Source organism: Neobittarella massiliensis (ex Bilen et al. 2018) (assembly GCF_900289145.1).
GTDB classification, from domain to species: Bacteria; Bacillota; Clostridia; order Oscillospirales; family Ruminococcaceae; genus Neobittarella; species Neobittarella massiliensis.
This window is the reverse complement of sequence record NZ_OKQO01000006.1, coordinates 172,472-230,142: the sequence shown is the minus strand read 5'-3', so window position 1 is coordinate 230,142 and position 57,671 is coordinate 172,472. Positions and strand designations below refer to the sequence as shown.

51 protein-coding genes (1 of these 51 cut by a window edge) are annotated in these 57,671 nt (G+C 60.9%); 24 read left to right on the top strand and 27 right to left on the bottom strand.

What is annotated here, in order from left to right; translation table 11 throughout:
* From C6Y32_RS10140 to C6Y32_RS10120, 5 genes are all read right to left on the bottom strand, one after another.
* Positions 1–775: the 5' portion of a DUF1846 domain-containing protein gene (locus C6Y32_RS10140; RefSeq protein ID WP_105205139.1), read on the bottom strand. It extends 728 nt beyond the left edge of the window; only the first 775 of its 1,503 coding nucleotides appear in the window; its start codon is at positions 773–775; its stop codon lies off the left edge, out of view.
* A 147-nt stretch (positions 776–922) separates the two neighbouring features.
* Positions 923–1,879: an ROK family protein gene (locus C6Y32_RS10135; RefSeq protein WP_105205138.1), complete on the bottom strand. Its 957-nt coding sequence runs from the start codon at positions 1,877–1,879 to the stop codon at positions 923–925.
* 160 nt (positions 1,880–2,039) lie between these two features.
* Complete coding sequence (locus tag C6Y32_RS10130) at positions 2,040–2,753, bottom strand: hypothetical protein (RefSeq protein ID WP_105205137.1); 714 nt, start codon at positions 2,751–2,753, stop codon at positions 2,040–2,042.
* Between the two features lie 16 nt (positions 2,754–2,769).
* Positions 2,770–3,537 (bottom strand): DUF5058 family protein, encoded by a 768-nt coding sequence (locus tag C6Y32_RS10125; RefSeq protein WP_105205136.1) that lies wholly within the window; start codon positions 3,535–3,537, stop codon positions 2,770–2,772.
* 52 nt (positions 3,538–3,589) lie between these two features.
* On the bottom strand, positions 3,590–5,014 hold the full coding sequence (locus C6Y32_RS10120) for an amidohydrolase (protein WP_105205135.1): 1,425 nt from the start codon (positions 5,012–5,014) through the stop codon (positions 3,590–3,592).
* 330 nt (positions 5,015–5,344) lie between these two features.
* On the opposite strand from C6Y32_RS10120, the gene C6Y32_RS10115 reads away from it, so the two are divergent.
* The 12 genes from C6Y32_RS10115 (at position 5,345) to C6Y32_RS10060 (ending at position 17,666) form a co-directional block, all read left to right on the top strand.
* The gene (locus C6Y32_RS10115; RefSeq protein ID WP_105205134.1) at positions 5,345–5,998 is read left to right on the top strand and encodes an HAD family hydrolase; all 654 of its coding nucleotides are present in this window, start codon (positions 5,345–5,347) and stop codon (positions 5,996–5,998) included.
* 14 nt (positions 5,999–6,012) lie between these two features.
* A complete protein-coding gene (gene prmA / locus C6Y32_RS10110; protein ID WP_105205133.1) occupies positions 6,013–6,933 on the top strand; it encodes a 50S ribosomal protein L11 methyltransferase in 921 nt (306 codons plus the stop codon).
* 23 nt (positions 6,934–6,956) lie between these two features.
* Complete coding sequence (locus C6Y32_RS10105; protein WP_105205132.1) at positions 6,957–7,682, top strand: 16S rRNA (uracil(1498)-N(3))-methyltransferase; 726 nt, start codon at positions 6,957–6,959, stop codon at positions 7,680–7,682.
* A 270-nt stretch (positions 7,683–7,952) separates the two neighbouring features.
* The gene (locus C6Y32_RS10100) at positions 7,953–9,116 is read left to right on the top strand and encodes a M20 metallopeptidase family protein (protein WP_105205131.1); all 1,164 of its coding nucleotides are present in this window, start codon (positions 7,953–7,955) and stop codon (positions 9,114–9,116) included.
* A 131-nt stretch (positions 9,117–9,247) separates the two neighbouring features.
* Entirely contained in the window at positions 9,248–10,417 is a 1,170-nt protein-coding gene (locus C6Y32_RS10095; protein ID WP_105205130.1) for a M20 metallopeptidase family protein, read from the top strand.
* A gap of 240 nt (positions 10,418–10,657) precedes the next feature.
* Positions 10,658–11,773, top strand: a complete 1,116-nt coding sequence (gene ytvI / locus C6Y32_RS10090) for a sporulation integral membrane protein YtvI (protein ID WP_105205129.1) — start codon at positions 10,658–10,660, stop codon at positions 11,771–11,773.
* Positions 11,774–12,101: 328 nt separating this feature from the next.
* Positions 12,102–13,127: a 3-deoxy-7-phosphoheptulonate synthase gene (gene aroF / locus C6Y32_RS10085; RefSeq protein WP_105205128.1), complete on the top strand. Its 1,026-nt coding sequence runs from the start codon at positions 12,102–12,104 to the stop codon at positions 13,125–13,127.
* A complete protein-coding gene (locus C6Y32_RS10080; RefSeq protein WP_105205127.1) occupies positions 13,124–13,954 on the top strand; it encodes a prephenate dehydrogenase in 831 nt (276 codons plus the stop codon). The genes aroF and C6Y32_RS10080 overlap by 4 nt, the downstream gene beginning before the upstream one ends.
* Positions 13,951–15,036, top strand: coding sequence for a 3-dehydroquinate synthase (gene aroB / locus C6Y32_RS10075; RefSeq protein WP_105205126.1), 1,086 nt, complete (start codon positions 13,951–13,953; stop codon positions 15,034–15,036). The genes C6Y32_RS10080 and aroB overlap by 4 nt, the downstream gene beginning before the upstream one ends.
* The gene (gene aroA / locus C6Y32_RS10070; protein ID WP_105205125.1) at positions 15,027–16,301 is read left to right on the top strand and encodes a 3-phosphoshikimate 1-carboxyvinyltransferase; all 1,275 of its coding nucleotides are present in this window, start codon (positions 15,027–15,029) and stop codon (positions 16,299–16,301) included. The genes aroB and aroA overlap by 10 nt, the downstream gene beginning before the upstream one ends.
* Positions 16,291–17,358, top strand: a complete 1,068-nt coding sequence (gene aroC / locus C6Y32_RS10065; RefSeq protein ID WP_105205124.1) for a chorismate synthase — start codon at positions 16,291–16,293, stop codon at positions 17,356–17,358. Before aroA ends, aroC begins: the two co-directional genes overlap by 11 nt.
* Before the next feature lie 23 nt (positions 17,359–17,381).
* Positions 17,382–17,666 carry a chorismate mutase gene (locus tag C6Y32_RS10060; protein WP_164998214.1) on the top strand — a complete coding sequence of 95 codons (285 nt, stop codon included), beginning with the start codon at positions 17,382–17,384 and terminating at the stop codon, positions 17,664–17,666.
* Positions 17,667–17,775: 109 nt separating this feature from the next.
* Here the strand turns inward: C6Y32_RS10060 and C6Y32_RS10055 are convergent, their stop codons facing one another.
* Together C6Y32_RS10055 and sfsA are read right to left on the bottom strand one after the other, a co-directional pair.
* Positions 17,776–18,357, bottom strand: coding sequence for a methyltransferase family protein (locus C6Y32_RS10055; protein WP_105205122.1), 582 nt, complete (start codon positions 18,355–18,357; stop codon positions 17,776–17,778).
* Between the two features lie 54 nt (positions 18,358–18,411).
* The gene (gene sfsA / locus C6Y32_RS10050) at positions 18,412–19,140 is read right to left on the bottom strand and encodes a DNA/RNA nuclease SfsA (RefSeq protein WP_105205121.1); all 729 of its coding nucleotides are present in this window, start codon (positions 19,138–19,140) and stop codon (positions 18,412–18,414) included.
* Between the two features lie 649 nt (positions 19,141–19,789).
* On the opposite strand from sfsA, the gene C6Y32_RS10045 reads away from it, so the two are divergent.
* Together C6Y32_RS10045 and C6Y32_RS10040 are read left to right on the top strand one after the other, a co-directional pair.
* Positions 19,790–20,506: a response regulator transcription factor gene (locus C6Y32_RS10045; RefSeq protein ID WP_370738819.1), complete on the top strand. Its 717-nt coding sequence runs from the start codon at positions 19,790–19,792 to the stop codon at positions 20,504–20,506.
* Positions 20,481–22,889: a HAMP domain-containing sensor histidine kinase gene (locus C6Y32_RS10040; RefSeq protein ID WP_105205120.1), complete on the top strand. Its 2,409-nt coding sequence runs from the start codon at positions 20,481–20,483 to the stop codon at positions 22,887–22,889. Before C6Y32_RS10045 ends, C6Y32_RS10040 begins: the two co-directional genes overlap by 26 nt.
* 109 nt (positions 22,890–22,998) lie before the next feature.
* Here C6Y32_RS10040 and C6Y32_RS10035 read toward each other — a convergent pair whose 3' ends face one another.
* Positions 22,999–24,729 carry an FUSC family protein gene (locus C6Y32_RS10035; protein WP_105205119.1) on the bottom strand — a complete coding sequence of 577 codons (1,731 nt, stop codon included), beginning with the start codon at positions 24,727–24,729 and terminating at the stop codon, positions 22,999–23,001.
* 221 nt (positions 24,730–24,950) lie between these two features.
* Positions 24,951–26,405 (bottom strand): GntR family transcriptional regulator, encoded by a 1,455-nt coding sequence (locus C6Y32_RS10030; RefSeq protein ID WP_105205118.1) that lies wholly within the window; start codon positions 26,403–26,405, stop codon positions 24,951–24,953.
* Between the two features lie 209 nt (positions 26,406–26,614).
* Here C6Y32_RS10030 and C6Y32_RS10025 point away from each other — a divergent pair, with 209 nt between their 5' ends.
* Genes C6Y32_RS10025 through C6Y32_RS10015 form a run of 3 tightly spaced genes read left to right on the top strand, consistent with a single transcriptional unit; the run spans position 26,615 to position 31,095 of the window.
* On the top strand, positions 26,615–26,974 hold the full coding sequence (locus tag C6Y32_RS10025) for an Hpt domain-containing protein (protein WP_105205117.1): 360 nt from the start codon (positions 26,615–26,617) through the stop codon (positions 26,972–26,974).
* A gap of 29 nt (positions 26,975–27,003) precedes the next feature.
* On the top strand, positions 27,004–29,055 hold the full coding sequence (locus C6Y32_RS10020; RefSeq protein ID WP_207204829.1) for a GGDEF/HDGYP domain-containing response regulator: 2,052 nt from the start codon (positions 27,004–27,006) through the stop codon (positions 29,053–29,055).
* An 18-nt stretch (positions 29,056–29,073) separates the two neighbouring features.
* Entirely contained in the window at positions 29,074–31,095 is a 2,022-nt protein-coding gene (locus C6Y32_RS10015; protein ID WP_105205116.1) for a response regulator, read from the top strand.
* Between the two features lie 88 nt (positions 31,096–31,183).
* On the opposite strand, the gene C6Y32_RS10010 is transcribed toward C6Y32_RS10015, so the two are convergent.
* From C6Y32_RS10010 to C6Y32_RS10000, 3 genes are all read right to left on the bottom strand, one after another.
* The gene (locus C6Y32_RS10010; RefSeq protein ID WP_105205115.1) at positions 31,184–32,167 is read right to left on the bottom strand and encodes a nucleoside hydrolase; all 984 of its coding nucleotides are present in this window, start codon (positions 32,165–32,167) and stop codon (positions 31,184–31,186) included.
* Between the two features lie 271 nt (positions 32,168–32,438).
* On the bottom strand, positions 32,439–33,023 hold the full coding sequence (locus C6Y32_RS10005) for a GNAT family N-acetyltransferase (RefSeq protein ID WP_105205114.1): 585 nt from the start codon (positions 33,021–33,023) through the stop codon (positions 32,439–32,441).
* A 210-nt stretch (positions 33,024–33,233) separates the two neighbouring features.
* Positions 33,234–33,620: a C-GCAxxG-C-C family (seleno)protein gene (locus tag C6Y32_RS10000; protein ID WP_105205113.1), complete on the bottom strand. Its 387-nt coding sequence runs from the start codon at positions 33,618–33,620 to the stop codon at positions 33,234–33,236.
* Positions 33,621–33,905: 285 nt separating this feature from the next.
* Here C6Y32_RS10000 and C6Y32_RS09995 point away from each other — a divergent pair, with 285 nt between their 5' ends.
* Positions 33,906–35,645, top strand: a complete 1,740-nt coding sequence (locus C6Y32_RS09995; RefSeq protein ID WP_105205112.1) for a proline--tRNA ligase — start codon at positions 33,906–33,908, stop codon at positions 35,643–35,645.
* A 116-nt stretch (positions 35,646–35,761) separates the two neighbouring features.
* Positions 35,762–36,505: a BtpA/SgcQ family protein gene (locus C6Y32_RS09990; protein ID WP_243562681.1), complete on the top strand. Its 744-nt coding sequence runs from the start codon at positions 35,762–35,764 to the stop codon at positions 36,503–36,505.
* 182 nt (positions 36,506–36,687) lie between these two features.
* On the opposite strand, the gene C6Y32_RS09985 is transcribed toward C6Y32_RS09990, so the two are convergent.
* The 5 genes from C6Y32_RS09985 to C6Y32_RS09965 all read right to left on the bottom strand — a co-directional run bounded on the left by C6Y32_RS09985 (position 36,688) and on the right by C6Y32_RS09965 (position 40,906).
* Positions 36,688–37,671 carry an ornithine cyclodeaminase family protein gene (locus C6Y32_RS09985; RefSeq protein WP_105205111.1) on the bottom strand — a complete coding sequence of 328 codons (984 nt, stop codon included), beginning with the start codon at positions 37,669–37,671 and terminating at the stop codon, positions 36,688–36,690.
* A 77-nt stretch (positions 37,672–37,748) separates the two neighbouring features.
* Positions 37,749–38,720, bottom strand: coding sequence for a nucleoside hydrolase (locus C6Y32_RS09980; RefSeq protein ID WP_105205110.1), 972 nt, complete (start codon positions 38,718–38,720; stop codon positions 37,749–37,751).
* Between the two features lie 187 nt (positions 38,721–38,907).
* Positions 38,908–39,402: a nitroreductase family protein gene (locus C6Y32_RS09975; RefSeq protein ID WP_105205109.1), complete on the bottom strand. Its 495-nt coding sequence runs from the start codon at positions 39,400–39,402 to the stop codon at positions 38,908–38,910.
* A 77-nt stretch (positions 39,403–39,479) separates the two neighbouring features.
* Complete coding sequence (locus C6Y32_RS09970; RefSeq protein ID WP_105205108.1) at positions 39,480–40,184, bottom strand: M24 family metallopeptidase; 705 nt, start codon at positions 40,182–40,184, stop codon at positions 39,480–39,482.
* Positions 40,184–40,906, bottom strand: a complete 723-nt coding sequence (locus C6Y32_RS09965; RefSeq protein ID WP_105205107.1) for a M24 family metallopeptidase — start codon at positions 40,904–40,906, stop codon at positions 40,184–40,186. The genes C6Y32_RS09970 and C6Y32_RS09965 overlap by 1 nt, the downstream gene beginning before the upstream one ends.
* Before the next feature lie 158 nt (positions 40,907–41,064).
* Between C6Y32_RS09965 and C6Y32_RS09960 the strand changes: the two genes are divergently transcribed.
* Positions 41,065–41,856 (top strand): BtpA family protein, encoded by a 792-nt coding sequence (locus C6Y32_RS09960; RefSeq protein WP_105205106.1) that lies wholly within the window; start codon positions 41,065–41,067, stop codon positions 41,854–41,856.
* 253 nt (positions 41,857–42,109) lie between these two features.
* Here the strand turns inward: C6Y32_RS09960 and recQ are convergent, their stop codons facing one another.
* The 3 genes from recQ to C6Y32_RS09945 all read right to left on the bottom strand — a co-directional run bounded on the left by recQ (position 42,110) and on the right by C6Y32_RS09945 (position 45,686).
* A complete protein-coding gene (recQ, locus tag C6Y32_RS09955) occupies positions 42,110–43,954 on the bottom strand; it encodes a DNA helicase RecQ (RefSeq protein ID WP_306418977.1) in 1,845 nt (614 codons plus the stop codon).
* Positions 43,955–44,114: 160 nt separating this feature from the next.
* Complete coding sequence (locus C6Y32_RS09950) at positions 44,115–44,330, bottom strand: DUF896 domain-containing protein (protein ID WP_105205105.1); 216 nt, start codon at positions 44,328–44,330, stop codon at positions 44,115–44,117.
* Positions 44,331–44,465: 135 nt separating this feature from the next.
* Positions 44,466–45,686, bottom strand: a complete 1,221-nt coding sequence (locus C6Y32_RS09945) for an MFS transporter (protein WP_164998213.1) — start codon at positions 45,684–45,686, stop codon at positions 44,466–44,468.
* A gap of 247 nt (positions 45,687–45,933) precedes the next feature.
* Here C6Y32_RS09945 and C6Y32_RS09940 point away from each other — a divergent pair, with 247 nt between their 5' ends.
* Positions 45,934–46,701: a M48 family metallopeptidase gene (locus C6Y32_RS09940; RefSeq protein ID WP_105205103.1), complete on the top strand. Its 768-nt coding sequence runs from the start codon at positions 45,934–45,936 to the stop codon at positions 46,699–46,701.
* 171 nt (positions 46,702–46,872) lie between these two features.
* Here the strand turns inward: C6Y32_RS09940 and C6Y32_RS09935 are convergent, their stop codons facing one another.
* Positions 46,873–47,913 (bottom strand): CPBP family intramembrane glutamic endopeptidase, encoded by a 1,041-nt coding sequence (locus tag C6Y32_RS09935; protein ID WP_105205102.1) that lies wholly within the window; start codon positions 47,911–47,913, stop codon positions 46,873–46,875.
* Between the two features lie 353 nt (positions 47,914–48,266).
* Between C6Y32_RS09935 and C6Y32_RS09930 the strand changes: the two genes are divergently transcribed.
* Entirely contained in the window at positions 48,267–49,670 is a 1,404-nt protein-coding gene (locus C6Y32_RS09930) for an MATE family efflux transporter (RefSeq protein ID WP_105205101.1), read from the top strand.
* A gap of 272 nt (positions 49,671–49,942) precedes the next feature.
* A complete protein-coding gene (gene tnpA / locus C6Y32_RS09925; protein WP_105205100.1) occupies positions 49,943–50,350 on the top strand; it encodes an IS200/IS605 family transposase in 408 nt (135 codons plus the stop codon).
* Positions 50,351–50,445: 95 nt separating this feature from the next.
* Here tnpA and C6Y32_RS09920 read toward each other — a convergent pair whose 3' ends face one another.
* The 6 genes from C6Y32_RS09920 to C6Y32_RS09895 all read right to left on the bottom strand — a co-directional run bounded on the left by C6Y32_RS09920 (position 50,446) and on the right by C6Y32_RS09895 (position 55,629).
* Positions 50,446–51,516, bottom strand: coding sequence for an enolase C-terminal domain-like protein (locus C6Y32_RS09920; RefSeq protein ID WP_475600680.1), 1,071 nt, complete (start codon positions 51,514–51,516; stop codon positions 50,446–50,448).
* A gap of 355 nt (positions 51,517–51,871) precedes the next feature.
* Positions 51,872–53,275, bottom strand: coding sequence for an alanine/glycine:cation symporter family protein (locus C6Y32_RS09915; protein ID WP_105205099.1), 1,404 nt, complete (start codon positions 53,273–53,275; stop codon positions 51,872–51,874).
* 40 nt (positions 53,276–53,315) lie between these two features.
* Complete coding sequence (locus tag C6Y32_RS09910) at positions 53,316–53,819, bottom strand: GNAT family N-acetyltransferase (RefSeq protein ID WP_105205098.1); 504 nt, start codon at positions 53,817–53,819, stop codon at positions 53,316–53,318.
* A gap of 279 nt (positions 53,820–54,098) precedes the next feature.
* Entirely contained in the window at positions 54,099–54,686 is a 588-nt protein-coding gene (locus tag C6Y32_RS09905) for a hypothetical protein (protein ID WP_105205097.1), read from the bottom strand.
* Positions 54,683–54,898, bottom strand: coding sequence for a YwbE family protein (locus tag C6Y32_RS09900; protein ID WP_370738818.1), 216 nt, complete (start codon positions 54,896–54,898; stop codon positions 54,683–54,685). The genes C6Y32_RS09905 and C6Y32_RS09900 overlap by 4 nt, the downstream gene beginning before the upstream one ends.
* Entirely contained in the window at positions 54,895–55,629 is a 735-nt protein-coding gene (locus tag C6Y32_RS09895) for an NAD-dependent protein deacylase (protein ID WP_105205096.1), read from the bottom strand. The genes C6Y32_RS09900 and C6Y32_RS09895 overlap by 4 nt, the downstream gene beginning before the upstream one ends.
* Positions 55,630–55,898: 269 nt before the next feature.
* Between C6Y32_RS09895 and C6Y32_RS09890 the strand changes: the two genes are divergently transcribed.
* Positions 55,899–56,393 (top strand): DNA-deoxyinosine glycosylase, encoded by a 495-nt coding sequence (locus C6Y32_RS09890; protein ID WP_105205095.1) that lies wholly within the window; start codon positions 55,899–55,901, stop codon positions 56,391–56,393.
* The last annotated feature ends 1,278 nt before the right edge of the window (positions 56,394–57,671 follow it).

Below are 57,671 nucleotides of genomic sequence, written 5' to 3'. Positions count from 1 at the left end.
CCGGGAACATCTCCATATCGCGGTTGTAGTTGACCGCCGGCACCCCGTAAGCGTCGAAGTGGAACGAGTCGATGATGTTGACATCTTTGAGGTCTACGGTGGCCGCCTCATAGGCTACATTGAGCGGGTGTTTGAGCGGCACGTTCCACACCGGGAATGTCTCGAATTTAGAGTAGCTGGCCGAGCGCCCGCGGCGGTACTCATGGTAGAGCTGGCTCAGGCAGGTGGCCAATTTGCCGCTGCCGGGGCCGGGGGCGGTGACCACCACGATGGGCTTGGTGGTCTCGATATACTCGTTGGCGCCGTAGCCCTCATCGCTGACGATCAGGTCTACATCGGTGGGGTAACCTTTGGTCTTTTTGTGGGCGTAGGTCTTGATACCCCGCATACGCAGCTTGTTCATAAACACGGTGGTAGCCGGCTGCCCGTCGTAGCGGGTGATGACCACGCTGTTGACATCGAGCTGGTAGCTGCGCAGCTCGTCGATGAGCCGCAGTACATCCATATCGTAGGTGATGCCAAAATCATCGCGCACCTTATTGCGCTCGATATCGCCGGCGTACACGCAGATGATGATCTCCACCTGCTCCTTCAGCGTCTGCAGCAGCTTGATCTTGGCATTGGGATCGAAGCCGGGCAGCACGCGTTTGGCGTGCATGTCCTGCATCAGCTTGCCGCCAAATTCAAGGTACAGCTTTTCACAGCTGTTGACCCGCTCCAAGATGTATTTGGACTGCTCGGTGATATATTTTTCGTGGTCAAACCCCAGTTTCATTCCTACACGTTCCCCCATCCGTCACACATCGCATTTTTGCGCGGCCAGCAGTCGTCAGCGACCCGCCGCAGCTATCTTCCTCAAAAAACTCACAAAGATGATTTTACCATGTATGCGCGATGCTTGTAAAGCGCAGCACACAAAAAGTCACTGGGCGCTCTCGAGCATAGCGGCGCCGATGATGGCCGCATCGTTGCCCAGCTGGGCCGTGGTGATGGCTGTATTTTGCTTGGAGTAGCGCGACATCACCACCCCCATCGCCTTTTGGCGAATGGGGGCTACCAGCTTTTCTCCCTCTTTAGAGATACCGCCGCCGATGACGATGAGCTGGGGTTGCAGGATGTTGACGATGTTGGCCACCCCGCAGGCCAGATAGTCGGTGTAGCGCTCGAGCACCTGTTTGGCCGCCTCATCGCCGCTGTCGGCAGCGCGGAAAGCCGTGCGGCCATCGACCGCCTCGACATCGCCGCCACATTGGGCCCACATCGCGCTATCGGGGCACTGGCGCATCTTTTCGCGGGTCATACGGATCAGGCCGGTGGCCGAACCATAGGCCTCGAGACAGCCGTTGCGTCCGCAGGTGCAGGGAACGCCATCCTTCTCGACTACCATGTGCCCCAACTCGGCCCCACCGTAATAGGAACCGGGCCAGATCTTGCCGCCGACGATGATACCGCCACCCACCCCGGTGCCCAGAGTGATAGCCACCATGTCGCGGTAGCCGCGGCCGGCGCCGGCCACCAGCTCGCCGTAGGCCGCCACATTGGCGTCGTTGTCCATATACACGGTTTTGCCGCTGCGCTGCCGGAGCAGCGGTACTACCGGCGCATCGAGAAAAGCCAGGTTTGCCGCGTGCTCTACCTCGCCTTTCTCGCGGTTGATGACTCCCGGCGAGCCCACACCGATACTCTGGATATCGTCGGTCGTGAGACCGGCTTTTTCTACACATTGGCGGTACAGCCCGTCCATATCCGCCACCACCTCGGCCACCGGCCGGGGGGCGCGGGTCTTGCCGGCCGCCTTTGACAAAATGCGGTACTCCTCATCCACGACACCGGCCACTATATTGGTGCCGCCCAAATCTATGCCCACACGGTATGTCATCTAAAACACCTCTCCCACTGGGGCGCCTTTCACTGCGCCCATCTATGCTTCTTTTATTATAGAAAAAAACCGGCGGCGAGACAACCACAAACTGCCACTTCTACACAATAAAGAGGTCCGGAACTGTATTCCGGACCTCTTTGCGAAATGGCTATGAGATTTAGGACTTCTTGATGGCTCTCTCTTCCACCTTGATGATGCCTTTTTTGTACATGATCCAGGCAGCCAGAATGGTGACCGGGATCATACCCACGATGGCAAAGCCCTGATAGGTGCTCAGCGGTACGCCCAGTGCCAGCATGATGGCCACGATGACCACTGCGGGGATGACTGCCAGCAGTTTGCCCTTGATGACATACTTGCCGGCGGCGCCCGAGAAGATACCCAGGATGAGGCCGCCGAACAGAGCGGGCAGCATGTAGGTGGTAGCGGTCTTTACAGCGGGCAGGGTGAGTACCGGCTGCAGCGGCACCAGCAGGATGACGCCCAAGGCGATGATGGCCATGGTCAGGATGGACGAGGCGCTGATGGCCACGGTGGTGATGGCGTCGCCGGCGTCGGTAGACTGCTCGACTTCGGCCAGCTCGATGGCGTTGATGGCCACCGGCAGTTTTAAGTTCATGACGTTGCCGGTGATAAAGGTGATGTAGGCCGAAGAGCCCAGGACCGGCGCGTAGCTGATGACCTCAGAGATCGCGATGGGGATAAACATGGCCAGCAGGCCAGAACCGCTCTGCAGGACCAGCTTCATGGAGGGGAAACAGTCGAAGATCAGGCAGGCCACGATGGGGATGCCCACCATGAAAGCGATGGCGCCAAAGCTGCCCCAACGGCCCCAGCGATGTATGGAATTGATATATTTCTCGTTTTTCATCTGGTATAGCCCTCCTTTAAGCCGGGAACACAGCCGACCACATCACTGCGGCGACCATGCCCAGGATCAGCGCGATGGCCAACACGAAGTTGTTGAGCCACTTGGCGCCGGTCTTTTTGGCGATCATCGTGACCAGCAGCGAGATGACCGCACTGGTGATGAGCGTGAGCGTGCCCACCAGATTGAAGTGGCCGTATCTGCCGTAATCAGCGGTGGGGTTATAGACCTGCAGCGGCATCATGACCGACATCATAGCCATCATGAAGCAGCCGGAGAACAGTGCGCCCCAGCCGCCCTGTTTCTCGTTGAAAGAAGCCATGGAGGTCTGGATCTTTTTGCAGAACAGCGCGTTGGTGACGATGCCGCCGATGATGCCGATACTCATGACGATCATTACGGCGCCCATCACCTGGGCGGGCTCGCCGCGCAGCTGGGTCAGTGCGCTGTAGCCCATAGCCTGACCGACCATATCGGCGGCCATCAGCTCGTACGATACGGCGCCGACGACCGAGAGTCTGAACCATGCCCAGGGGGTGCCGATAACAGCGGCCAGCGAGAACAGGCCGATCACGATCGACAGCGAGGGTACGATCGAGAACGTACAGGAAGATGCGATTACCTTTTTAACGGTGGTGTTGGGGATGCCGAGCTCCAGGCAGTGGCCCCATGCTTTGCGCAGGAACACACCAGCCAGGAAAGCAACATACAGCAGGCCGATGATGACCAGTATGTACAGAAGACTGCTGTCTGCTACGTCCCAAAAAGTCATAGCCATTGGTGTCATAGTCGTTCACTCCTCTTTTTATCGCAGGGGATCTTTTCCCCTAACCTACAAATTAGTCCAGATAGGGCTTCACGTCGTCGGGGAAGGGGCAGTTGTACTTGCCGCCGGTCGCCGCCATGTACTCGTCGTGGGCCGGTTTTAAGATGGACGGGTCGGCCAACACCTTGGCCGCTGCCAGAGCCATCGCCTTACCGGCGTACAGCAGGCCTTTATGGGCGATGCTGGAGCCCGCCTGTGCCGTCTGCTGCCAGGTGTGGCCCGGGGTGCCGATACAGCCGGTGGCGGCCGTCATCTGAGCGGTGGGGGTGACGTAGCTGACGTCGCCCACATCGGTGGAGCCGGGCATGCACAGGCTGGAGGGGGCATAGCCCACCACGCCGTCGAACAGGTCTTTGTCGGCGTACTCGGCCGCATTGGGGAGACCCATCATGGTCAGCTGGGCCACCACGCCTTTTTTCTCGGCCTCGGTCAGCGAGTCGCGGAAAGACTGGGCGACCTGGTGGTCGTTCTCGTCAAACGGTACCGGACCCAATTCCTGCATGCTCTCACCCAGCAGCTGGGAGAGCACGGCGTTGGGCACGTAGTCGCTCAGGCCGTCTTTGATCTGGATCTCACACTCGGTCTCGGTCATCATGGCCGCACCTTTGGCGATCTTCTCGATGCGGGCAAAGATCTCTTTGGCCTGCTCGATCTTGGGGGCGCGAATGTAGTAGTGCAGCTTGGCGCGGTCCTGCACCACGTTGGGGGCCTGGCCGCCCACATCGTGGAAAGCGTAGTGAATCCTGGCGGCGTCGATGACGTGCTCGCGCAGGAAGTTGACACCGATATTCATCAGCTCCGCCGCATCGAGCGCGCTGCGGCCCATGTGGGGGGCAGCGGCCGCGTGAGCCGTGCGGCCGTGGAATTTAAAGAACACGCTGATGTTGGCCAGACTGCTCACCGCCATGACAGCGGTGGTGTCGCCCGGGTGCCAGCTAAAGGCGCAGTCGAGTTTATCAAAGCAGCCCTCGCGGGCCATGAACGCCTTGCCGCAGCCAAACTCCTCGCCGGGGCAGCCGTAGTAGATGACGGTGCCGGCGATATTATTTTGCTGCATGTAGTCTTTGAGCGCCACCGCTGCCGCCAGCGAACCGGCGCCCAGCGCATTGTGGCCACAGCCGTGGCCCGGCGCGTCTTTGACCACCTCTTTGTGGGTGGCACAGGACGCCTCCTGGCTCAGGGACGGCAGCGCGTCGAACTCGCCCAAAAAGCCGATGACCGGTTTGCCGCTGCCAAAAGTGCCGCTAAAAGCGGTGGGGATGCCTGCCAACCCCTCCTCGACGGCAAAACCCTCTGCTTTCAGCGCGTCGATGAGCACCTTGGCCGACTTGAATTCCTTAAAACCCAGCTCCGGGTTTTTCCAGATCTCGTCGCTCACACCGGTAAAAAGGTCTGCTTTGGCATCGACAAGTGCCGATATGCTCTCTTTCACAGACATGGTATGACCTCCTCTTCTTTTAAAAATATGGGGACCACGGTCATGCAACTTTTGCCGATCATTGCTGCAAAAAGTGCCGTTTGGCACTGGGCCCGCCACATGTCATTTCGGTTCATTCTACCATTTTATGAGCATTTGTGCAACAAATAATGAACGGTTTATGAATACTCGACAAACTGCGGTTGCAAAATTTGGGCAGTCGACAGACAAAAAATTTCACATTTTACTTTATGCTGTTTTATGGTAGTATAATATAGGTAATTTCAACAAAGTACGACGGTCAATTTTGTATCCGCCCCGACGGGGCCGCTTTATAGAAAGGATGTACCTATGCGCTACCAGGCTGTGATCTTCGATATGGACGGCACGCTCATCGACACCTCCCCCAGCATCATCAGTTGCGCCAAGACCTCGATGCGCCTCAACGGGGTGCCCATCCCGCCCGAGAGCGAATTCGACCGCTTTATCGGCCCGCCGCTGCGCCAGTGTTTCCAGATCGTCACCGGCATCACCGACGAGGCGCTGCTGGACCGCTTAGCCGACGGGTATGTGGCCAACTTTACCCCCGAGCTCATCGCCTTGGGGCTGGTGTACGACGGCATGCGGGAGCTGATAGTGGCGCTGCACGACCAAGGGGTAAAGCTGGGGGTAGCCACCCTAAAGTTGACCAAATACGCACAGCAGACCACCGACCATTTTGGCCTGACCCCGTATTTTGACGCGGTGTGTGGCTCGGCCGACGGCATCAAGGCCGACAAAGAGGCTGTGATGCGCGACTGTATGCAGCAGATGGGCATTACCGACCCCACCCAGGTGCTGATGGTGGGCGACAGCCCCTACGACCAGGAGGGGGCCAAGCTGGTGGGCACCGATTTTGCCGCCGCTCTGTACGGCTATGGCTACCGCCGCGAGCAGCCGGATACCGGGCATGCGGTGTGCCTGGCCGAAGATGTGACCGACCTGGCCCGCTTTTTGGGCTGCTGAGGGGAGGAGAGAAAATGGACTGGACACAGATCGACATCGAGATAAACTGTGCCGACATCGAACTGGGCTCTTCCATCGCCCACATGGTGGTCCCCTATGGCATTTATATCGAGGATTACTCGGACTTAGAAGAGCTGGCCCCACAGATCGCCCATATCGATCTCATCGACGAGGAACTGCTGAAAAAAGACCGCACTAAAGCAGTTATCCACCTGTATATCCCCGAGGACCAGCACCCCCACGAGGCGGTGGTATTTCTCACTGACCGGCTGCAGGCGGCCGGTATCGAGTTTGCAGTGGGCTGCTCGAGCATCGCCGAGGAGGACTGGGCGTTTGGCTGGAAAAAATACTATCATCCGCTGCCGATCGGCGACCACCTGGTGGTGTGTCCCAGCTGGGAGAACTATGACAAAAAGCCCGGCGAAGTGGTGGTGACGCTGGACCCGGGCATGGCTTTTGGCACCGGCACCCACAGCACCACCAAGCTGTGCTTGGAGCTGATGCAGCCGGTGGTAAAGCCCGGCAGCACGGTGCTGGACATCGGTTGCGGCAGCGGTATTCTGGCGGTCTCGGCCCTGCTGTGCGGCGCTGACAGCGCTCTGCTGTGCGATATCGACGCCACCGCCGTAAAGGTGGCGCGGGAAAACGCCGCACTCAACGGGGTGGAGGACCGCTGCCAATTCATTCAGGGCGACTTGGCGGCGGCAGTAGACCAGCAGTACGACCTGTTTTTCGCCAACATCGTGGCCGATATCATCATCCGCCTGCTGCCGGACGTGCGTGGTCACTTAAAGCCGGGCGGGCGCTTTATCGCCTCGGGCATCGTAGATGTGCGCCGCGACGAGGTGCTGGCGTCAGTGGCTCAAAACGGGCTGGAAGTGGAACAGATGGCCGAGGACGGCGGCTGGGTGGCGCTGCTGTGCCGGGCCCGATAGCACCGGACGGGGAGAGGTAGGATATGCCCAAATTTTTTACTTCTCAGATAGATGCGGGCGCCGGCGTTATCACTGGGCCGGACGTGCGCCACATAGCCCGGGTACTGCGCCACCAGCCGGGCGACGAACTGCTGGTATGCGACGGCCAGGGGCGCGATTACCGCTGCCGCATCGCCGCCATCGAGGAAGACCGGGTACTGCTGGCGGTGCTGGCGAGCGCCCCCTGCCCTGCCGAGCCCAGCGTGGAGCTGACGGTATACCAGGCCCTGCCCAAAGCCGACAAAATGAGCCTGATCGTACAGAAATGCGTGGAACTGGGTGCCGCGGCAGTGGTGCCGGTGACCACCCACCGCTGTGTGTCGCGCCCCGACGCCAAAGGCATGCGCGGCAAGGTGGAAAAGTGGCAGAAGACCGCCGACGAGGCGGCCAAACAGTGCGGGCGCGGCGTTTTGCCCCGGGTGGGGGATTGCCTATCGCTGACAGCGGCGCTGCAGCAGATGGCCGAAGATGACCTGGCGGTGCTCTTTTACGAGAAGGGCGGGCAGCCCCTGACCCAACTGGTGGGCAGCAAGAGCCCCCGGCGCATCTCGATACTGGTGGGCTGCGAGGGGGGCTTTGAGGAGGCAGAGGTGGCGGCCGCTACTGCCGCCGGGGTACAGATCGCCACATTGGGCAGCCGCATTCTGCGCTGCGAGACGGCCCCTATCGCCGCCTGCGCCGTACTTATGCACCTGACCGGCAACCTGTAGGGGAGAAAGCGGCGGCGATCTTTCCGCCGGCGGCCTGCAGGGGGCGAGGTGTACCCGCCGTTGGCCAGTTTCCAGTGGGCCACCAGACCAGAGCAAAGCTTTATTGGCCGCGGCAGTGCCGCGGCTTTTTTGCGTTTTAAACCAAAGCTTTTATGTGGCGTTTTGCCGCGTGGCCGCCGACATTGATTCTGGCGGCGAAAAGCGTTAGAATATACTTACTGAGCGACTAGACCAGCGCGCACAAAAAACAGCAGAAAGAAGGTCGTTATCGTGACTGTAAAAGAGCTGATCACCAAATATGAGCCGTACATGGTCGAGATGCGCCGGGAGCTGCACCAGCACCCCGAGATCTCGCTGCAGGAGGAGTGGACCTCCGCCCGTATCTGCCAGGAGCTGGAGAGCGCCGGCATTTCCTATCAGGTGGTGGGGCACCGCAACGTAGTGGGTGTGGTCGACAGCGGCAAGCCGGGCAGGTCCATCGCCATCCGCGCCGACTTTGACGCTCTGCCCATGGATGAGCTGGTAGACCTGCCATACAAGTCGAAAATAAAAGGGGCCATGCACTCCTGCGGGCACGACGCCCACACGGCAACTCTACTGGGCTGCGGCAAGGTGCTAAACGATCTGAAAGACAGTTTTAACGGCAAGGTGTATCTGTGCTTTCAGATCGCCGAAGAGGTGGGGGCCGGCGCCGACGAGATCGTCGCTTACCTAAAAGAGCAGGGCGGTGTAGACGAGGCTATTGCCGTCCATGTGCTGGGCGCCGAGGAAGTGGGCACTATGGTACTGCCCGACGGAGCCATGTATGCGGGCAATATGGGCTTTAAGGTGACTGTTAAAGGGGTGGGCGGCCACGGCTCGCGGCCCGACTTGGCCGTCGATCCGCTGCGCCCGGCCTGCGACATCCTGTTAAAGATCCAGGCTATTCCGGTCAACCGCCACGACCCGTTTGAGACGGTCGTCATCAGCCCCTGCATGATAAATGGCGGCACCAAAAACAATATCATCCCCGAGGCCTGCGAGATCGAGGGCAATATCCGCTTTTTCCGTGTAGGTGAAGGCGAGGAGCTGGTGGGCGAGATCGCCCGTATGGCCGAGCAGATCGCCGCCGCCTATGGCGCCACGGTAGAGGTGAGCCACAGCAGTATGGCCCTGTACCCGGTGGTGAACACCGCCGAGAGCGCCCAGCGCGGCCGGGCACTGGCCAAAGAGCTGGGTCTCACGGTGCTGGCACCCCCAAACCCCAATCTGGCGTCGGACAACTTTGCCGATTTCCTGCAGGCCTTTGGCGGGTTTTACGCCTCTTTTGGCGCCCACTCCCACCGGCCCGGCACCTCGGGCAACCACCACAACCCCACCTTTGATATGGACGAGGCGGCCATGCCGCTCTGGGGCGAGTTTTTGTCCGAGTACGCCTACCGCTTTTTGCAGTAGCCAAAACGGGGCCGTCCGGGCGCCGTACACATTACACGAAATCGCCCCGCTATCTTTGGCGGAAGCAGGCTTTGACCTATGCACCCGCCAGACGGTATAATGGGGGTATCTGATCATGAGGAGGAACACAGATGACTGTAAAAGAACTGGTCTTGCAAAACGAGTCGTATATCATCGAGATGCGCCGGGAGTTCCACATGTACCCCGAGCTCTCGTATCAGGAGGAGCGCACCTCGCGCCGTATCGGCGAGGAGCTCACCAAGATGGGCATCCCCTTTGAAGTGGTGGGGCGCCGCAACGTGGTAGGTATCATCAACAAGGGCAAAGCCGGCAAAAAGATCGCTATCCGCGCCGACATCGACGCGCTGCCTGTGTGTGAGGAAGTAGACGTGCCCTTCAAGTCGAAAAACGAAGGTGTGATGCACGCCTGTGGCCATGACGGCCACGCGGCGATCTTGTTGGGCATCGCCAAGAGCCTGCAGGAGCTGAAAGACGAGCTCAACGGCCAGGTGTTCCTGTGCTTCCAGGTTGCCGAGGAGGTCGGCGGCGGCGGTGCCGACGAGATCGTCGACTACTTAAAAGAGCAGGGCGGCGTAGACCAGGTCATCGGCACCCATTTGATGGGCCAGCTGCCGGCCGGCATCATCGCCATCCCCGACGGCCCCATGATGGCCGGAAACACCGGCTTTAAGATCACCGTAAAAGGTGTGGGCGGCCACGGTTCGCGGCCCGACCTGGCTGTTGACCCGCTGCGCCCGGCCTGCGATATCCTGCTGAAAGTACAGGCTATCCCGGTCAACCGCCACGACCCGTTTGAGACGGTAGTGGTGAGCCCCTGCATGATCCACGGCGGCACCAAAAACAACATCATCCCCGAGACCTGCGAGATCGAGGGCAACCTGCGCTTTTTCAAGGTGGGCGACGACCAGGCTGTTTTGGAAGTGATGCGCCAGATCGCCCAGAACACCGCGGCCGCCTACGGCGCTACCGCCGAGGTGGAAGGCATTTTGATGGCCCCCAACCCGGTCATCAACGATAGCGAGGCCGCCACCCGCGGCAGAGAGCTGGCCGCCGAGCTGGGCTTTACCGTGGCACCGCCCTCTAAGCCGGCTACCGGTTCTGACGATTATGCCAATTTCCTGGTGGATTTTAAGGGCTTCTACTGCATCTGCGGCGCCCACAACACCGAGATCCCCGGCACCTCGGGCAATCACCACAACCCCAACTTTGCCATCGACGAGAAAGCGCTGGCACAGGCAGCCGAATTTATGGGCACCTACGCTTACCGTTTCCTGCAGTAAGATCTTTCTCAATACGCAAAAAAAGAGCACTGCCCAGGCAGTGCTCTTTTTTTGTGCGCCAAGCACTATAGCCGGCCCACCGCTGACTACCAGCCGGAAAAACAGCATACACTACCTAGAGTACATCGCACAGGTGGCAGCACCTACAAAAAAACAGGGCCGCACTGTCCGGTCATCGGCGGCATACCGGTGCGGGCGCTGCCGACAGCAGTGCTACCACATATAGAAGGGGGGAGACGTATGGATTGGCTGCGCCGGCGGGCCAGGTTCGTGGGTGACTGCATTTTGTGGTTGGCCGGGCTGACTCTGCTGTTTTTGTTCATTAAATTTGCTCTACCACTGTTTTCTCCCTTTTTGTTTGGCTTTTTGCTGGCCTTTTTGGCGGCGCGGCCCGCCCGCTGGCTAGCCGCACACACCCGCCTGCGACAAAATGCACTGCAGATTAGTGTAGTGGCGGGGGTGTATCTGGCACTGGGGGCAGCCGTCTATTTTGGCGGTGCCTGGCTGGTGGTGTGGGCAGGCGACTTTTTTTCGCACCTGCCAGATCTGTATGACCGGTTGGTGCGCCCGGTGCTAGACCAGATACAGGCGGGGGTGGCCAGTATGAGCGGCGCCTTTCACGGGCAGGCGGCTGCCGAGATCGGGGCACTGCTGCAGTCGGTGGGTGACTGTATCTCAGGCTGGCTGAGCGCGGCTTCCCGGTGGGCGCTGGGGTGTGTGGGCAGCTTGGCCGCCAGCCTGCCCGGCGCCTTTGTCTGGTGCGCCACCGCGGTGCTGTCATCGCTGTTTTTTGCCTGGGACTACCCGCTGGTGACCGGTGTCATCGCCCGCTGTACGCCCCGCTCGCTGCGACAGACCGCCTACCAGGTAAAAGACTGCCTGCAGCGCTCGGTGTGGTGTATCTGCAAGTCTTATCTCATCTTGATGGCCATTACCTTTGGCGAGCTGCTGGTGGGGCTGTGGCTGCTGCGGATACCACACCCCTTTTCGCTGGCGCTGCTCATTGCGCTGGTAGACCTGCTGCCGGTTTTGGGTACCGGGGCAGTGATGATCCCCTGGGGGGCGTTTCTATTGCTCAGCAAAAATTATACATTAGGTATATCTATTTTACTATTATACGTTGTGATATCTGTGCTACGGAGCATCCTGGAGCCGCGCATACTGGGTGGGCAGACTGGTCTGCACCCCATCGTTACCCTGATGGGCATTTATGTGGGGGGAAAAATGTTGGGGTTCGCCGGGATCTTGCTGGTACCACTTTTGCTGACGGTGGTGTACGAGCTGTACCGCTGTGGCATTTTAAAGGGACCTGGAGGCCAAAAAAGCAGCTGTGCAGCCCCCAAAGGGCCGCTGTGATGCCGGTGACAAAAACTGCTTCTCTGGGGCGCATAAAAACTTCTTGACAGCTGCCGCACAGGCGGGTATAGTATAGCTATCCCTTTAAAGGAGAAAAGCATTATGCACACGCTGCTTTCCAAGACTGCATATAACAGCTATTACGGCTACGCTTACCTGGGCTATTTTTATAGCGCGGGTCGTTTGTGTTGCGGTCTTTCGGGAGATAGGGGCCAATAGGCCCAACAGGCAGCTTTTTACGAGCCGACCACCCGGGTGACCGGGGGCCGGCTCTTTTGTTTTTACCGGCTGCCCGGCACGCCCCTGGCACAAGAGAGGGAGCACCAGTATGATCGTAATTTTCAAACCCCACACCACCGCCGAAAAAATAGACCAGTTCTCGCGCTGGGTGCAGGCCCAAGGCCTGCAGGCACACCTGTCGCGGGGTGAAAACACCACCCTGATGGGGCTGGTGGGCGACACCACCCAGCTCGATCTGGAACAGATCCAATCGCTCTCGATCGTGGAGCGGGTACAGCGCATCCAGGAGCCGTACAAAAAAGCCAACCGCAAATTCCATCCGCAGGACACGGTGGTCACGGTACCTGCAAAAGGCGGCGATATCCTGATCGGCGCCGGCCATTTTACGCTGATCGCCGGCCCCTGCTCAGTAGAGAGCGAGCGGCAGATCACCGAGGTGGCGCGTCGGGTGGGTGCCGCCGGAGCCAAAGTGCTGCGCGGCGGCGCCTTTAAGCCCCGCACCAGCCCTTACGCCTTTCAGGGCATGGGCGCCGACGGCTTACAGCTGCTGGGCATGGCCAAACAGGATACCGGCATGCCCATCATCAGCGAGGTGATGGACAAATCACAGCTGCCGCTTTTTGAAAACGTAGATATCATTCAGGTGGGGGCCCGTAACATGCAAAACTTTGAGCTGCTCAAAGAGGTGGGCCGCCAGCGCAAACCGGTGCTGCTCAAGCGCGGGCTGTCGAGTACCATCGAGGAGTGGCTGATGAGCGCCGAGTATATCATGGCCGGCGGCAACGACCAGGTGATCCTCTGTGAGCGGGGCATTCGCACCTTTGAGACGGCCACCCGCAACACGCTGGATATCTCGGCCATACCCATCTTAAAACAAAAGACCCATCTGCCGGTTCTGGTCGACCCCTCCCACGCTGCCGGCATCCCCTGGCTGATCGAGCCGCTGTCGCGGGCAGCGGTAGCGGCGGGTGCCGACGGGCTGATCATCGAGGTGCACGACTGCCCTGAAAAGGCGCTGTGCGATGGGGCCCAGTCGCTAACCCCCGACCAATTCGAGCAGATCGCATCCGGCCTGCGGCCGTTTATCAGCCTGATGGGGAGGAAGTTTTCATGAACGTGGCAATCGTAGGGCTGGGTCTGATCGGGGGGAGTTTGGCCAAGACGTTCTCGGCCCACGGACACCGGGTGTACGGCATGGATAAAAACCCCCAGACCATGGAACAGGCGTTACAGGACGGGGCGGTTGCCGATGTGCTGGACGATGTGCGGATGGCCCACTGTGACCTGGTACTGATTTGCCTTTATCCGCAAAAAACGGTAGACTATATCTTGGAAAAGCAGCAGGTCTTTGCCGGTGATACAGTCGTGCTGGATGTGTGCGGCGTAAAGGAATTCGTGTGCCGTGAGATCGAGCCAGTGGCAGTGGAGCGGGGCTTTACCTTTGTGGGCGCCCATCCCATGGCCGGCCGAGAGCTCTCGGGCTACCGGGCCAGCATGGACAATCTGTTTCACCACGCCAGCATGATCTTGACCCCAAGCGCTAATACAGATAGTAATATTATTAATAAATTATCCAATTTGTTTTACAGCTTGGAGTTTCGCAAGGTGGTCGTTGCCACGCCGCAGCGCCACGACGAGATCATTGCCATCACCTCACAGCTGGCCCACATCGTATCCAACTGCTATGTCAAAAGCCCCACGGCCCAGGATTTTGGCGGCTTTTCGGCGGGTAGTTTTAAAGACCTGACCCGGGTGGCCAAGCTCAACGAGGAGATGTGGACCGACCTGTTTTCTAAAAACCGCCCCAACCTGCTGCGCGAACTGGACATTTTTCTGGAAAACCTGCAGCGCTACCGCGACGCTCTGGCCCAGGAGGACGACACCGAGCTGTGTGCGCTCCTGCGGCAGGGCCGCGAGATAAAGGAGGCCCTGAGACCGTGACCGAGATCCCCGTTGCCGCCCATACCCCCTATACCGTGCAGGTAGGCCGAGACTGTACCGACATCTTTATCGCACAGTTGGCCGACCGCTACGCGGGCAAAACTTTTGCCGTGATCACCGACGACCACGTAAACGCACTGTACGGCGACCGTTTTGTGGCCCAGATGCAGCGCGCCGGCCTGACCTGCTGTAAATTTGTATTTCCTCACGGGGAGACGCACAAATCGCTGGCCACGGTACAGCAGATCTGTGAGTTCTGCCACCAAAACCAGCTTACCCGCAGCGATATGATGCTGGCGCTGGGCGGTGGGATCGTGGGCGATATTGCCGGTTTTGCCGCCGCCATGTACCTGCGCGGTATCGCCTATGTGCAGGTGCCCACCACCCTTCTGGCACAGATCGACTCTTCGGTGGGCGGAAAGACGGCGGCCAATCTGCCGCAGGGCAAAAACCTGATCGGCTGTTTTTGGCAGCCGGTGGCCGTGCTGTGCGATACCGCCTTTTTAGACACGCTGCCAGAGGCGTACTTTGCCGACGGGATCGGCGAGGCGGTAAAGTACGGGGCGATCTGGGACCGGGACTTGTTTTTGCAGATGCAGGGCGGCTTTCGCGACCATTTAGAGGAGATCGTGGCCCGCTGCGTGGCCATCAAGGCCGAGGTCGTGCGGCAGGACGAGTTCGATACCGGGGTGCGCATGCTGCTCAATTTTGGGCACACCATGGGCCACGCCATCGAGCGGCACTCGAATTTTGCGGTGAGTCACGGCAAGGCGGTGGCCATGGGCATGGTCATGATGGCGGCAGCCTGTGTGGCGGGGGGGCTGTGCCCGCCCGACGTGCTGCACCAGCTGTGCCGCTGCCTGCAAAAAAACAAGCTGGCTACACATTACAGTGCACCGGTGGCAGACCTGCTGCCGGCGGCCATGGGGGACAAAAAGCGCGACGGGAGCGCGATCTCGATCGTGCAGATCGCCGAGATCGGCCGGTGTGTTATCACCAAACTGGCGCTGGATGACTTTAGGGCCTTTCTGTTGGCTGCCCAGCCACTTTTAGACCGATTGGAGGGGGAACCATGCGCATAGCTGTTCGCGCTCGGGAGCTGAGAGGTACGATCACTGCACCGCCCTCAAAATCCTGTTCACACCGGGCGGTGATCTGTGCACTGCTGGCCGGCGGCACCTCGGTGCTCACGCACCTGGCCCAAAACACCGATATCCGCGCCACGCTGGCGGCGGCCAATGTGCTGGGGGCGGGCTGCCGACCGCTGGGCGACAGCAGCTGGCAGCTGACCGGGTTGACGGCGGCGGCAGGCGACCGACCGGTCACTATCGACTGTGGGGAATCGGGCTCTACACTGCGCTTTTTCGTGCCGATCGCAGCGGCGCTAGGCGTGCCGGCCACCTTTACCGGGCGGGGTCGGCTGCCCGGCCGACCTATTGCCGAATTGCTGCAGCCCATGTGCCAAAACGGGGCCGAGACCAACTATGCCGGCACGCTTCCCTGCACCGTGACCGGCCGGCTGCAGAGCGGAGTATACCCCATACCCGGCCACGTGAGTTCGCAGTTTATTACCGGGCTGTTGCTGGCGCTGCCGCTCTTAGAGGGAGACAGCGAGATATCGCTGACTTCGCGCCTGCAGTCGCGGCCGTATATCGACCTGACTCTACAGATCATGGCCCAGTTCGGCGTGCGGGCCGAGGCCACCCACCGCGGCTGGTTCGTGCCGGGCGGGCAACAGTACCAGCCACAGGAGATACAGGTGGAGGGGGATTGGTCTGGCGCGGCTTTTTACCTGACGGCGGGGGCCGTTGGCGGCTCGGTGACGGTGGCGGGCCTCAACTGCCAGTCGCGGCAGGGAGACCGGGCAGTGGCCGACATTTTGGCCCAGCTGGGGGCGCAGATACGCACTGGGGACGGGATGGTACACAGCGCCCAAGCCCCGCTGCACGGCACGGTCATCGACGGGTCGCACATCCCTGATATCGTGCCCATTTTGGCGGTGGCGGCAGCTGCGGCCAGCGGCACCACTACCTTTACCGGGGTGGGGCGGCTGCGCGACAAAGAGAGCGACCGGCTGTACACCACCAGCGCCACGCTCACGGCGCTGGGGGCCGATGTCGCCGTGGGGCCCGACGGCGACAGCTTGGTGGTGCGCGGGGGCCGCCCGCTGCACGGGGCCACCGTCTCCAGCTTTGGCGACCACCGCATCGCCATGACGGCGGCGGTCGCCGCGCTGCTCTGCGGCGGCCAGACGGTGTATATCGACGGGGCGGAGTGTATCGACAAGTCGTATCCCAATTTCTTTGAACACTTTACCGCACTAGGAGGTGTGGCAGATGTCCTCTAGCTACGGCAGCAAATTCAAGATCTCGCTGTTCGGCGAGTCGCACGGGCCAGCCATTGGGGTGGTCATCGAGGGGGTGCGGCCCGGTCTGGTACTGGACTGGGCACACATCAGCGCTTTTTGCGCCCGCCGGCTGGCCAAAAACAGCTGGTCTACCCCCCGCCGGGAACCCGATACCCCCAAGATCCTCTCCGGGGTGGTGGACGGTGTAGCCTGCGGCACCCCCATCTGCGCCGTCATCGAAAATCAGAACACCCGCTCACAGGACTACGGCCCGGCCAGCCATATTGCCCGCCCGGGCCACGCCGACTACACCGGCTACGTAAAGTACAGCGGACACAATGACGTGCGGGGCGGTGGACACTTTTCGGCCCGGCTGACGGCGCCACTGGTGTTTGCCGGGGCCATCGCCACCCAGATGTTGGCTGAACAGGGGATTTATGTGGGAGCTCATATCGCCCACATCGCCGGTATCGCCGACAAGCCTTTTGACCCGGTAGCGGTGAGTCGGCAGGACTTTGAGCAGGTGCACCGCCGCGACTTTCCGGTGTGCGACAGCACCGCCGGCGAGCAGATGATCGCCGCTATCGATGCGGCGCGGCGCGACGGCGACTCGGTAGGCGGGGTGATCGAGTGTGCAGTGATCGGGCTGCCCGCGGGGATCGGCGATCCGATCTTTGGCAGCGTGGAGAGCACTTTGGCCGCCATGCTCTACGCGATCCCCGCGGTAAAAGGGGTGAGTTTTGGAAACGGCTTTGCCGGCAGCATGCTGCGCGGCTCGCAAAATAACGACCCCTTTACCATAAAAGATGGACAGGTGCGCACCACTACCAACCGAGCCGGCGGCATACAGGGGGGCATTACCAACGCCATGCCGGTACTGATGCAGGTGGCCTTTAAGCCCACCCCCTCGATCGCCAAAGAGCAGCAGACGATCGACTTTGTGCAGGGCACTGTGCTGCAGCACTGCATTCAGGGTCGGCACGACCCCTGTGTGGTGCCGCGGGCGGCAGTTTGTGTAGAGGCAGGGGTAGCCATCGCCCTGCTGGACATGCTGTAAATTCCACCAGAAGGAGCGATATTGTGGAAAACAAGAGCGACCTGACGGCGCTGCGCGCCGCAATAGACGAGATAGACCGCCAGTTGCTGGACCTGTTTTGCCAGCGGATGGAGGTAGTGGCTCAGGTGGGGCTGTACAAAAAGGCCCAGGGGCTGCCCGTTTTGCACCCCGCCCGCGAGCAGGAGATCCTGGAGCGGGTACGCCATAACTGCCCCGACGAGATGGGCGACTACGTCAGCGACTACTTTGCCCAGATGATGCGCATCAGCCGCGAATACCAGCAGCACATTTTAAAGGGGGACCAGTAGACGGTACGGCAACACCCATATGACCGTTTGTCTGTCCCAATATATCAGCCAAAAGCCCGGCGGAGAGCACTTCTCCACCGGGCTTTTATATGTAAAACTATGCATCTGCTCACCGGCGGCGGCCCCAGTAACGGCGGACCTGCCGGCAATAAGACGTGTAGGCCTCACCAAAAGCCGTGGGCAAAAAGGCTTCCTCCTGCAGTATTTGCCGGTGCAACATTGCAATGGCAAACAGCGTACACAGCAGAAGTAGAGGGTTAAAGCAGAGCAGCAGTACGCCCAGATACATCACGTCAAACCCCAGGAAAGCCGGGTTGCGGCTGTAGCGGTAGATGCCGCTGTGCACCAGCTGAGTGTTTTGGCCCTGGGCGATACCGGCCCGCCAGCTGTCGCGCATGGTGTATACAGCCGCCAAAAAGATGCCGTCGCCCACCAGCCCCAGCGCGGCGCCGACCGTCCGTGCCGGCGCCGGCATCATCGACCACCCACACAACACGCTGACTGTCTGCACCGCCGCCAGCAAAAAGGTGGCCACCTTCATCAGCAGCTCGGTGCGGCGCACCGAGCTGGGCTTATCGCCTTTGGCCATCTGGTCGGTCTGTATGCCCCGCCGTCGCTGGCAGAGCATCTTTCCCAGATAGGTGCCATAAAAGCAAAGCAATATAGCGGCGGCCAAAAATCGGTACATCATGCGCGCTCCCCACTCTGCCCGGTGGTGTTGCGGGTTCCGGGCTATATTTTAAATTTAAAACCCATCTTCTGCGCTGGCCGGTGTGTGCAAATCGATCGGCACCGGCCGCCCCAACGACAGCGTATCCTGACCCACTGCACAGTCGTAGGCCAGCAGCTGTACGCCCGCCTTTTGGGCCCGCTGCAGAGCGCGGCCAAAAGCCGGATGGGTGAGCCAGTTGGGGGCCATACTGGAAACTGGGCGCAGGGCGATGACGAATACCGCGAAACAGGAGTAGCCCGCCGCCACTGCACCGGCCAGCTCATCCAGGTGCTTTACCCCCCGCTGGGTGGGCGCGTCGGGAAAGCGCGCCTGTCCGCCGACCTCCAGCGTGACGCCTTTTACCTCGACCAGCGCGCGGCGATTACCTTTTTGCAGGTAAAAATCGAGCCGCGAGGCCCCGTAGCCGTATTCCGGCCGCACGATATCGGGGCACGCAAAGCCCGGCAGCACCAGCGCACCGCTGAGCAGTGCCTCTTTTACCACCGCATTGGGGGCCTGTGAGTCGATATTTACCAGCATGTCGCCCTTTTTGACGCCGATGAGTGAAAACTCGGTCTTGCCCGGCTTTTCGGCGCCGCGCCGGTCCTGTAAAAATACAGTGGCGCCGGGCAGCAACAGCTCACGGCAGCGGCCGGTATTCTTGACATGGCAGCGATGGGTGCGGCCCTCTATCTCGCACAGCGCCACGAACCGGTTGGGCCGCTGCAAAAACTTCCCGGTCACTACCTGCGCATACTCCATACTTTTTACCCCCACCTGGCCGGGGGAGCAGGATAACGCCCGTCCCCGGTCACATCTGTTTTCCACTATACCGCCCGGCGCCCGGCGCTGTCAACTGGGGGCTAGTATAAGGAGCAGGGATGGGTTGGCACCAAACCCGCCCATAAAAAATGCGGGGTGCTCACCCCGCCCCGCGACTGCGCTCAGCCCCAGCGCAGCGTCCGATAACCGATGGCCAACAGACCCGCTGCCAGCCAAAACAGGCCGGCCGCCGTGCCGATGCTCCCACTCACCGCCATGCCGTCACCTCCTTTTTACCAGATTATGAAAAACAGGAGCGGTGGGTTCCTGCAAACGTTGCAGTAAGGCGGTAGCGCGCCAGGCGGTATTTTTTAAAAACTGCAGTGGGCGGGAATGATTATAAAACTTATACCCGTCGGGGGAGACCCAGCCACCGACATATTAAGAAAGTCTTCAAAAATTCGCGCCGCTGCCAGTAAGAAATAGGCGCTATCCTTAAAGCTGTAAGACGGGCGCTCGCCAGCGCCCCCCTCTCTGTGGTATACTAAGCGTGTATACGCCCAAGTAACATCGGGTGGGCACAGCGGCCTGTTTTTGCCGAACAGGCGGCGGTCTCACTTTTTCCACAGAGAATATACAGGAGGACGACATGCAGAAGACCAGCGGAATGGAAGGGCTCAATGTACTGGTGGTGGACGACGACCACGAGATCGTGGATGTGATCGAGATCTACCTGAAAAATGAGGGGCTCAATATTTTAAAAGCCTACGACGGTATCGAGGCCATTGAGATGCTGCAGCAAAATACCATCCACTTGATCTTGATGGACATTATGATGCCCAAACTCGACGGCATCCAGACCACCCTGAAAATTCGCGAAAAAAATCAGATCCCCATCATTTTAGTCTCGGCCAAGGGGGAGGATACCGACAAGATCATCGGTCTCAACCTGGGGGCCGACGACTACATCGTCAAGCCCTTTAACCCGCTGGAACTGGTGGCGCGGGTGCGCTCACAGCTGCGGCGATACGTGTCTTTTTCCAGCGACTTTGGCCAGAAAGACGACGTGGTGGAGTGTGACGGGCTGGTGGTGAACAACACCACCAAAGAGGTGGCGGTGGACGGCAAAAAGGTGCGGCTGACCCCCATCGAGTACAAGATCCTCTACCTGCTGATGCAAAATCAGGGACGGGTGTTCTCGATCGACGAGATCTACGAGCGGGTGTGGAACGAGCCCAGCTTTAACGCCGAGAACACCGTGGCCGTCCATATCCGCCGTATTCGAGAGAAGATCGAGATCGATCCCAAAAAGCCCAAATATCTAAAGGTGGTGTGGGGACTTGGCTATAAGATCGAAAAAGCGTAAACAGAAAAAAGCCGCCGAGCAGGCGGCACTGGCGATAGACAGCACCCAAGAGGCTGCGCCGCCGCAAAAAAAGGTGCGCCGCCGGCACCCCGTCATCGTGTTCGCCGTATTTTTGTTTTCGGTGGTGCTGACGCTGTACTGCGTGGGCTGCACGGTGGCTTTTGGCGTGAGCGGCGGCAACGAGTCGTATTACGACACCTCCTCTTTTGCCAGCGGGGTCAACACCCTGCTCAACATCTGCTCGTCGTCGCTGGCTACCGGCAGCGAGATCGCCGACGAGGAGGACGACTACATCCGCGACCCCGAAAAGGTCGTTCGCGAGCAGGTGCAGGACAACTACGACGGCGTGCTGGTATTTACCTACAACAGCACCACCGGCAAGAGCTACACCAACTCGTCTTACGCGGATATCGACGAGTTTTTGCGGGTGTACAGAAAGCAGCAGTCGGCGGCCGAAAGTCAGGGCGACCGCGTGGTGCCCCAGTTTGTGTTGGAGCTAAAAAACGGTACCACTACCGTCTCGTCGGCAGACCCATACTGGGATGACGCCGGTGTGGCGCAGTACAGTTTTGACGGCTATTACGGCCGCGGCAGCACCTACTATTACTACGACGAGTCGGAATCTGACATCCACACCGCCATCGTCATCCCGCGGGTGGCTGAATTCAGGTCTGACTACAGCGACCTGAGCTACTACACCTGGGCCGACTTGTACAGCCAGGCCGAGGTGGTGCCGGGCCTGGTGTTTTTGGCGCTGCTTGGCTTTGGCATCTGCTTTTTGCGGCGCAAGACGCTGCGCATGTTTGGCGTGCGGGTGGCCGCGCGCATTCGGCGGGTGCCGTACGAGCTCAAATACGGCGTCAGCATCGTGGGCATCATCGGCTTTTTCATCTCGGCCATGGAGGGCCTCACCTCTATGTACGCCAGCGGCTACGTGTGGGGCTCGGTGCTGTCGCTGACCGTCGTGTATCTGCTCATTTTGCTGCTGTACTACGACCTGAAGCACAACGGCACCGCCACCTTCCGCAACAGCATCCCCGCCTGGTTCATGCGCATCATCAAAGGCGGCAACATGAGCTACCAGTTCCAGCGCAAGATCCGGCGGCAATTCACCAATTTTGCGCTCTCTATCCTGGGGCTGTGCATTCTGTCGCTGGTGATATTGCTGCTGTCGGTAGCCGCCAGCTCTACAGTGCTGTTCATCCTGTTTTTGGCGGTGATCACGGTGGCGTTCGTGCTCACCTGCCGCGTGGTAAAGGATTACTTTAAGATCATCGGCCAGCTGGGACAGGTCATCGACCAGGTGGCTACCATCTCGCAGGGGAACCTGGATGAACACATCCCGCTGGACCCCCAGGACGACCTGTACCCGCTGTTTTACGCCGTGCAGAACATGCAGACCAGCATAAAGGCCTCGATCGAAAACGAGGTGAACAGCGAGAAGATGAAGGTGGACCTGATCACCAACGTGTCGCACGATCTGAAGACGCCGCTGACCTCGATCATCAGCTATACCCAGCTGCTCAAGGCAGAGGAGCTGCAGCCTCCGGAGGCCAACGACTACGTGTCGATCATCGACCGCAAATCGCAGCGGCTCAAAACGCTGGTACAGGATATTTTTGACCTGTCTAAGGCCACCAGCGGCAACATGGATCTGGTGCTGGAGCCGCTGGATATCGCCCAGCTGCTGGAGCAGGCGGTAGGCGAGCTAGAGCAGCCCATTCAGAACAGCCAGCTCACCGTTACGCTGTCGGGCACCGGTGAAAAAGTGTATGTGCTGGCCGACGGCGTAAAGCTGTATCGGGTGCTGGAAAACCTGATCATCAACATCACCAAATACTCGCTGACCGGCTCGCGGGTATATATCGATCTGGTCAGCGGGGGCGGGCAGGTGTCGCTCATCTTTAAAAACATCTCCTCTTATCCCATGAACTTTACCGGTGACCAGATCAAGGAGCGGTTCGTACGCGGCGATCTGTCGCGCACCACCGAGGGCAGCGGCCTGGGCCTGGCCATAGCCGACAGCTTTGTGGCGCTGATGGGGGGACAGCTGGACCTGTTGGTAGACGGGGACCTGTTTAAGGCTATCCTCACCTTTGCCACCATCAGGGCGCCCGGCCGCGGCGCTGACACAGACGGTGTGAGCGCGAGCACCGAAGAGGCCGGCGAACCGACAGAGACACCGGCGGACACCCAGCTGCCGAGCGAAGACGCGGCGGCTCTGCAACAGGATATTGCCGGCATCCAGGCACCGGTGCACAGTGTGGCCGGCCCGGTGGCGCCGACTAAACCCATCCCCCGCTTTGACCCCTATACCGGCCAGCCGCTGCCCGGCTTTGAGTCGGCGATACGCGGCCAACTGGACGGCGATAAAAAGCAGTAACAGCCAAATGAGAGACGACCCCGGGCGAAACTGACGTTTCATCCGGGGCCGTTCTTTTTTACACACATATGTTGGCGGCGGTACGGTTCACCTACACCTAAACCTGCACCTACACCGCCTGTGGCTGCATGCAGACCTCCAGCTGCCGGGGCAGACGGGCGGCGCGCACCTTTTGGCGGCTGACCTCTAGCTTGGGGTCCAGATCCGCCCAGCCGGCGGCGCCGGCATTCTGCAGCAGCTTTTCCTCCATCAAGTACGCCTTGAGCACCAGCGTGTAGTAGAGCTGGCTGTCACTGCTGCTGCTCTGGCACATCCTCTGCAGCAGTTCCGCTGTATAGGCATACTTCTCGCCCAGCTGACGGGTGGCGCGCTCGCGGTCGTACGGCCACAGCACGCGGCAGCACAGCAGAGAGATGGCAATACCCAGGAGCACATAGGCCAACCGCACAGCCAACATGCCCCCCACCGCCCACGGGTCGGTCACCCCGGCGATGACGGCGCCGCCCAGCGCCCCCACCGTAGAGCAGCCGAAGGTGCCCACATAGCTGCCAAAGTAAAAGGTGAGATAGCCCGAGAGCATCATCACCGCTGTGCGGGCACCGGCGCTAGGCAGCAGTGAAAACAGCAGCGCCCCCACCGCCCCGCCGGCCAGTGTGGCCAGCAGGCGCTGGCGGGCCTTGCGGGGGATATCGTCGGCATAGGGCAGCGACACCGAGGCCACTGTGAAAACCAGCCACTTGCCGTGAGGCAGCCCCAACAACTGTACGGCCAGCGTGCAGAGCGCCAGCAGCAGCCCCACCCGCAGCGCATACACCACCCGCACCTGGCTGGCCCCCAGCGCGGCCTTGAGCTGTACGCGCAGGCCGAGGGCGGTGCGGCGACAGCGGCGGTGGGCGGGATCGGCCATGCGGACCAGATCGGCCTGGATGGCGGCTGCAGTTTGCCACAGCGCCCGCAGTTGGGGCGCGGCGGCAGGCGGGTCGGCGAGGGGCGGCAGCGCGTTTACCTGCCGCTGCAGATAGCGGTCAAACAGCCGGAGCTGTGCCTGTATCTGCCGGAGCACCGCCCGGCGATCGTCGCCGATCGGCCCCTGGAGCGCGTAGAGCTGTAGGATGAGCTGCTCCAGGTCGCGGCCGGCATCGACCATGGCAAACCCCGCGTCGGTGACGCCCAGTACCCGGTGGCGCCGCTGGTATACCGTTTGACTGAGGGCAAACAGATTCTCGCGCACCTTTTGCGGGGCGTCGGGCGTGCCCGCACCGGCCAATAGGCACTCAAGGCAGGTATCGGCCTCTTGCAGGATATCGCCCAGGCACTGCCGGGCGGTGCGCGCCACCCGGCGGCGGCCCATCACCAGCTGATAGAGCACGATAGAGACCGCGCCCGCCAACATGGCCAACATCCTTTTGGGCAGGCCGCTGGGCGGTACCGGGGCCAAAAAGATCAAGAACAGGTAGGAGAGGATATAGGGAAAATACAGGTGATCCATATACTCGTAGGTAAAGGCGTACAAAATGAGCACCAGCGCCACCAGATTGACCGGCAGGGCCAGCCAGGGGCCCAGGGCGGTGACGGCACAGGCCGCGGCGGCCATGAGTACCAGAACCGCGCTCTGCAACATTAGGTGGCGCAGGGGCGTGGCGGTCATATCGCGCAGCATGGAGGCCCCCATAAGGATGGTGAAGATCATGCCGACCGATGAATTCTCGGGGCCAAAAAGGCGGCCGAAGAGCCCGATATAGGCGACGATAAATAAAAAATCCAGCGTGGCAAAGCGAAAATTTTGCCGCAAGCTGGTTTTGGCCCTCGTTAGGGCAAGTTTGCATTTTTGTAAAAACACGTGGCGTTTCTCCTTTCTACCTACCAGTGTAGCACCAGAAAAACGCAATGCAACAACGCTATAAATTGTAAATTTTTTGTAAACCGGGGGGCTAAACTCGCCAAAAAGAGGAAAAACAGCGCCAAATCGTGCTTTTGGGCCCCATCTGGTAAAACGCGGCGCCCGGTGAATGGCGCGGAACTGGACAGCGGGCAGACCGACCGCCAGGACAGCCCCGCTTTTTAGGACGGGCCAGCCGGCAGTGGGGGGAGCTGTGCCAGCAGGGCACACACCTGCTGATACAGGGCGTTAAAGTTGTGGGACAGCGCCGCCACAAAGGCGTCGCCGTCCTCGCGTGCGACGGCCTGCAGCAGCTGCTGCGCGCCGCTACTGGCCCAGTCGTGGCCGCGGTGGAGCACCTGGGGGGACACCTGCAGGTAGTAGCCCCAGAGCAGCAGCTCGTTGAGCTGGCTGTAGATATTTTGCAGCGCGTGGTGCGGTGAGAGCGCCACCAGGCAGCCCATCATGACCTGGACCAGCGCGGTGTCGGTGTGCATGGTGCAGCCCAGCTGCAGCCGCTGCTGCATGCGCGGGAGCCAGGAGGCCGAGAGGTGGGGAACCACCGCGGCCGCGGCGGCGGGGGCGGTGATGGCGATGATCTGCAGCGCCTGGGCAAACAGCTGCAGCCGCCGGCGCACCAGCGGGTCGCTCAGATCGGACATCTGATAACCGGCATCGCCGCGGGCCACCACTGTACCGCGGCGGTTGAGCGTCTGCACGGCGCCGATACGGTTTAAAAAGGTCACGGCCCGGCTGGCGGTATCTTTGGTGACGTGATAGGTGCGCATGAGCTGGGGGATGGAGGGCAGGTACTTTTGGCCGGAGAACTCGCCCCCGCCGATGCGCCGCAGCAGCGACATGGCCACCCGCAAATAGAGCTCGGACCGGCCCTTGGAGACAAACCAGCAGTGCTCGCCGGCAGCGGCGGGAAGCGGGCCCACCGCCCGGGCGAGAGCGGCCATATACCGCTCGACCGCGGCGCCGGCGCGCCGGTACATCTGCCCCAGCTGCCGCTGCAGGGCGGACGGGTCGCCGCGCCGGATATTTTGGGTGGCGGCGGCCAAAAAGCTCTGCACCTGCCCGGCGGTGATGAGCGACGGGTCTTTGACCCGGGCCAATGGATTGTAGGGAACGCGCAGAAAATTCTCGGCGTCGGACTGCAGGTCCATCATCAGGTCGCTGCCGAAGGGGCGCAACAGGCGGGTAAAATAGATATTGGCACAGCTGTATATCTGGGCCTGGCTCATTGTGGGAGATATCTGCTCGACCGTTTGCCGCAGGGCGGCCAGATCGCGCTCTTTTAAGAGCTGTGCGCTGGCGGCGTACAGCGGGGGCATGAGCACCCCGAGGCCGCCAAAGGCGTCGGCGATATCGGCCCGGCGGCGCAGCACCGCCAGCGCATACTGCCGGGGCGTGGCGGTGTAGCTGACCACTGCCGGCTGACCGGGCGGCTGGCGGATATAGCCCTGCCGGGCCAACTGGGCCACGGCGCGGCGCACCGTGGTGATGCCCACATTGTACTGGGCGCAAAGCTGGGGCTGCGACGGCAGCGGCTGGCCGCACGGCAGATACCCGCACTCGATCTGTGTGCACAGCGAGCGGTACAGGTCGCTGTACAGGTGCCGGTCTTGGCGCAAGTGGTCCCCCTCCTCTACTGATCTGTGTTTCGCGCGGCCGGGTGGCGGAGCGCGGCGGCCTGTATCCAGGTCTGTGTTTGGGTGTGTTTTAGTCTGTGTTTATTTTAGCACGGAAATAATGCGCCAGCAAATTGCTTTATGACGGCGATTGCGCTACAATAGACCCATAGCTAAAACAGGAAAGATATACACAGGGGGGAAATACGGCCATGACGACAGAAGAGCTCTACCGCCAGATAGGCGGCGACTATGCCGACACGCTGCGGCGGCTGGGGAGCAGCGAGCGAATACAGCGTTTTTTATCTCTGTTTTTGCGGGAGGACAGCTGCCGGGCACTGGCCGATGCGCTGCGCGAGGGGCGGGCCGAGGACGCCTTTCGGGTGGCCCACTCGCTGAAGGGGATGTGCCTGAACCTGGGGCTGCGGGCGCTGGGCGCGGCGGCGGACACCATGACCGAGGCGCTGCGCGGCGGCCGGATACCGCCGGCGGCAGATGCGCTCTACGCCGAGGTGAAACGGGCCTATGACCAGGTGGAAGCGGGCACTGCACTGCTGGACGCGCCCAATTGACGGCGGCGGGCGAGAGGGGCGAGGAAAAGGTGGCAAAGACGAAGACCGACCTGATCTTGATCGTAGACGACACCGAGATGAACCGCGCGCTGCTGGCGGATATGCTGACACCCACCTACCGGGTGCTGGAGGCCGCCGACGGGCAGCGGGCCATAGACCTGCTCCAGCAGTACCAGAGCGAGATCGCACTGGTACTGCTGGACATCGTGATGCCCAAGCTGGACGGCTTTGAGGTGCTGGCCGTGATGAACAAAAACGGCTGGATTGGGCGCATACCGGTGATCACGATCTCGGCGGAGACGGCCTCGACCTACATCGACCACGCCTACGATCTGGGGGCGGTGGACTACATCAGCCGGCCCTTTGACGAGCGGGTGGTGCAGCGGCGGGTGAAAAACACCATTATGCTCTACTCGAAGCAGCGGATGCTGGAGGGGATGGTGGCCGACCAGATCGTAGAGAAGGAGCGCAACAACTACCTGATGGTGGAGATCCTCTCGAACATTGTGGAATTTAGAAACGGCGAGAGCGGCCTGCACGTGCTGCACATCCGCACCTTGACCGACCTGTTTTTGCACCAGTTGCAGCGCACCACCGACCGCTACCCGCTGAGCTCGAGCCAGATAGCGATGATGGTGAACGCCTCGTCGCTGCACGACGTGGGCAAGATCTCGATCCCCGAGCAGATACTCAACAAGCCCGGCAAGCTGACCGCCGAGGAGTTTGCAGTGATGCAGACCCACAGCGCCCTGGGGGCGCAGATCATGGCCGACGCGCTGCAGCGGCACCGGGAGGAGCTGCTGCAGCTGGCCTATAACATCTGCCGCTGGCACCACGAGCGCTACGACGGCGGCGGCTACCCCGACGGGCTGCGGGGCGACGAGATCCCCATCGAGGCGCAGGTGGTGGCGCTGGCCGACGTGTATGACGCCCTGACCAGCGTGCGGGTGTATAAGCCGGCTTACCCGCACCAGCAGGCGATGGAGATGATACTGGGCGGCGAGTGCGGGGCCTTTAACCCCCTGCTTTTGCAGTGCCTGTGCCAGGTGGGGCCCCGCCTGGAGGAGGAGCTGCGGCTGCGCTCGCCGGGGGATATGGCCGAACAGAGCATATTGGCGCTGTCGAGCCAGGCGCTGGCGGCGGGCCAGGCCTCCAGCCGGACGCTGACGCTGCTGGAGCAGGAGCGCACCAAGTACCAGTTTTTTGCCGCTATGTCCAGCGAGATACAGTTTGAGTACCACTACGCCACCGATCTGCTCTCGATGTCGGAGTGGGGGGCCAGACAGCTGGCGCTGCCCATGCTCATCGAGGACCCCGCCGGCGACCGGCAGCTGGCGGCGGTGCTGGACCCCGCGGACTACCGGGACCTGCAGGCCAAGCTGCGCGCCGCCACCCCCGACTGCCCCATCGTCGATGCGGTATACCAGCTGCACGTACAGGGGCAAAAGCGGTGGTATAAGGCGCTGGCCCGGCCGCTTTGGGAGGATGAGGAGAGCGGCCAGATGGAGGGTGTCATCGGTAAATTTGTCGACGTGCACGAGAGACAGCTGCAGCTGCAGACCTTACAGCAGCGGGCCGAGCAGGACTCGCTGACCGGTATGCTCAACCACGCCGCGGCCAGAGAGCGCATACAGCCCTACCTGGCCCAGAGCGGCCGGCAGTATGCGGTGGCGCTTTTGGACCTGGACCACTTTAAAGAGGTCAACGACCGGCTGGGGCACATGTTCGGCGACCAGGTGCTGCAGTACACCGCCCAGCGGGTGCGCCGCGGCGTGCGGGCCGGGGACATTACCGCCCGCATCGGCGGGGACGAGTTCTTGCTGTTTTTAAAGTGCCGACAGCCGGTAGAGCCGGTCATCCGCCGCATATTTTCGGGGCTGGGCGGCAAATTTCACGGCTTCGACATCGCCATGAGCATGGGGGTGGCGCTGTGCCCGCAGGACGGCGAGGACTATGAGACGCTGTTTCACAAGGCTGACCAGGCGCTGTACGCGGCCAAAAAGGCCGGCAAGGGGCGCTGTTTATTTTACGAGGACAAGATGCGTGATCTGTTGAGCGCGATATCGCCCATAGACCGCTGAGGTGCAGGGGGAAAGCCGATGGGACAGAGCAATGTGAGCAGGGGACTAGAATACGAGTACGAGCTGCTGATGACCTCGCTGCATGTGAGCGTGAGCAAGCACCTGATGGACGAGTACTTTACCGTGATATGGGCCAACGACTACTTTTACGAGAGCACGCTGTACACCAGGGCGGAGTACGAGGCCATTTACCAGAACCGCTGCAGCGACTACTTTAAACAGGACCTGCAGGAGTACACCAAATTTGCCGCCGCCATAGACCGGGCCGTAACGGCCGGGGAGAGCGGCTACCAATGCGTGTGCCGCATGCCGCAAAAAGGCGGGCGCCATATTTGGATCAAGATCGTGGGCACTTTTTCGGAGGAGCGGGTGGGCGGCGTGCCGGTCATCTACTCGACCTTTACCGACGTGACCGACACGGTCCACCAGCAGCAGATGCAGAAAAAGCTGGAGGAGCAGACCCGCCAGCTGGCCCAGGCGCTGCAGCAGGCCGAGGAGGCCGGGCGGGCCAAATCGGACTTTTTTTCGCGGATGTCACACGATATCCGCACCCCGCTCAACGCTATACTCGGCATGCGGGACATTGCTATGGCCCACCTGGACGACTGCGACAAGGTGCGCGACTGCCTAAAAAAGATCGGGCTGTCGGGGCAGCACCTGCTGGGGCTTATAAACGACGTGCTGGACATGTCGAAGATCGAGAGCGGCAAGATGGCCCTGCGGGCGGATGCGGTGTCGCTGCCGGACGTGCTGGAAAATGTGGTGGCCATTATGCAGCCGCAGTTTAAAGAGCGGGGCCAGCACTTTTCCATTCGGCTGCACGATGTGGTGCACGAGCAGTACTGCACCGACGCGCTGCGGCTGCGGCAGGTGCTTTTGAATATTTTGTCGAACGCCTGCAAGTTCACCCCCCGAGCGGGACATATATCGGTAGAGGTGCAGGAGGGAGCCGGGCCGCAGGCCGGGACAGCGGCGCTGACCTTTACCATTACCGACAGCGGAGCGGGCATGCAGCCGGAGTTTGCGGCGCAGATATTTGACGCCTTTACCCGCGAGCGGGACAGCCGCACCGACACGGTAGAGGGGACTGGACTGGGCATGGCCATCACCAAAAAGATCGTGGACCTGCTGGGCGGCACCATAGAGGTGCAGAGCGCGCCGGGGCAGGGCAGCACCTTTGCGGTGACGCTGCCGCTGGCCATAGAGGACGCGCCCCCGTTTGCGGGCCATCTGCCCGACCTGCGGGTGCTGGTGGTGGACGACGACACCGCCATGTGCGCCTACACCGCCGAGATGCTTGAGCAGCTGGGGGTGTACGCCCAATGGGTGGACAGCGGCACCGACGCCGAGAAACAGATACGCGCCGCCACCGCCAGCGGCCGGGCCTACGATGCGGTGCTGCTGGACTGGCGCATGCCCGGCCAGGATGGGTTGCAGACCACCCGCCACATTCGCCAGCTGTGCGGCCGGCAGCTGCCGGTACTCATCATCTCGGCGTATGACTGGTCGGACATTGAGGAGCAGGCGCGCGCGGCCGGAGTGACCGGATTTATGCAAAAGCCGGTATTCGTGTCGACCCTGTGCCGGGCGCTGCAGCGGTACGTGTTGGGTGGCACCGACGCGCTGCCCGACCGCCGGCAGGCGCTGCGGGATATCCGCTTTGACGGGCGCCGCTTTTTGCTGGTGGAGGACAACGCCCTGAACCGGGAGGTGGCCACCGAGCTGCTGGAGGACACCGGGGCGGTGATCGATACCGCCGTGGACGGCGCCCAGGGGCTGGCAGCTTTTGCCGGGGCCCCGGCGGGCACCTATGACATGGTGCTGATGGACATTCAGATGCCGGTGATGAACGGCTACAGCGCCGCCCGGGCCATACGGGACCTGGCGCGGCCAGACGCCGCCGTGATACCCATACTGGCCATGACCGCCGACGCCTTTGCCGAGGATATCGCCGCGGCCAGAGAGGCCGGGATGAACGGGCACCTGGCCAAGCCGCTGGACGCCGAGACGCTGCGGCGGGAGATACACAAATACCTGTGATCGACGATCGGCAAAAACAGGGGCAGCCCCCGCCACTGGACGGGAGCTGCCCCTTATTTTTATATGCCGGCGCCGCGCGGGGAGCCTGTCACCGTGCCAATTTGGTGAACAGGTCGCCGATGATGCGGTCGCGGTTTACGCTGTAGACGTAGAGGATGGGGTGATTGCAGCGGCTGATGCTGTAGTAGCCGTCGTACGACGGGATGGGGGCGGGCTCGAACCGGGTCTCGGTGCAGTCCATATCCATGAGCCACGCCACCGGCGCCACATCCCAGATGGTGCGGCTCCAGAACGGGCCCTGCCGGTTGAAGGCCGCCTCTTGATGGGTGATATCGCACAGATAGTCGCACAGGGGATTTTTGCCCTTGAGCCAGTAATCGACCTCCGGCCCGGTGGTGGTGAGGGCCGAGACCACCCCTTTACAGGGAAACTGCACCACCGGTACCCCGCACCCGAACAGGACGCGGGCGGCAGAGACATCCTGCAGCATATTGAACTCTTTGGTGTTGAACCATTCCAGCGCGTGGCCGCCCAGCCACAGCACCACGATCTTGCGGGCGATAGCCGGCTGCATGAGCAGCGCCGAGGCCACGTTGGTGATGGCGCCGATGGCGATGACGTACAGCGGATCGCCGTCGGGGCGGGCCATAGCTCTTGCAACCAGGTCGCGGGCGGCGGGGGACTCGACCGGGGTGTAGGCATCGGCCAGGAACTGATCGGAGCCGCGAAACACCTTGCCGGCCATCTGCCCCTCTTTGCCCAGCAGCTTTAAGATGGTGGCGGTCTCCTGATAGCTGCGCTCCATGCCGATGGCGGCTGTGGCCGCCTTTTTGTTCTGGAACGGGGCGGCGTAGATGGCCTGCAGGTCGATGACTTCTGGCGAGCGCAGGATATAGGCGATCGCGTACTGGTCGTCGATCTCGTTATAGGCGTCGGTATCCAGCACGGCGGCGACTTTGCCGGTGGGCTTTTTGAGCCGGTCGACAATGAACGCGGGCTCGATATCGTGAGCCGGGGCCGGGTGGTCGTAGTGGATGTCTAGAAATTCGTCGAGCAAGCTGTTATAGCGCATAGATAAACCTCCCTGATCTTGGCGGCGGGCGGGGCGCCGCCATCTTTTGGGGCGCGCTGCCGATCGGCGCGCACCCGTTGACACGGCGGGACAGCGCGGCCCCGCCCCGGGCGGCCAAAAGGCAGACCGTCAGAGCAGCCCGCCGGTACCGCCGCACATTGCCTATACCGGCATTTTACCATATAATTTTTGTCTCCGCCATTTTATTTTGGCCATTTCGGCACAAAAAAGAACAAAAGGGCGGGGCCGAAAAACGGCCCCGCCCAGGCGGCTACCCGGCAGCTGTATCGGCCGGGCGGCGCATATAGATCTTGTGAGAAAAACCCATCTGCCGGGGGTGGCGGGCCGCCACCTGGCCGCAGACGGTAAAACCCAGCTGCCGGTAGCAGGCCTGGGCGCCGGTGTTTACGTCGGTGACGTCGAGCAGGTAGTCGGCGTAGCCGCCCCGGCGCAGGATATACTGCAGCAGCGCGGTGGCGACCCCCTGACGGCGGGCGCTGTCTGCGACCGCCACGAACTCGATATACCCGGTGGTGGGCGGGTAGGAGAGCGCGCCGGCAAACTCTTCCCTTAAGACGATGGCGGCCAGCACGCCCCTTAAAAAGCCCAGATGGCGGCGATAGGACGCCGGGACGATGGCCATAGCCCGGCCCTGACAGCTGGCGACCGCCGCCACACCGACGATCTGCCCGCCGCGCTCGGCGACGAAAAAGCGGTCGCTCTGCACCCCGGGCGCCAGCGCTTTGGCCACCCGGCCGGGATCGCGGCAGATAGCGGCAAAGTCGGTGGCAAAAGCCCGGGCGATGATCTGGGCAATGGCTGCCTGGTCCTGTGGGCGGGCGAGGCGGATCTGCATAGCGGTACCTCCGTCAGGCGGGCGGCAGCACTTTGCTGCCGCGGCACGATCTGTTACAGCCGCTGCGTACAGTGGGCGACACCGGCTCGCGCCGGGCCGCAATAGCGATCACCGCGCACAGAGCCGCTTTGGCACCGCAGACGGCAGCTGGCCAAACCGCGCCAGGGCCGCATGAAGGCTGTACCGGGACTGTATCAAGTCTGTATCGGGCTACTTTTTGTATTTTTCCATCAGGCGGGCGGTGAGAGCCACCACCTCGTCGCAGCGCCGGCCCTGACTCTTGTAGCGGGGGGCGATATCGGCGCACATCTCGCTGCCAAAGGCCTGTTTAAAGTCGGCCACCACGCCGGCGGCAGCCTGCGAGAACGCCTCGCTGCGCTGCTGGGGGTCGCGGATATAATAGGCGGCCAGTGCGGCGATGGCCCCGGTGAGAGCCCCGCAGACATTGCCGCAGCCAAACCCGCCGCCGTACCCGCGCATGACGCACATGGTCTGGTCGCAGGGGGACACGCCCCACTCGTCGCACCCACCGTGGAAGGTGGACATGGAGCAGTTGTGGTCCTGGCCAAAATAATCTACACACCGTTTTTCGAGCATGAAAACACTCCTCTTTTCTACTGGTCACCGGGCCGCGCGCGGCCCCGTTTTTACCAGTATAGCATAAAAAGCCCGTCCGCGTACGGCCGAGCGGTGCGCCGCCGCCGGTGCAGGGGCGAAAAAACCGCACCAAAATGCGGTCTGCGTTGACAAGCACCCCAAAAAAAGCTAAACTAAAAAGGCACCGACGGCACTCCGGTGGGGCGGCTGTGGGTCTGCTGTGTTACCCGGCGCCGGGGGCGGGATACGCCCGGCGGCGCTTTTACAGGATAAGGAGAATAGGTTATGAAGCTGAGCGCACTTATCGGCGAGAGATTTAAGGAGTGGCCCTCTGAGGCGCAGCTGGCCAGCCACGGCCTGCTGATCCGGGGCGGCTATATGCGGCAGGTGGCCGGCGGTATCTACACGCTGCTGCCCCCGGCCAAGCGGGTGGCGGCCAAGATCGAGAACATCATCCGCCAGGAGATGGACCGCATCGACGGCCAGGAGATCCTCATGCCGGTGGTGCTGCCCCGGGAGCTGTGGGACGAGTCGGGCCGCTACGAGAGCGTGGGGCGGGAGCTCTTGCGCTTTCGCGACCGCACCGGCCACGACATGCTGCTGGCCATGACCCACGAGGAGGCGGCGGTGCACCTGGCCCGCACCGAGGCCAAGAGCTACCTAAAATACCCCTTTATGATCTACCAGATACAGACCAAGTACCGCGACGAGGCGCGCTCGCGCGGGGGGCTCATTCGGGTGCGGGAATTCACCATGAAAGACGCCTACTCGTTCCACACCTCGTGGGAGGATCTGGAGAAGTACTACTACCGCTGCCACGAGGCCTATGAGCGCATCTACAAGCGGGCCGGGCTGGGACACGTGGTGTCGGTCAAGTCGGACTCGGGGATGATGGGGGGCGCCATCGCCCACGAATTCATGTTTTTGTGCGACGACGGTGAGGACACCATCGCCATCTGCCCCGCCTGCGGCTACCGGGCCAACATGGAGGTGGCCACCGGTATTTTAGACCCGGTGGGCGACATGGGCCCCGAGGGGCTGGATGTCGAGGAGGTAGCCACCCCTGGCTGCAAGGACATCGACAGCCTGTGCAAGTTTATCGGCATCCCCGAGAAGATGCTGATGAAGGCGGTGGTGTTTACCAAAGAGACCACCGGCACCCCGGTCATCGTGTTCGTGCGCGGCGACCTGGAGGTAAACGAGGCCAAGGTGCGCCGGCTGATCGGCAGCGATGTGAGCGCCCGGGTGGACGAGGACGGCAGCGACGGCATCTGCTACGGTTACATCGGCCCGGTGGGGCTGGACATGGACAAATTCGAGGTGTACTTTGACGAGTCGCTGCGGGGCATGTACAATGTGGTGTGCGGCGCCAACAAGGTGGACACCCACTACAAAAACGTAGACCTGCGCCAGCTGCCGGCAGAGAAGTTTGCCGACGTGAGCAAGGTGACCGAGCAGATGGTGTGCCCCCAGTGCGGCAAGGCCCACATCACCCTGAAAAACGGCATCGAGGTGGGCAACATCTTCCAGCTGGGCGACAAGTACTCCAAGACCATGGGCATGACCTACGCCGACAAAGACGGCAGCTTAAAGACCCCCATCATGGGCTGTTACGGCATTGGCGTGGGGCGGCTGCTGGCCAGCGTGATCGAGGACAGCCACGACGACTACGGCCCCATCTGGCCCATCTCCATCGCCCCTTGGCAGGTACATATAAACGCTATCAAGCGCGCCGACGACCAGGTGCGCCAGCTGGCCGACGGCCTGTACGAGCAGCTGAGCGGCAAGGGCTTTGAGGTGCTGTACGACGACCGCGACCTGTCGGCCGGGGTGCAGTTTGCCGACGCCGACTTGCTGGGCACCCCCATCAAGGTGATCGTGAGCCCCCGCAACCTAAAAGACGGCGTGGTGGAGATAAAGACCCGCGACAAGAGCATTGCCGAGAAGGTGCCGGTGGAGAACGCCGCCAGCCGGGTGGCCGAGATCGCCGCCGCGCTGCAAAAGCGCATCGACGACACCCTGTGACCCGGTAAAATGCAAAACATCACCGGCGGTACTGCCGGTGTGCGTATCAGCTCCGAGCACTGGTTCGGGGCTGATATTTTAACATCTATTCGCGACCGGAGAGAGGACGGATCTGTGTGAAGAACAAAAACTTTTTAGACCTGTTTGCCCACGACAAGCCCATTATGGCCATGCTGCACTTAAAGGGCGAGACTGCCGACGAGCGCTTTGAGCGGGCGGTGCGAGAGCTGGACCTGCTGCTGGCGGGCGGGGCGGACGCGGTGATCGTGGAGGACTACTTCGGCACCGCCGACGACGTGGAGCGGGTGCTGCGCTATATTGTAGCGCAGCGGCCGGATATCGTGTACGGGGTGAACATTTTGCACGACTACCGCCGCGCCTTTAGTCTGGCGGCGCAGTACGGGGTAAAATTCATCCAGATCGACTCGATGGCCGGACACCTAAAGCCGGAGGACGACGGGGCCTACGGCGAGGAGATAAACGATCTGCGCCGGCAGAGCGACGCCTTCCTTATCGGCGGGGTGCGCTTTAAGTATCAGCCCTACCTGTCGGGCCGCAGCCTGGAGGAGGACATGGATATCGCGCTGGGGCGGTGTGACGCCATCGTGGTGACCGGCACCGGCACCGGCATCGCCACCGATATCGAGAAGATCCGCGAGTTTCGCCAGCTCATCGGCGACCGGGCGCCGCTGGTGATCGGCGCCGGGCTGACCCCCGAGAGCTGTGGGGAGCAGTTCGCCCACGCCGACGCGGCCATTGTGGGCAGCTACTTTAAAGATACCTACAAAGATACCGGCGATGTGGACCCCGCGCACGTAAAGACGTTTATGGACGCAGTGCGGGCGGTGCGCAGCAGATAATCTTTTGCCCACCCGCAGGTAAAAAGGGGCGGCCCGCACATGGCGGGCCGCCCCTTTTTATGTGGACAGATCGGCGGGCACAGTGGCCGGGGCCGCGGGTGGGATCGCTCCGCTTGCTGTGACAAAAGAGGACCGCACTTAAAGTGCGGTCCTCTTTTTAGTTTGGTGGAGCGCGCGGAAAGTCACCAGGTAAAGAGCGCGCCCCTGTTTTGCTGCTGGGCCCGCTCGTACACCAGCTGGGCGGCGGCCAGGTCTTCGACGGCGATACCCACCGACTCGAACAAAGTGATCTCGTCCCGGCTGCGGCGGCCGGGCAGTTGGCCGGCCAGCACAGCGCCGATCTCGCCGGCCAGGCTGTCGGGAGTGAAGGCTCCTTCCCTGATGGGCAGCACCAGGTCGCCGGTGTCGCGCAGTGCGGCCTCGGCCCAGTCGACGAACACGCTGGACCGCTGGATGGTGGCGGTATCCACCTCCCGCACCTGAGGGGCGCAGGCGCCCACGGCGTTTATGTGGGCGCCCGGCTTAAGCCATTCGCCCCGCACCACCGGCTCGCTGGCCTGGGTGACGGTGCAGATGATATCGGCGTCGGCCACCGCCTGCTGGGCCGTTTGGCAGCGCACCGTCTCGAGGCCAAACTCTTTTTGCGCCCAGTCGCAGCAGCCGGCGGTGGCCGCCTCGGCAATATCCCACACATAGAGCTTTTTGATGGCGCGCACCGCACAGATGGCCTGCACGTGCAGCCGGCCGATGCGCCCGGCCCCCAAAATGGCCAACGTTTGGGCGTCTTCACGGGCCAGCGCCCGGGTGGCGGCAGCACTGGTGGCGGCGGTGCGCACCCCGGTGACCCCTTCGCCGTCGACGATGGCCAGCAGACGGCCGGTCTGGGTGTCGAAAATGGGAATGATGCCCTGACTGCTGCCGGCCATTTTGGCCTGCTGGCCGGGGAACACGATCACTTTGCAGCCGGCCCGCTGCTGGGCGGTGAGACTGGAGCCCATGATGGCGAACATGTTGCCCGCCGGTTGGGGGATCATATCCCGCTGGAGGTTGACCGTTTGCCCGGCCCATACCTCGCGCAGCGTGCGGTCCATGACGTCGATACACTGCTGCATATCCAGCAGCTCTGCCACGTCGCTCTCTCTGAGTATACGGGTCACCTTTTCCATCGCTCGTTTGCCCCTCTCTGTTTTTAGGCCAAAACAGCCGGGGACGGCAGGCCCCCAGCTGTGGCGTGATACGCGGTCTAGGCGCGTTTTTTGCTGTTTTGGATGCAGGATCTGAGCCAGCCGAGGAAGATATCCATATCGACTTCTTCGGCCACGTTGCAGTTGGGCGTAAATTTGCCAAAACGGTCGTCTTTGGCGACAAAGGTGTGGCCAAAGGTGTAGGTGCCGGCACACTCGGTATCGACGAAGTAGCGGCTCGTCTTTACCACCCCGGGCACACAGGCGGCGGCCACCGCCAGCGCGTCGTGCATGAGCGTGTCCTCGCCGCCGTACTCGTCGCGGCGCATGCGCATAAAGTCGAGGATATCGGCGACCACGGTGGCGTCTTTGGTGCCGATGGCCCGGATCTCGTCGCAGGCGGCGTCGGGTACGGCCGCCTTCTCGGTGACGTCGAGGCCGACCATGGTCATATCGATGCCGCTCTGCATGACCAGGTGCGCGGCCTCGGGGTCGCAGAGGATGTTAAACTCGGCCACGGCGGTGGTGTTGCCGCCGTAGGCTGCGCCGCCCATGAACCAAATATGGGCGATGAGGTCTTTTAAGTCGGGGTGGCACAGCAGGGCCAGCGCCACGTTGGTCATAGGGCCGACGGCGATGAGCTCGAGCTTGCCGCCGCAGGCCAGCGCCTCCTCGTAGATGGTCTCGACAGCATTTTTCTCGTAGAAGTCGCCGCCACACTGGGGCAGCGTGACGTTGCCCATACCGGTCTGGCCGTGGGTGGAGATGGTCCCTTCGTCCTCGTTTCCGACCAGGCGGATATCGTTTAGGTCGCGGCAGATGGGTTTGGGCGAGCCCTGAGCCACCTTTACGTCGAAACCCAGCATGCGGCAGAGGTTGAGGGTGTTGGGGGCAGTGTAGCACAGGTCTACATTGCCGGAAACGCAGGTGATGGCCCGCACGTCCAGTGCGTCGCAGTTGAGTGCCGCTACCAGAGCGATCGCGTCGTCGGTACCGGTGTCGCAGTCGATGATGACAGGTCTCTTCTCCATAAACAGTTCCTCCAAAAATCGGTGTGGTGGCTAGATGGGCGGGGCCGCCGGGCAGTTGCGCCTGGCGGCCCGTCTTTACACTGTGTAGTGTACCGGTTTTGAGCGCCGCTGTCAATCGCTTCGCGGCAGCATGAAACCGCATGGATATGCGGTTTATCTTGCTAACAGGGCAGTGTGGCAGCCGGCGCTACCACTGCTCCCAGTGGGTGTGGCCGGCAGGGTCGCGGTCGGGCTGCGGTTTTTCTTCGGCCGGGTAGCCCAGCACGATGAGAGAAAAGGCCTCGACCTGATCGGGCAGGCCGAACAGCCGTTTAAAGCCGGCCATCTCCTGTTCCAGGGGATAGATGGCGCACCAGCAGCTGCCCAGACCCAGCTCGGCGGCTTTGAGCAGCAGATTTTCGGTGGCGGCGGCGCAGTCTACCGGCCAAAAGCGCTCGTTTTTGTGGCGGTCACCGCAGACGATGACCGCCGCCGGAGCCTGGCTGATAAAGGCGCAGGAGTGCTGCACGGTGGGGATCGCATCGAGCTTTTGGCGGTCGGTGACCACCAGGAAATCCCACGGCTGCTGGTTTCTGGCCGAGGGGGCCAGGCAGGCGGCGGCGATGAGCTGCTCGATGGTGTGTTTGGCGACCGACTGGGCGGTATACTTGCGGATGCTGCGCCGAGTATCGATAACAGACATAGATGGGGCCTCTCTTTCTGGCGGCGGGGCCGCCGGCTATGTAGCTGGGGGGCATGAGGGGTTATGGGCGCGGCGATCTAGAGCTCGCAGAGCTTGCCGTCGTCGCCGAAGTAGTAGATATTTTCGCGCTTGACGCCGAAACCGGTGCCGGGGCAGCTGATGTGGGGCTCGAAAGTGAAACCCACATACTCACTGAGCTTGTGCGCGTTGCCTTTTTCGATATACACCCGGTCCTGCTGCAGGATCTCGACCGAGTGGCCGAGATTGTTGGCGTAGTCGAGGTTTTCAAAGCCCAGGGCAATAATCAGGGCGTTGGCGTTGGCAAACAGCTCCTCGAAGGTGGTGTCGGGGGTGACCGTCTCCATGAGGTAGTGGTGGAGCTTGAGCTCTGCCTCGATGCCGCGCTGGTGGTCGGGTTGTTTGAGGTCGGCATAATTTTGCACCGGCAGGCCATCTTCGACGAAGATGGTGCGGGCAAAATCGCCCCAGCAGGTGTTGAGGGTGGGGGCTAAATCAAGAGTGATGACATCGTTTTCTTTGACGGCAGTATCGCTGACCCGGTACTCGCGGCCGCCCTGACTGACCAGCGAGCGCTCGCCCACGTGGATGAGCGCGCCGATACCGTGGTACCAAAACGAGGTGGAGCCGTTCTCGATGAGGTAGATCTCGGCCAGCTTTTTGATCTCGCGCTCGGTCATGCCGGGGCGGATCTCCTGCTTGAGGCGGTCAATGGCCTGACGGGCCATGTTCTGTGCCGCCGTGTACTCCTGAAAATTTTTCATCAAAGCACCTCCAGTGTGTCGTCTGTAAAGTAGTAGATGTTCTCCCGCTTAAAGCCGCGGGTGGGCGCATTCGCACGGGCAATGTGGGGCTCGAAAGTAAAGGCGGCGCAGTCGCACAGGCGCTGGTGGCAGTCGGGCAGCAAAAAGCGGCGCTTTTTCTCGTCGCGCTCTACCGAGTGCCCCAGGTTGCCGGCAAAGTCGAGATTTTGAAAGCCGTCGTCTTTGATCTGGCGGCTGAGCACCGAAAACAGCTGGCTGAAGGTCATTTGCGGCCGCGCGGTGTGCAGCAGTACCTGGTGCAGGTGCAGTTCCTCGGCGATACCGGCGGCCAGCTCGCCGCGCAGGCGGCTATAGTCGGTGACCACCTGGCCCCCCTGCAAAAATACGGTGCGGGCAAAGTCGCCCCACTGCCAGTGTACAGCCGGGGCCAGATCCATCACCACGCAGTCGTCGGCGCCCACCGGAGTGTCGGTGACGGCGTACTGCCGGGTGGAGGCGGACTGCAGTGTGCGCGGCCCCACATGGACGGTGGCGCCGATACCATAGCGCCAAAAGGAGTGGGCCCCCTCGTCGATGAGGTACATCTCCACCCGTTTTTTGATCTCGCGCTCGGTCATGCCGGGGACGATCTCGGCCCGCACCCGGGCAAAGGCGCGGCGGGCGATCGCCTGCGCCTGTTTACAGTGGGCGAGCACCACCTCGCTACCAGTTTGCGCGCTCATTATACCACCTCACTTCTCGTTTCATCATATTACACTTCGCACAAATAATCAATAAATCCGCAAAAAGAATTGCAACCATTCCATAAAAATGCTACACTGAAAACGGTTTTATGACTGCAAAAAAATACAGCACAGCCAGATAGAAGGAGAGAGCATCTATGCGCACATTCAGCGATTTGTTCGGCGGCAAAAAAGCCATTATCGGCATGGTCCACCTGCAGCCCCTGCCCGGTTCGCCCCGCTACGGCGGCGACCTGGACGCGGTGTACAGGGCGGCGGTAGAGGACCTGGAGAACCTGCAGAGAGCCGGCGTGAGCGCGGCCATCATCGAGAATTTTGGCGACGTGCCGTACGGCACCGACAACGACTTTATCACCTTGGCATCGATGACCTCTATTGCGGCCCGGCTGCGTGAAAAGACCGATATGCCCCTGGGGATCAACGTGCAGTTCAACTGCGCCAAAGAGGAGTGGGCCATGGCTTACGCCACCGGCGGCGACTTTATTCGGGTCGAGGCCTTTGTAGAGACCCGGGTGGGCACCCACGGTATCACCTATCCGGCCGCGCCGGTGCTGATGCGCGAGAAGGGCCGCTACCCCGCCGATACGCTGCTGTTTTGCGATATCAACACCAAGCACACCGAGCCGCTGGTGCCTTCGGCCATAAAAGACAACATCCACGCCGCCATTGAGGAAGGCGCCGACGCCCTGATCGTGACCGGGGTGGTGACCGGCCAGAACCCCACCCTGGAGCAGGTGGAGGAGTTTAAACAGAACAGCGGCAGCGTGCCGGTGCTGCTCGGCAGCGGTATCAACGCCGACAACGCGGGCGACTTTTTGGCCATTGCCGACGGCGCGATCGTGGGCTCGAGCTTTAAGTACGACGGCGACGTGTTCAAACAGATCGACCCGGCCCGGGTAAAGGCCTTTATGGAGCGCGTGCAGCTGTAGCGCTGCCGGGCAAGAGCTGGTGAAATAAAAAAGAGAGCACTGTGTTGTGCTCTCTTTTTTGCGGGTGGGGAAGCGCCGCTTTGATCATCCGCTGCCTAGAGAGGCGTGCGGCGGGCTGTTTTTGGCCTGATACCACCTGCCGCGACAGCCAGAGCAGGGGGCAAGCGGACACCTTTGGCCCATACAGGCGGGGGCCACACACACCGGCAGATGCCCCTAAAATACGAGAGCGGCGCCAATGCGCCGCTCTTTTTTATTGTTGCTCGTCTGTGTAAGTGGTGATCTCCTCTAAAAATGCCTGGCCATACCGGCGGACCTTGGCCTCGCCCACACCGGAGACCGCCAGCATCTCCTGCTCGGTGTGGGGCTTGGCTGCCGCCAGACCGCGCAGGGTGGCATCGGTGAACACTACGTAGGCCGGCACGCTCTGCTGGCGGGCCAGTTTTTGCCGCAGCGCGCGCAGCCGCTCGAACAGCTGCATGTCGTAATCGCCGCTGTCGGCGGCGCGGCGGGTGGCCTCACGGGTCTTTTGCCGGGTCTTTACCAATACCTGCTGACCGTCCTCCAGTACCGGCCGGGCCCCCGGGCCAAACCGCAGCAGCGGGTATTGGCCCGGGGTGACCTGCAGCACCCCCTGACTGACCAACTGGCCGATGCGCTCTTTGATGGTGGCCAAGCTGTATGCTGCGAGCGCGCCGAAATGGGGGTTATCCTCGAGTGAAAACTGCTGTACACGGCTGCTCTGGCTGCCGTGGAGGATGTCGGATACCACCCCGGCCCCAAAGCGCCCGCCCACGCTCTGTACACACAGCAGTACCTGGCGGGCCAGATCGGTGATATCCTCGGTGCGGTAGTCGCCCAGGCAGACCGAGCAGCCGCCACAGCTGGGCGGCGCCTGCTGGCCAAAATAGGCCAGGATCGTCTGTCGCAGGCAGTTGGTGCCGGTGCAGTAGCGCTCCATCTGGCGCAACTTCTGGTAGGCGCGCAGCCGCAGTTCCTGCGCCAGCTGCGGGTCTTTCTCGGCCAGTTCGCTCTCCTCCTGGCTGTTTTCGATGAGGAACTGATTGGTGCGCAGGTCTTGCGGGCTGTAGAGCAGGATACACTGGGCGGGGGTGCCGTCGCGGCCGGCACGGCCGGCCTCCTGGTAGTAGCTCTCCATATCTTTGGGCATGTTGTAGTGCAGCACATAGCCCACGTTGGACTTGTCGATACCCATGCCGAAGGCGTTGGTGGCCACCATGACCCGGCATTTATCGAAGAGAAAGTCCTCCTGGTTCTGGCGGCGCTCCTGCGGCTCGAGCCCGGCGTGGTAACGGGTGGCGGGGACCCCGGCGGCCACCAGCGCGGCGCACACCTGCTCGACATTTTTGCGGGTAGAACAGTAGATGATACCGCACTTATCGGCATTTTGGGCCGCGTAGTGCTGCACCCAGCCCAACCGGTCGCGGGGCTGCTCGACCCCAAAATAGAGGTTTTCGCGGTCAAAGCCGGTGATGATGGTATAGGGGTCTTGCAGGTCGAGTATCTCCAGGATATCGCGGCGCACCGTATCGGTGGCGGTGGCGGTAAAGGCGGCCACCGGCGGCCGGTGGGGCAGCTGCTGCAAAAACTGGGGGATCTGCAGGTAGCTGGGGCGGAAATCGTGGCCCCACTGGGATACGCAGTGGGCCTCGTCGACGGCCAGCAGCGATATGTTCGCCGCGCTGGCAAAGTCCAAAAAATCGGGGGCGAGCAGCCGCTCCGGCGCCACATAGATGATCTTATACACCCCGTCGCGGGCATTTTGCAGCGCCCGCAGATACTGGGGCCAGCTCAGGGAGCTGTTTAGGTAGGCGGCCCGCACCCCCATCTGCACCAGCGCCCCCACCTGGTCTTTCATCAGCGAGATGAGCGGGCTGACCACCAGCGCGATACCCGGCCGCACCAGCGCCGGCAGCTGATAACAAATAGATTTGCCTGCCCCGGTGGGCATGATGGCCAGCACGTCGCGGCCGGCCAGGGCCGCGGCCACCGTCTCCTGTTGCCCCTGGCGAAAATCTGTGTAGCCGTAGTAGCGGCCAAGCAGCTGTTTGGCCTGCTGCATATCTGCCTGTTCCAATGGTCTGCTCCTCTTTTTTAGGCCCGTGCGGCGGGCTGTCTCTCTGCTGTATGCGGGTATATAGGTGGATTTTTATTACTTATCGTATTATTTTTGGCGATATATACAATTCTGCCAAAAAAGAGGACTGCCGACACAGCAGTCCCCAAGCGGTGCTACGCTAGTTTTTGGACGGCTTTTTGGGCACGATCTTGTGCCTGCTGCCGTCGGGCTCTACGATCTCGATGGCGTCGAGCTGACGCTTTAAGTCGCCGCGGAACTCGGCCACATATTCCTGCCGCAGGCGCTGCTGCTCCTGCTTTTCATCTTCGCTGAGGCCCTCGGCTTTGGCCTTTTTGGCCAGTTCGTTGATGCGCTTTATCTTCTCTGAGGTCATGTCTGGTCTTCCTCTCTGTTGGCGGTACAGGTCTATTTTACCTGAAAACGCCGCCGGGCGCAACTTTCGGCAAAAGCGCCGGCGCTGCCTGTATCTGACGCGCCGGCGCTTTTTTGTGTGGGGATACCGCCACTTTTAGGCGGCGACCTCTTGTTTTTTAGCGGTGTTATGCGGCGTTTTGATGCTGGCGGCCATGAGCACCAGGCCCAGCACAGCCATGACGGTGTAGACGGTGTACATGGCTTTGAGCGACCAGAACTGCATAAAGGCGCTGGCCAGCATATTGCCGACGATGCCGCAGACAGCCACCTGCACGGCGCTGGAGATGGTGATGGCCGACGAGCGCAGCTGCGCGGGGGCGATCTGCGAGGTGTACTCGATAAGAGAGGGATTATACAGGCCGAAAGCCAACGCTTCGAGCAGCTGCATATACACCACCACGTGCAGATCGTTTACCACTGCCATGGAGAGCACCCGGCAGACTACCAGCACACAGGCCACCGACAAAAGTTTTTCTACCCGAAAACGCCGGGCCAGGTAGGGGTAGACGAGCATGACCGGAAAGATACCGATGGTGAGCATGGTGATGGACAGGCCCTGCTCGGCCGCGCCGCCGCCGAAGTTGCGGATCATCATGGGCAGATAGGTGACCACTGCCCGGTTGCCGATGTTTAACAGCAGCAGCCCGCCGAGCATGAGCATATACTTTTTGTTGCGGCAGAGCACGCCAAAGGCCTGGGGCAAGCTGTAGCCCTGCACCCCCGATTCGCTGGAGGTCTTATTTTTGCAGGGGACGCTGTCGAAACACAGGGCGATGATGAGCGCGACGGCCATAAAGCCGGCGTGGAACCAGAAGATGGAGGCGGCGCCGAAGCCGGCGATGGCTCTGCCCATGATAAGGCCGGTAATGGCGCTGGTGAATGAGCCCATACCTCGGGCCACGCTGTAGACGATCTTGTCGTTTTGCTCGCGGGCCATGTAGGTCCAGGAATCCATGAGCACCATGAGCGACTGGTCAAAAAAGGCCAGGATCAGCACCGACGCGGTGACGAGCGCATAGGAGCGCGCCGCCACCGGCAGCACGAAACCAAAAGGGATGGCCGCCGCCAGCAGGCAGAGTACCAGCTTTTTGATGGGGATCTTGGAGTCGGACAAAAAGCCCAGGATGGGCTGGGTGATGAGGCTCATGAGGGCCATGAGCGAGTAGATGATGCCGGTCTGTGCGTCTTTATACCCGCTGGAGGTCAAAAACACCATCATAAAGGAGAACGCCGAGGTGTACCCCATGTAGTAAAAGCCATAAGCGCCGGTGATGACGAGCATCTGGCGCTTTTTTCTCGCCTCTGTCTGCTGCATATACTTCTCCATTTCTGCCAAGAAGGCCCCCGCACGAGCTGGTACTGTGCACATATTTTAAGCACTTGTGCCCTGAATTTGGTATTTATTTATCATACCGCGGCAACAAAAAGCTGTCAACTGGACAAAAAAAGCACGATTTTGTCGCCCCGGCGGCTTGTCTGGGCGCAAAAAGTCTAGTACAATAAAGGAAATGTACACTTTTTGAAACGCACAGGGTCACCTGTGCACCTGGTTAGGAAGAGTTATGCAGTATACTGCCGAGACACCGCAGGGCAGCATCACCTATGAGCTGACCCGCAAATCTGTTAAAAATCTGAATCTGCGCATCCAGCCGGACGGCACTGTGACCGTATCGGCGCCGCACCACCTGCCCCAGCAGGAGATAGACGCCTTTGTGTGCAAAAAGGCCCGCTGGATACTGCGGGCACGGCAGCGGGCACTGGACACGGTGCAGGTGGCGCCGCCGGACTTTAGCTGCCAGATCGGCGATGAGGTGCAGCTGCTCGGGCGCACCATCACCATTGAGCTGGGGGCGGGACAGCCGCCGACCTCGGCCAGCCAGTTTGGCCCCGGGGTGCTGCAGGGGGACCACCTGATCCTGTACCCGGCGCGCTCGGATACCAAGGGGCGCATGCTGGCTTTTCGCCGCTTTTTGGACGTGTATGCGCAGCAGCTGTTTGACACCCTGAACGACGAGATCGCGCCGCTGTTTGCCCCGCTGGGCGTGCCCAAGGTGCCGGTGACCGGCTGGTGGATGCGGGCGCGGTGGGGCAGCTGCCACACCGGGTCGCAGAAGATCATCCTCAATAAATTTTTGGTGCACCCACCGCTGCAGTGCGCCCGCTATGTGCTGGTGCACGAGTACGCCCACCTGGTGTACCCCAACCACTCGGCCCCGTTCCACGCGCTGGTGCAGTACATGATGCCCAGCGCCAAGGAGCAAAAGGCGCTGCTGGCGCGCTACAGCCCCCAGTACGAAAAGACCATCGGCATCAGCGCCAAGGAGCCCTGAGCGCGCGGCAGAGCCGAAAGGCCACAGACAGGGACTGCCGAGCCGGTGGCGGGATGACAGACAGCACAAAAAGCGCCCGGCGCAGATACCAGAGTATCTGCGCCGGGCGCTTTGTTTTGACAGGCGCGGCCGCACGGCCGGGAGTGCGGCGCCGGTCTACTGCCGGTCTACTTACATATAGACAAAAAAGATGAGCAGCAGGTAGACGGCGATGGTGACCCAAAAACTCCAGGAGGAGCAGAGGCTCTGCCAGCGCAGGCTGGGGTGGATGGCCGGGTCGGGTGCGGGGACCTTTTTGTAAAATTTCGAGAGCAGCACGATGAGCACGCCGGCGATCATGATGGCGCCCATGATGATGTACATGACCCGGTCGCTGACCAGGCCCGCAGTTTGAAACAGGGCAAAACCGTTATTGAGCATGTGGATGAGGATAGTGGGGAGCACCGTGCCGCTGCGGTCGGCCACATAGCCCATGACCAGCGCCATAAAGAAGGTGGGGATGGCCTGGTAGAGGTTGCCGTGCATGAGGCTAAAGAGCAGGGCGGTGACGATGATGGAGAACCAGTGCCCGTACCGGCGCAGGCTGGTCTGCACCGCGCCGCGGAACACCAGCTCCTCGGTGATGGGGGCGACGATGACCACGTAGAGCACGGTGATGACGTCGGCGGCCAGGCCGACGCCCAGCGAGAAATCGGGCGTGGTGGGGTTGAGCCCCAGCGAGCGCAGCCCCTGACCCAGCAGGTCGACCAGGAACGAAAACACACCGTTGACGCCCAGGCAGGCGATAAAGCCAAAGAGCACGTGGCTGAACCTGAGCCTGGAAAAATCGAACACCTGGCGCGACTTTAGGCCGGCAAACCGCTTGATAAAGAAATAGGCGGTGAGGTTGCCGACCAGGGCAGCCACCATGGAAAGAGCCATGGTGAGCCCCTGATAGTTTTGGTACAGCCAGCTGTAGAGCTGGGTGTGCGAAAACAGCAGCAGGCCCATGGAAAACAGCAGCGAGATGGTGAACATGATGGCTGTTTGCAGGATGAGACCCAGGCCCACGGTGTTATAGAGCTTGCGGGCATTTTTTTGCAGGTAGGGCAAGGTGGGACGGCCGTCGGGCCCGATAGGGGAGGGAGCCGGCGGCTGGTAGGGGGTGTAGCCCTGGTAGGGCTGGTAGGCCGGACCGGGCTGGCCCGGCTGACCGTTTGGCCATTGGTACATAAGCGTTGATCCCTTTCTGTAGGTCGCGGCGCGCGGGGCGCCGCCGTCTTGTTTTATTTTACCATGAGTTTGGCAGAGTACAAGCACTTTGAAAATCTATTGACAAAAATGTAATACACTGTTAAAGTATTTTTCATACAGTCGGCTGCCGGACAACTGGCGACCGATGTGGCTGCAGGCGGGTCTAGCGCCTGTATCTAGGGCTTTTTGCTGATCGAAGCACCCCTTTTCATAGGGGTGCTTTTTTTGTACCCCAATGGGCCAAAACGGCTTGCCCGGCGGCGCGCCGGTGACCGGGGGCGCATTTTGGGCGCGCTTTAAATGTTAATAAACTGTAAAAAGGGGGTAAAAATATGCCAAAACTTGAAAAAGGGCACCCGCAGGCGGACATGACCACCGGGCACCCCGCCAAGCGGATCTTTTTCTTTGCGCTGCCGATGCTGCTGGGCAACATTTTTCAGCAGCTGTACAACATGGTGGACTCGATCGTGGTGGGCAACTTTGTGGGGCCGGAGGCGCTGGGCGCAGTGGGGGGCACCTTCCCCATCGCGTTTGTGGCCATTGCGGTGGCCAACGGGCTGGGCATGGGCTGCTCGGTGGTGACCAGCCAGTACCTGGGGGCCGGGGACCGCGGTGCGGTGCGGGTATCGGTGACCACCGCGCTGTTTTTTAACCTGGCGGTGGCGGTGGTGCTGTCGGCGGCGGGCATGCTCTTTGCGCGGCCGGTGCTGCAACTGATGAACACCCCGGCGGCGACCATTGGTATGGCCACCGACTACCTGTTCATCTATTTTGCCGGACTGGCGCCGATGTTTTTATACAATGCCGTCAGCGGCGCGTTCCGCGCGCTGGGGGATTCGAAAACACCGCTTTACTACCTGATACTGGCCTCGTTTTTAAACGTCGTGCTGGACCTGCTGTTGGTCATTGGCTCTGGGATGGGGGTGGCCGGGGTGGCCGTCGCCACGGTGCTCTCACAGGTGGTGTGCGCACTGCTGGCCCTTGGGCACATATTGCGGCGGCTGCGGCAGTATTCTGTGCCGGGGCAGAGCCGGGCGCCGGATATGGCCATGCTGAAAACCATTGTGCGGCTGGCGGTGCCGGCGACGGCACAGGAGCTTTCGGTATCGATCAGCTCGATCTTATTTCAGAGTGTGATCAACAAATTGGGGCCCATGCTGGTATCGGGCTACACGGCGGCCAACAAGATCCAGTCGATCGCCTTTGTGGTCAATATGAACCTGGGGCTGGCGGTATCGACCTTTGTGGCGCAGAACATGGGCGCCGGCAAGGTGGAGCGGGTGAAAAAGGGTTTTCGCTGCGGCTGCGTGATGGCGCTGGCGGCAACGCTCTGCACCTTTGCGCTGCTGCAGCTGTTGGGGCCCCACCTGATCGGCCTTTTTGTAGACGCCGGCAGCGCCCCCCAGGTGATCACCGGCGGCACCTACCACCTGACCCACGTGGCCTTTGTGCTGTTTATCGAGGCGATCATGCTGGTGGCTGAGGGGCTTTTAAAAGGCGCCGGCGACATGCGGCTGTTGCTGGTGTGCACCACCGCGGGCATGGCGCTGCAGACGGCGGCGGTGTTTGTGCTGGTGGGCCGCATAGGCTTTGCGGCGGTGTGGGTGTCGATGGGCATCGGCTGCCTGGTGGAGATGACTATTTCGCTGTGGCGCTACTTTCAGGGCGGATGGAAAAACAAGGCCATTACCCGGGCGGCGGCCGAAAGCCGGCGGGAGACGAGCCCGACAAAGTGAGCGCCGCCCCCCCAGGCGGGCAGAACGGGCCGGGCAAGCGCGGGGATGGGCGTTTTTTGCTGTTTTAAATATGTGTAGGGGCGGGGCGAAAAGAGTCGGCGGCTGTCGGCGCCGACTCAACAACTGCCCGCTTTGCGGGTGGGATTCAGGCATAAGTAAAGAAACATCCTATCTGATAGAGTGGTGCGTGTTCAGGCCACCAAACAAAAACAGAAAGGATGTTTCTCTGTGGCGAATAGTTTAGCACACACAAATGGGTATGCAAGTATCACATCGTCTTTACCCCGAAGTATAGGAGAAAAATAATATACAGCGAGCTACGGAAGGATATACAGGGAATCATAAAAGCTTTGTGTAAATGGAAAGGGATAGAGATCATAGAGGGGCGCATGATGCCCGACCACATCCACTTACTGGTGAGCATCCCGCCCAAATACAGAGCATCGCAAATCACGGGGTATCGCAAAGGGAAAAGCGCCATGATGATATTGGAGCGGCACGCGAACTTGAAATACAAGTTTGGAAACAGGAGTTTCTGGGCGACGGGGTATTGTGTAAGCACGGTAGGAATCAATACAGTGACCGCAGTAAAATACATACGAGAACAAGAAAAGCAAGCCCAAGTAGAAGATAGCTTAAGGCGGAAGGAGTACGGAGACCCTTTTAAGGGTAGCAAGTAAGCAAACCACCGTGGCCTGAGCAAAAGTGAAGGTCAGCGCCATTTAGGCGCTGACCTGTATTACGGCCTTATAGGCCGCGTGTCAAGCCACATCTCTTAGGGGTGATCTTGACTTGGACACGCTTTTTTATTTTGCCGTTGAGACTTCGGAGCGGGCGATACAGTCGCCGGCGAGCTCCTGCCCGACGCCCGGCCGGTCAGGCACCGAGAAGCAGCCGTTTTGGGGCTGGCAGCCGTACTTACAGCCGTCGATGTTGTCCTGTATCGGGGCGGGTTGATGGTGCTCGTGGATGAAGAAGTTGAGGATGACCGCCTCGCGCTGCATCGCCGCCGCAGTGGAGATGGGGCTGCCGCACACGTGGACCTGTATCCCGACATCGCAGGCCTGGGCGTAGTCGCAGATCTGTTTGCCCTCGGTGGGGCCGCCGGTATTGCACAGGTCCGGCTGGATGATGCTGAGGGTGCGGTCTTTAAAAACGGCCGACTGCCCCAGCGGGAGTAGACCCGCTCACCGGTGGCCAGCGGTATCTGTACGCTCTTTTCAGTGGTGCGGTACAGTTTGGGGTTGAGTGGTTGGGTGGGCTCTTCATCATAAAAGCAGCGGTACTGCTCCAGCTCGCGGCCCAGCTGTATGGCGGTGTCGGTATCGGTGAGAGTGTGCAGCCGGATGATGATAGCGGGGTCGGGGCCACCGGCCGCGCAGATGGCGGCCACCCGCAGCTGCTGGATTTTGAGCAGGCCGCAGCTGCTCCCGGCCATCCAGTTGCCCTGCAGGTCAAAACCGGCCGGATCGGCCTTTACGCAGGTACAGCCCTCGGCCATCGCCTTGCGGGTGGCCTTGGCACAGTCCTGGGAATCGACCATGGCGGTGCCCACCGGGCCCCAGCCAAACTGTATTTGGCTGGCATAGCTGCGCAGCTTGCTGTTGGTCTTGCCGCCCAGCAGCTGGTAGGCCGGCACGCCCAGCGCCTTGCCGCGGATATCCCACAGGGCAATGTCGATGGCGCTGATGGCGGCGAACACGATAGCTTCGCTGTTCATGGGGTCCATGCCGAGGATGAACTTGGCAAAATCCAGCAGCAGGCCGCCGGCCCCGTCGCCGACGGTATAGGCGACGCCCGCCTCGCCAAAGCCGCAGATGCCGCTGCCGGTGTTGACCCGGACGATGAGCGGCTGCCGATGTGCACCGGGGATGCTGGCCTTGGCGGTGGTGTTTGGGGCGATGGGTGTGCCGGTAAACTTTATACCGACACCCTATTTTGCCCTCTTTCAGCCCGGGAGCGGCCACTGGAAAAGCAGCTACCGGCCACCACCGGACACGCCTACAAAAACGACCACAGACGCTTATTTACAGGCGTTATAGCGGGGTGTGTAAAGGCAGGCAGCGGCGCCGCCCGTTGAGGGCGTATTGTAAAGAGACATACAGAGTTTTTAAAAAAACTTTGATACATAAAAAGAGCCCGGACAGACGCGGTCGGTCGTCCGGGCTCTTTTTTTGTGTGCAGGCACGGCATGGGCGGGGCTAGCGCTTCCAGACCTCGGTATCGGTGATGCCGACATCTTCGGCGATAAAGACCGGGTCTTTGCCCTGCTTTTTTTGGGCGGTGTAGTCTTTTAACACCTTGAGGGCACGGCCGCCCAGCAGGAAGATGGCGACGATGTTGACGGTGGCCATGAGGCCCATGAGCACATCGGCCAGGTTCCAGACCAGGTCGACATCGGCCTGGGCGCCGAGGAACACCGCTAGCACCGCAATACAGCGGAACACATTGGTGAGCACCTTGCTGTCGCGGATAAAGCGGAGATTGGACTCGGCGTAAAAGTAGTTGCCGATGATGGAGCTGAAAGCAAAGGCAAAGATGGAGAAGGTGATAAAGTGGATGCCCCAGACCCCCACCTGGCTGTTGACGGCGGCCTGCACAAAGGGCAGGGCCTTAAGCTGCTCGGAACCCTGCACGCCGGAGAGCAGCAGGATAAAGGCGGTGGTGGTGCAGATGACGATGGTGTCGATAAAGACCGACAGCATTTGCACCAGGCCCTGCTTGACGGGGTGGGAGACATCGGCCGCGGCGGCAGCGTTGGGGGCGCTGCCCATGCCGGCCTCGTTGGAGAACAGGCCGCGCTTGATGCCAGTGACCACCACCGAGCCGGCAAAGCCGCCGAAGATGGCCTTTACATCGAAGGCCTGAGAGAAGATGGTGGAGAACATCTGCGGCAGCTGGCCGGCGTTTTTGACGGTGAGGAACACACCCAGCAGGATGTAGATGATGGCCATGATGGGCACCACGATAGAGCTGATAAAGCCGATGCGGTGGGCGCCGCCGAAGATGACGAAGGCGGTGAGCGCCGCCAGCACCAGCCCGACGATGACGGGGATGGCGGTACTGGCAAAGCCGGGCCCGACGTAGTAGGCAAAGGATGAGGTGATGGTATAGGACTGCAGGCCGTTAAAGCCGAAGGCAAAGCAGAGGATGAGCAGCACGGCGAACACGACGCCCAGCCAGCGCTGGCCCAGAGCCTGCTGGATGTAGTAGGCGGGGCCGCCGCGGTACTGGCCGTCTTTATCTCTGGTTTTATAGACCTGGGCGAGCGTGCTCTCGATAAAGGCGGAGGCGCTGCCGATGATGGCCATGATCCACATCCAGAACACCGAGCCGGCACCGCCCACGGCGATGGCGGTGGCCACGCCGGCGATGTTGCCGGTGCCCACCCGGGAGGCGGTGGAGATCATGAGGGCCTGAAAGGAGGACATGCCGCCTTTTTTATTTTTCTCGGTGACGGCGCGAATGGCCTCGGGCAGCATGCGGATCTGCACAAATCTGCTGCGCAGCGTGAACCACAGGCCGGCGGCCATGAGCAGGGCGATGAGCACGAAGCTGTACAAAAAGTCGTTGGCCTGACCCAGCAGGCCGTTTATAAAGTCCATAAAATGGGTACCTCCTTACAAAACAGGGCGGGGCGGGCGGCTACAGCTCGAGACGGTAGACGCAGAGCCCCTCGGGCAGGTCCTCGAAATACAGGGTATCGACCAGGGAAAAGCCGTTCTTCTCGAGTACCCGGCGGGATCCGGTGTTGCCGGCCACCACGTGCCCCACCAGCGCCTTGGCACCCAGAAACTGCCTGGCGTAGCGGCGCATAGCGGCCAATACCTGGGTGTTGTAGCCCTTGTTCCAGTAGGGCTTGCCGCTGAAGGCGGTCATGTCGTAGGTGCAGCCATCCTGCTGGCCCTTGAGCACGAACACGCCCACGAAGGCGCCGGTGCGCTTTTCGATGAGGGCAAAGGGGTGATTTTGGGGGGACTGCAGGTACTCGTTGACCAGCTCCTCGCTCTCGCGCAGGGTGGCGTGCACGGTAAAGCGCATGTAACGGGCGACCTCTTCGTCGCTGGCCAAGGCGTGCACGGCAAAGACATCTTGCCGGGTAAGCGGGCGCAGCTCGAGGTCGTCGGTGTAGAGAATTTCGGTCTCCATAATGGTCGTCTCCTTTTTTTCGCAAAAAAATCCGTCTCGCCGCGGAGGCGGGACGAACTGCTTTTCTGCATAACGGGCAGCGGCAAATTGCAGCGGGGCGTATTTGCGTGCTGTCGCGCAAAACCTGATACGATTATACCCAAAGTGCGGGAAGATGGCAAGAGCACGGGACTATCATCGGCTGTTTGCCTGTTTTTACAGGGTGGGGCCGGCTGCTTTGTGACATGGTGCACAGCTGTTTTTGCAACTTGTGTTTCCATAATCATGCAGATAGATGGGTCACAGGGTGCGGATCTCTAAAAACACCAGCGAGAAATCGCCGGTGGCGCGGCGCTGCAGGTCGGACGGGGCGCCGTAGCTCCACTCGAGCAGCACCGACTGGCCGGCAGCCAGCGCGCCGCGGTAGCGGCTGCGCACCCGGCGGGCGGCGGCCTGCAGCTGCTGGACCTGGGCCGGGGAGAGGAAGTCGGCGTCGCCGTGGGACTGGGGCGGGCCCTGCTGGGGAAACACCAGCGTGACGTTGCGGCGGCCGTGGGTGACGAGGTTCCAGAGGTCTTTATCCACCGCCTCGATAACGGTGCGGTGGGGGGCGACCTCGAGCGTGCCGCTTTTCAGGGCGCAGAAAAACGGGTAGTAGAGCACCAGGGGCGGCGGGGTGCGGGAGAGCTGGGCGGCGGCGAACGCCTGCGCCTTTTCGGCGGTGACCCCCACGGCGCGGGGCAGATCGAGATCGCTGCCGCGCAGTACGGCGGTGCGCACCGTCCAGAGCAGGGCGGGATCGAGCACTGTATGGGGGCGGTACTCCTGCCAGGGAACAGCGGGCAGGCCGCAGGCGGCCAGCTCGTAAAACCCCTCGAGCTTGTTCACTGGGGGGCCTCCTCGACGATGACCTTGACCCGGCCCACCTGGCCGCTTTGCAGCTGCACCTTGATGCCGTGGGGGTGGGTGGCGGACCCGGTGAGGATGCGGGCCACCTGACCGCGGGTGAGGCGGCCGGTGGGCTGATCTTTTTTGAGCACCACGTCGACGGTGGCGCCGATGCGGATATTCTTGCGGATGTTGCCGTTCATGCCGTTCATAGCGAGATATCCTCCATGCCGAGGGCGGTGAACACATCGCCCAGGTTTTGGTGCAGCACCAGATCGGCGCGGCTGTCGGCGGCGGTGGCGCTGCGGTTTATGAGCACCAGCTGGTGACCGCGGTAATACTGCAGCAGGCCGGCGGCGGGGTAGACGGTGAGGGAGGTACCGCCCACCATGAGCAGGTCGGCGGCGGCGATGGCCCGCACGGCGCCGGTGACCACCTCGTCGCTGAGCGGCTCGCCGTAGAGCACGACATTGGGTTTTATGATGCCGCCGCAGGCGCAGTGGGGCACGCCGGACATGGCGGCTACCTGCTGGCCGGTGTAGGATCTGCCGCACCGCTGACAGTGGTTTTGGTGGATGGAGCCGTGCAGCTCGAACACCTGTTTGCTGCCGGCTTTTTGATGCAGACCGTCGATATTTTGGGTGACGACGGCTTTTAGTTTGCCCTGACGCTCCCACGCGGCGAGCGCGCGGTGGGGCAGCGAGGGCTGGGCGGAGAGCACCAGCATTTTTTCGCGGTAGAACTGATAGAACAGGTCGGGGTGGGCGGTAAAAAACTGGTGGCTGAGGATCTCCTCGGGCTGGTAGGGCCACTTTTGGGCGTACAGGCCGTCGGCGCTGCGAAAGTCGGGGATGCCGCTTTCGGTAGAGACGCCGGCGCCGCCGAAAAAGACCATGTTGGTGCTGTTTTGGACCATTTGTTTGAGGGTATCGATGGGCTGCATGACGAGACCTCCCGCTGGGGCGTGGGTTTTCTTTTTAGTATAGCACAAAAACCGGGGGCGGAGCGTGGTATAATGGCGACAGAGATAAAGGCGGCGGCACGACAACACGACAGCACGGCGGTACGGCCGGGGCGATATGCAGGCAGCCGCGCGCGGCGGTGTATGGGATGCTGGGGTGCTGGGGTGTTGGGGTGTTGGGGGGGGGCAGAGAACGAGACGGCGCCGGGCGGCAGAAACCGGCTATAAATGCCAGACAGGAGGATCTAACGATGCAGGAACAGCTGGTGCGGCACACGCTGCCGCCTATTTATGACGCCGGCAGCCGGGTGCTGCTGCTGGGGAGCATGCCTTCGCCCAAGTCGCGGGAGGTGGGTTTTTACTACGGGCACCCGCAGAACCGCTTTTGGCGGGTGCTGGCGGCGCTGTTTTTAGAGCCGGTGCCGGAGGGAAACGAGGCGCGCACCGCCTTTTTGCACCGGCACGGTATAGCGCTGTTTGACGTGCTGGCCAGCTGCCGCATACAGGGAGCCAGCGACACCAGCATTAAAGACCCGGTGGCCAACGACCTGACGCCTATTTTACAGGCAGCGGATATCGGCGCTATTTTTTGTACCGGGGGAAAGGCGCACAGCTTGTACCGGCGCTACTGCCAGCCGGTGACCGGGCGGACGGCGCTGCTTTTGCCCAGCACCAGCCCGGCCAACTGCCAGAAACGCTTTGAGGACCTGGTGGCGGCTTACGGGGCTATTCTCGCATACTTATAGATAGACGCGGCGTCTATTTACATTTAAAATTCCACACCTGTTCCCCAGGTGTGGAATTTTTTGTGTGTTGGGGGTGGGGGGACGCTGTTGGCCAGTAATCGCCCCGGTAGGTCTGGTAGCATGGGAAAAGAGGGGAGGTGGACCTTTTGTCATTATGGGACTGGTTAGCATGGTTAGCGGGACAGGGAAGATAGGTACAGGGAGCAACATAGGAGCCTTTTAGATTTTTATTTAGCTGATGCGTTGACAGTATGAGCTATTCACAAATTAAGGAGGTGAAAAGTATGAGTTGGATTGACTGGTTAATTTGGTTAGCCGGAAAAGGATGGAAATAAGCCACGTTAATTTACAAATGAGGGTCTTCTATGGTTAAGGCCTTATCCGATATTTTATACTTTATATCCCCTATGTGCGACAAGGTCAATACAATTGCAAGTATGCTTTAAACTACCAAGAAGGGTGGGGTACTAAGATATCCCATCCTTTTCTTTTTTATGCGTGGATTCTGGCAAAACAGGTATCAAATAACAGCGGTCGTTTCTATAAGGTGTGACTTATTGATACATGTTTGTGTATCATTCTATATTTTGAGCACCTTTTTGCGAAAAATTTTTACGCCAACGTGTCGAAAACAGAGCAAAACGCAATTCGTTATATGATACCAGCGTGATTTGTGTAGAAATCGACACTGATGTAAAGAGTGCAACGGAAAGTAATCGTCTTCCATCTTTTGGTAATTTCTATATGGAAATTCATTAAAGAAAAGGAGGACGTTAAAATGAGCTTACTCGATTGGCTGTGCTGGTTGGCTGGTAGACGGTAAACCTAAGATAGGGAGGCATCTTGTCCTCTCTATTTTAATGTATGTGATTTTGGTGTGAACATTCCTACACATGTCCTCATTTCATCCTTTATAATTAAGGTGAGGGGGGATTGTCGTGGATTACGCTAAATTGCTTCAAACAATCATAGAATCTATTTTTACTTGTATCATCTTCTTTGTAATTGCACGCCCATTATGCCACACATTTTGGAAAGTCCTATTTACTGTTATCTTCACCGGCTTATACGTAGTGGGCTTTGCCATACTATATGAAATACCACTTATACCAACTATTGTAGCAATTGTGGTCTTATCTTCAATTATAATGAATTTTCTTGACCACAGACCTATACTAGATGGAAATTATTGCGCTGTCTTGTTCCTATCACATGTAGTAGAGCGTTTCGGCACGTTACTTTCCGGAATTGTTGCATATTTCATTATGGGAGTAGGTT

Bases quoted from the DNA above. Each gene is read 5' to 3' on its own strand.
- C6Y32_RS10135 (WP_105205138.1), bottom strand. From the start codon at position 1,879: ATGACATACCGTGTGGGCATAGATTTGGGCGGCACCAATATAGTGGCC.
- C6Y32_RS10130 (WP_105205137.1), bottom strand. From the start codon at position 2,753: ATGAAAAACGAGAAATATATCAATTCCATACATCGCTGGGGCCGTTGG.
- C6Y32_RS10125 (WP_105205136.1), bottom strand. From the start codon at position 3,537: ATGACACCAATGGCTATGACTTTTTGGGACGTAGCAGACAGCAGTCTT.
- C6Y32_RS10120 (WP_105205135.1), bottom strand. From the start codon at position 5,014: ATGTCTGTGAAAGAGAGCATATCGGCACTTGTCGATGCCAAAGCAGAC.
- C6Y32_RS10115 (WP_105205134.1), top strand. From the start codon at position 5,345: ATGCGCTACCAGGCTGTGATCTTCGATATGGACGGCACGCTCATCGAC.
- prmA (WP_105205133.1), top strand. From the start codon at position 6,013: ATGGACTGGACACAGATCGACATCGAGATAAACTGTGCCGACATCGAA.
- C6Y32_RS10105 (WP_105205132.1), top strand. From the start codon at position 6,957: ATGCCCAAATTTTTTACTTCTCAGATAGATGCGGGCGCCGGCGTTATC.
- C6Y32_RS10095 (WP_105205130.1), top strand. From the start codon at position 9,248: ATGACTGTAAAAGAACTGGTCTTGCAAAACGAGTCGTATATCATCGAG.
- ytvI (WP_105205129.1), top strand. From the start codon at position 10,658: ATGGATTGGCTGCGCCGGCGGGCCAGGTTCGTGGGTGACTGCATTTTG.
- aroF (WP_105205128.1), top strand. From the start codon at position 12,102: ATGATCGTAATTTTCAAACCCCACACCACCGCCGAAAAAATAGACCAG.
- C6Y32_RS10080 (WP_105205127.1), top strand. From the start codon at position 13,124: ATGAACGTGGCAATCGTAGGGCTGGGTCTGATCGGGGGGAGTTTGGCC.
- aroA (WP_105205125.1), top strand. From the start codon at position 15,027: ATGCGCATAGCTGTTCGCGCTCGGGAGCTGAGAGGTACGATCACTGCA.
- aroC (WP_105205124.1), top strand. From the start codon at position 16,291: ATGTCCTCTAGCTACGGCAGCAAATTCAAGATCTCGCTGTTCGGCGAG.
- C6Y32_RS10055 (WP_105205122.1), bottom strand. From the start codon at position 18,357: ATGATGTACCGATTTTTGGCCGCCGCTATATTGCTTTGCTTTTATGGC.
- sfsA (WP_105205121.1), bottom strand. From the start codon at position 19,140: ATGGAGTATGCGCAGGTAGTGACCGGGAAGTTTTTGCAGCGGCCCAAC.
- C6Y32_RS10045 (WP_370738819.1), top strand. From the start codon at position 19,790: ATGCAGAAGACCAGCGGAATGGAAGGGCTCAATGTACTGGTGGTGGAC.
- C6Y32_RS10025 (WP_105205117.1), top strand. From the start codon at position 26,615: ATGACGACAGAAGAGCTCTACCGCCAGATAGGCGGCGACTATGCCGAC.
- C6Y32_RS10015 (WP_105205116.1), top strand. From the start codon at position 29,074: ATGGGACAGAGCAATGTGAGCAGGGGACTAGAATACGAGTACGAGCTG.
- C6Y32_RS10010 (WP_105205115.1), bottom strand. From the start codon at position 32,167: ATGCGCTATAACAGCTTGCTCGACGAATTTCTAGACATCCACTACGAC.
- C6Y32_RS10005 (WP_105205114.1), bottom strand. From the start codon at position 33,023: ATGCAGATCCGCCTCGCCCGCCCACAGGACCAGGCAGCCATTGCCCAG.
- C6Y32_RS10000 (WP_105205113.1), bottom strand. From the start codon at position 33,620: ATGCTCGAAAAACGGTGTGTAGATTATTTTGGCCAGGACCACAACTGC.
- C6Y32_RS09995 (WP_105205112.1), top strand. From the start codon at position 33,906: ATGAAGCTGAGCGCACTTATCGGCGAGAGATTTAAGGAGTGGCCCTCT.
- C6Y32_RS09985 (WP_105205111.1), bottom strand. From the start codon at position 37,671: ATGGAAAAGGTGACCCGTATACTCAGAGAGAGCGACGTGGCAGAGCTG.
- C6Y32_RS09980 (WP_105205110.1), bottom strand. From the start codon at position 38,720: ATGGAGAAGAGACCTGTCATCATCGACTGCGACACCGGTACCGACGAC.
- C6Y32_RS09975 (WP_105205109.1), bottom strand. From the start codon at position 39,402: ATGTCTGTTATCGATACTCGGCGCAGCATCCGCAAGTATACCGCCCAG.
- C6Y32_RS09970 (WP_105205108.1), bottom strand. From the start codon at position 40,184: ATGAAAAATTTTCAGGAGTACACGGCGGCACAGAACATGGCCCGTCAG.
- C6Y32_RS09965 (WP_105205107.1), bottom strand. From the start codon at position 40,906: ATGAGCGCGCAAACTGGTAGCGAGGTGGTGCTCGCCCACTGTAAACAG.
- C6Y32_RS09960 (WP_105205106.1), top strand. From the start codon at position 41,065: ATGCGCACATTCAGCGATTTGTTCGGCGGCAAAAAAGCCATTATCGGC.
- C6Y32_RS09950 (WP_105205105.1), bottom strand. From the start codon at position 44,330: ATGACCTCAGAGAAGATAAAGCGCATCAACGAACTGGCCAAAAAGGCC.
- C6Y32_RS09945 (WP_164998213.1), bottom strand. From the start codon at position 45,686: ATGCAGCAGACAGAGGCGAGAAAAAAGCGCCAGATGCTCGTCATCACC.
- C6Y32_RS09940 (WP_105205103.1), top strand. From the start codon at position 45,934: ATGCAGTATACTGCCGAGACACCGCAGGGCAGCATCACCTATGAGCTG.
- C6Y32_RS09935 (WP_105205102.1), bottom strand. From the start codon at position 47,913: ATGTACCAATGGCCAAACGGTCAGCCGGGCCAGCCCGGTCCGGCCTAC.
- C6Y32_RS09930 (WP_105205101.1), top strand. From the start codon at position 48,267: ATGCCAAAACTTGAAAAAGGGCACCCGCAGGCGGACATGACCACCGGG.
- C6Y32_RS09915 (WP_105205099.1), bottom strand. From the start codon at position 53,275: ATGGACTTTATAAACGGCCTGCTGGGTCAGGCCAACGACTTTTTGTAC.
- C6Y32_RS09910 (WP_105205098.1), bottom strand. From the start codon at position 53,819: ATGGAGACCGAAATTCTCTACACCGACGACCTCGAGCTGCGCCCGCTT.
- C6Y32_RS09900 (WP_370738818.1), bottom strand. From the start codon at position 54,898: ATGAACGGCATGAACGGCAACATCCGCAAGAATATCCGCATCGGCGCC.
- C6Y32_RS09895 (WP_105205096.1), bottom strand. From the start codon at position 55,629: ATGCAGCCCATCGATACCCTCAAACAAATGGTCCAAAACAGCACCAAC.
- C6Y32_RS09890 (WP_105205095.1), top strand. From the start codon at position 55,899: ATGCAGGAACAGCTGGTGCGGCACACGCTGCCGCCTATTTATGACGCC.